Origin of the sequence: Pectobacterium peruviense (genome assembly GCF_002847345.1) — a bacterium.
In the GTDB taxonomy this organism is placed as follows: Bacteria; Pseudomonadota; Gammaproteobacteria; order Enterobacterales; family Enterobacteriaceae; genus Pectobacterium; species Pectobacterium peruviense.
The window spans coordinates 115344-173014 of the sequence record NZ_LXFV01000005.1 but is presented as its reverse complement, the minus strand read 5'-3'; the positions used below and the strand labels follow the sequence as shown (position 1 = coordinate 173014).

Annotated in this window: 46 protein-coding genes, 1 tRNA gene and 2 pseudogenes (2 of these 49 cut by a window edge); 24 read left to right on the top strand and 25 right to left on the bottom strand. The window is 48.4% G+C overall.

Annotation, left to right across the window (positions count from 1 at the left end; translation table 11 throughout):
* Window positions 1–120, top strand: the 3' end of a protein-coding gene (locus tag A0G03_RS04940; RefSeq protein WP_048258433.1) for a YhbP family protein. It extends 342 nt beyond the left edge of the window; only the last 120 of its 462 coding nucleotides appear in the window; its start codon lies beyond the left edge, outside the window; it ends in the stop codon at window positions 118–120.
* A gap of 62 nt (window positions 121–182) precedes the next feature.
* A complete protein-coding gene (locus A0G03_RS04935; protein ID WP_048258434.1) occupies window positions 183–836 on the top strand; it encodes a Rossmann-fold NAD(P)-binding domain-containing protein in 654 nt (217 codons plus the stop codon).
* Between the two features lie 11 nt (window positions 837–847).
* Here the strand turns inward: A0G03_RS04935 and nrdG are convergent, their stop codons facing one another.
* From nrdG to pyrB, 9 genes are all read right to left on the bottom strand, one after another.
* A complete protein-coding gene (nrdG, locus tag A0G03_RS04930) occupies window positions 848–1312 on the bottom strand; it encodes an anaerobic ribonucleoside-triphosphate reductase-activating protein (RefSeq protein WP_048258435.1) in 465 nt (154 codons plus the stop codon).
* Between the two features lie 81 nt (window positions 1313–1393).
* The gene (nrdD, locus tag A0G03_RS04925; protein WP_048258436.1) at window positions 1394–3532 is read right to left on the bottom strand and encodes an anaerobic ribonucleoside-triphosphate reductase; all 2139 of its coding nucleotides are present in this window, start codon (window positions 3530–3532) and stop codon (window positions 1394–1396) included.
* 407 nt (window positions 3533–3939) lie between these two features.
* A complete protein-coding gene (locus tag A0G03_RS04920; protein WP_048258437.1) occupies window positions 3940–4677 on the bottom strand; it encodes a proteasome-type protease in 738 nt (245 codons plus the stop codon).
* Between the two features lie 23 nt (window positions 4678–4700).
* Entirely contained in the window at window positions 4701–5522 is an 822-nt protein-coding gene (locus A0G03_RS04915) for a transglutaminase family protein (RefSeq protein ID WP_048258438.1), read from the bottom strand.
* Window positions 5519–6448, bottom strand: coding sequence for an alpha-E domain-containing protein (locus A0G03_RS04910; protein ID WP_048258439.1), 930 nt, complete (start codon window positions 6446–6448; stop codon window positions 5519–5521). Before A0G03_RS04910 ends, A0G03_RS04915 begins: the two co-directional genes overlap by 4 nt.
* Complete coding sequence (locus A0G03_RS04905) at window positions 6442–7881, bottom strand: circularly permuted type 2 ATP-grasp protein (protein ID WP_048258440.1); 1440 nt, start codon at window positions 7879–7881, stop codon at window positions 6442–6444. The genes A0G03_RS04910 and A0G03_RS04905 overlap by 7 nt, the downstream gene beginning before the upstream one ends.
* 221 nt (window positions 7882–8102) lie before the next feature.
* Window positions 8103–8489: a 2-iminobutanoate/2-iminopropanoate deaminase gene (gene ridA, locus A0G03_RS04900; protein WP_039354809.1), complete on the bottom strand. Its 387-nt coding sequence runs from the start codon at window positions 8487–8489 to the stop codon at window positions 8103–8105.
* Window positions 8490–8587: 98 nt separating this feature from the next.
* Window positions 8588–9052 (bottom strand): aspartate carbamoyltransferase regulatory subunit, encoded by a 465-nt coding sequence (gene pyrI / locus A0G03_RS04895; protein ID WP_039491703.1) that lies wholly within the window; start codon window positions 9050–9052, stop codon window positions 8588–8590.
* A gap of 15 nt (window positions 9053–9067) precedes the next feature.
* A complete protein-coding gene (gene pyrB / locus A0G03_RS04890; RefSeq protein WP_048258441.1) occupies window positions 9068–10003 on the bottom strand; it encodes an aspartate carbamoyltransferase in 936 nt (311 codons plus the stop codon).
* 444 nt (window positions 10004–10447) lie between these two features.
* Here pyrB and A0G03_RS04885 point away from each other — a divergent pair, with 444 nt between their 5' ends.
* The 3 genes from A0G03_RS04885 to A0G03_RS04875 all read left to right on the top strand — a co-directional run bounded on the left by A0G03_RS04885 (window position 10448) and on the right by A0G03_RS04875 (window position 12532).
* A complete protein-coding gene (locus A0G03_RS04885) occupies window positions 10448–10912 on the top strand; it encodes a NanQ anomerase/TabA/YiaL family protein (protein ID WP_048258442.1) in 465 nt (154 codons plus the stop codon).
* A gap of 266 nt (window positions 10913–11178) precedes the next feature.
* The gene (locus tag A0G03_RS04880) at window positions 11179–11862 is read left to right on the top strand and encodes a helix-turn-helix transcriptional regulator (protein WP_048258443.1); all 684 of its coding nucleotides are present in this window, start codon (window positions 11179–11181) and stop codon (window positions 11860–11862) included.
* Window positions 11863–11866: 4 nt separating this feature from the next.
* The gene (locus tag A0G03_RS04875; protein WP_048258444.1) at window positions 11867–12532 is read left to right on the top strand and encodes a PAS domain-containing protein; all 666 of its coding nucleotides are present in this window, start codon (window positions 11867–11869) and stop codon (window positions 12530–12532) included.
* Window positions 12533–12585: 53 nt separating this feature from the next.
* Here A0G03_RS04875 and argF read toward each other — a convergent pair whose 3' ends face one another.
* The gene (gene argF, locus A0G03_RS04870; protein WP_048258445.1) at window positions 12586–13593 is read right to left on the bottom strand and encodes an ornithine carbamoyltransferase; all 1008 of its coding nucleotides are present in this window, start codon (window positions 13591–13593) and stop codon (window positions 12586–12588) included.
* Between the two features lie 161 nt (window positions 13594–13754).
* On the opposite strand from argF, the gene rraB reads away from it, so the two are divergent.
* Complete coding sequence (rraB, locus tag A0G03_RS04865; RefSeq protein WP_048258446.1) at window positions 13755–14180, top strand: ribonuclease E inhibitor RraB; 426 nt, start codon at window positions 13755–13757, stop codon at window positions 14178–14180.
* 195 nt (window positions 14181–14375) lie between these two features.
* Here rraB and A0G03_RS04860 read toward each other — a convergent pair whose 3' ends face one another.
* A complete protein-coding gene (locus A0G03_RS04860; RefSeq protein ID WP_048258447.1) occupies window positions 14376–14879 on the bottom strand; it encodes a GNAT family N-acetyltransferase in 504 nt (167 codons plus the stop codon).
* Between the two features lie 295 nt (window positions 14880–15174).
* On the opposite strand from A0G03_RS04860, the gene A0G03_RS04855 reads away from it, so the two are divergent.
* From A0G03_RS04855 to A0G03_RS04840, 4 genes are all read left to right on the top strand, one after another.
* Window positions 15175–16356 carry a YjgN family protein gene (locus A0G03_RS04855; protein ID WP_048258448.1) on the top strand — a complete coding sequence of 394 codons (1182 nt, stop codon included), beginning with the start codon at window positions 15175–15177 and terminating at the stop codon, window positions 16354–16356.
* 9 nt (window positions 16357–16365) lie between these two features.
* Window positions 16366–17403 carry a M48 family metallopeptidase gene (locus A0G03_RS04850; RefSeq protein WP_048258449.1) on the top strand — a complete coding sequence of 346 codons (1038 nt, stop codon included), beginning with the start codon at window positions 16366–16368 and terminating at the stop codon, window positions 17401–17403.
* A 353-nt stretch (window positions 17404–17756) separates the two neighbouring features.
* The gene (locus A0G03_RS04845; RefSeq protein WP_048258450.1) at window positions 17757–18836 is read left to right on the top strand and encodes an alpha/beta fold hydrolase; all 1080 of its coding nucleotides are present in this window, start codon (window positions 17757–17759) and stop codon (window positions 18834–18836) included.
* 215 nt (window positions 18837–19051) lie between these two features.
* Window positions 19052–20671, top strand: a complete 1620-nt coding sequence (locus tag A0G03_RS04840) for a methyl-accepting chemotaxis protein (protein WP_048258451.1) — start codon at window positions 19052–19054, stop codon at window positions 20669–20671.
* A gap of 73 nt (window positions 20672–20744) precedes the next feature.
* Here A0G03_RS04840 and A0G03_RS04835 read toward each other — a convergent pair whose 3' ends face one another.
* The 4 genes from A0G03_RS04835 to pepA form a co-directional block, all read right to left on the bottom strand.
* Complete coding sequence (locus A0G03_RS04835; RefSeq protein ID WP_048258452.1) at window positions 20745–21290, bottom strand: RNA 2'-phosphotransferase; 546 nt, start codon at window positions 21288–21290, stop codon at window positions 20745–20747.
* 135 nt (window positions 21291–21425) lie between these two features.
* Window positions 21426–24281, bottom strand: coding sequence for a valine--tRNA ligase (locus A0G03_RS04830; RefSeq protein WP_048258453.1), 2856 nt, complete (start codon window positions 24279–24281; stop codon window positions 21426–21428).
* Between the two features lie 12 nt (window positions 24282–24293).
* On the bottom strand, window positions 24294–24743 hold the full coding sequence (locus A0G03_RS04825) for a DNA polymerase III subunit chi (protein ID WP_039289714.1): 450 nt from the start codon (window positions 24741–24743) through the stop codon (window positions 24294–24296).
* 127 nt (window positions 24744–24870) lie between these two features.
* Window positions 24871–26382 carry a leucyl aminopeptidase gene (gene pepA / locus A0G03_RS04820; protein ID WP_011092033.1) on the bottom strand — a complete coding sequence of 504 codons (1512 nt, stop codon included), beginning with the start codon at window positions 26380–26382 and terminating at the stop codon, window positions 24871–24873.
* Window positions 26383–26664: 282 nt separating this feature from the next.
* Between pepA and lptF the strand changes: the two genes are divergently transcribed.
* The 4 genes and pseudogenes from lptF (at window position 26665) to A0G03_RS04800 (ending at window position 30598) form a co-directional block, all read left to right on the top strand.
* Entirely contained in the window at window positions 26665–27780 is a 1116-nt protein-coding gene (lptF, locus tag A0G03_RS04815) for an LPS export ABC transporter permease LptF (RefSeq protein ID WP_048258454.1), read from the top strand.
* Complete coding sequence (lptG, locus tag A0G03_RS04810) at window positions 27780–28856, top strand: LPS export ABC transporter permease LptG (RefSeq protein ID WP_011092035.1); 1077 nt, start codon at window positions 27780–27782, stop codon at window positions 28854–28856. The genes lptF and lptG overlap by 1 nt, the downstream gene beginning before the upstream one ends.
* A 217-nt stretch (window positions 28857–29073) precedes the next feature.
* Window positions 29074–29158 (top strand) — tRNA-Leu (locus A0G03_RS04805).
* A gap of 164 nt (window positions 29159–29322) precedes the next feature.
* Window positions 29323–30598 (top strand): annotated as a pseudogene (locus tag A0G03_RS04800) (tyrosine-type recombinase/integrase).
* A 37-nt stretch (window positions 30599–30635) separates the two neighbouring features.
* Here A0G03_RS04800 and dsr2 read toward each other — a convergent pair.
* From dsr2 to A0G03_RS04775, 5 genes are all read right to left on the bottom strand, one after another.
* Window positions 30636–34262 carry an anti-phage defense-associated sirtuin Dsr2 gene (gene dsr2 / locus A0G03_RS04795; RefSeq protein WP_223250541.1) on the bottom strand — a complete coding sequence of 1209 codons (3627 nt, stop codon included), beginning with the start codon at window positions 34260–34262 and terminating at the stop codon, window positions 30636–30638.
* A gap of 402 nt (window positions 34263–34664) precedes the next feature.
* Window positions 34665–34913 carry an ogr/Delta-like zinc finger family protein gene (locus A0G03_RS04790; protein ID WP_048258455.1) on the bottom strand — a complete coding sequence of 83 codons (249 nt, stop codon included), beginning with the start codon at window positions 34911–34913 and terminating at the stop codon, window positions 34665–34667.
* Window positions 34910–35167: a hypothetical protein gene (locus A0G03_RS04785; RefSeq protein ID WP_244177694.1), complete on the bottom strand. Its 258-nt coding sequence runs from the start codon at window positions 35165–35167 to the stop codon at window positions 34910–34912. Before A0G03_RS04785 ends, A0G03_RS04790 begins: the two co-directional genes overlap by 4 nt.
* A gap of 53 nt (window positions 35168–35220) precedes the next feature.
* On the bottom strand, window positions 35221–35550 hold the full coding sequence (locus A0G03_RS04780) for a DUF1493 family protein (RefSeq protein WP_223250543.1): 330 nt from the start codon (window positions 35548–35550) through the stop codon (window positions 35221–35223).
* Complete coding sequence (locus A0G03_RS04775) at window positions 35550–36020, bottom strand: STM2901 family protein (RefSeq protein ID WP_048258458.1); 471 nt, start codon at window positions 36018–36020, stop codon at window positions 35550–35552. Before A0G03_RS04775 ends, A0G03_RS04780 begins: the two co-directional genes overlap by 1 nt.
* A 129-nt stretch (window positions 36021–36149) precedes the next feature.
* Here A0G03_RS04775 and A0G03_RS04770 point away from each other — a divergent pair, with 129 nt between their 5' ends.
* The 10 genes and pseudogenes from A0G03_RS04770 to A0G03_RS04725 all read left to right on the top strand — a co-directional run bounded on the left by A0G03_RS04770 (window position 36150) and on the right by A0G03_RS04725 (window position 52117).
* Window positions 36150–36401 carry a type II toxin-antitoxin system Phd/YefM family antitoxin gene (locus A0G03_RS04770; protein ID WP_005973616.1) on the top strand — a complete coding sequence of 84 codons (252 nt, stop codon included), beginning with the start codon at window positions 36150–36152 and terminating at the stop codon, window positions 36399–36401.
* A gap of 49 nt (window positions 36402–36450) precedes the next feature.
* Window positions 36451–36672, top strand: a complete 222-nt coding sequence (locus tag A0G03_RS04765) for a type II toxin-antitoxin system RelE family toxin (protein WP_080965206.1) — start codon at window positions 36451–36453, stop codon at window positions 36670–36672.
* 939 nt (window positions 36673–37611) lie between these two features.
* Window positions 37612–39975, top strand: coding sequence for a type I restriction-modification system subunit M (locus A0G03_RS04760; RefSeq protein WP_048258459.1), 2364 nt, complete (start codon window positions 37612–37614; stop codon window positions 39973–39975).
* Window positions 39975–41363: a restriction endonuclease subunit S gene (locus A0G03_RS04755; protein ID WP_048258460.1), complete on the top strand. Its 1389-nt coding sequence runs from the start codon at window positions 39975–39977 to the stop codon at window positions 41361–41363. Before A0G03_RS04760 ends, A0G03_RS04755 begins: the two co-directional genes overlap by 1 nt.
* Complete coding sequence (locus A0G03_RS04750; RefSeq protein WP_048258461.1) at window positions 41360–44608, top strand: type I restriction endonuclease subunit R; 3249 nt, start codon at window positions 41360–41362, stop codon at window positions 44606–44608. Before A0G03_RS04755 ends, A0G03_RS04750 begins: the two co-directional genes overlap by 4 nt.
* Before the next feature lie 65 nt (window positions 44609–44673).
* Window positions 44674–45078 (top strand): annotated as a pseudogene (locus tag A0G03_RS04745) (5-methylcytosine restriction system specificity protein McrC); the annotation flags it as partial.
* Window positions 45079–45358: 280 nt separating this feature from the next.
* Window positions 45359–48907, top strand: coding sequence for an AAA domain-containing protein (locus tag A0G03_RS04740; protein ID WP_048258463.1), 3549 nt, complete (start codon window positions 45359–45361; stop codon window positions 48905–48907).
* Between the two features lie 142 nt (window positions 48908–49049).
* Window positions 49050–49478, top strand: a complete 429-nt coding sequence (locus tag A0G03_RS04735; RefSeq protein ID WP_048258464.1) for a GNAT family N-acetyltransferase — start codon at window positions 49050–49052, stop codon at window positions 49476–49478.
* A gap of 90 nt (window positions 49479–49568) precedes the next feature.
* Window positions 49569–50690 (top strand): ribosomal protein uL16 3-hydroxylase, encoded by a 1122-nt coding sequence (locus A0G03_RS04730; RefSeq protein WP_048258465.1) that lies wholly within the window; start codon window positions 49569–49571, stop codon window positions 50688–50690.
* A 296-nt stretch (window positions 50691–50986) separates the two neighbouring features.
* Window positions 50987–52117, top strand: coding sequence for a lipase family protein (locus tag A0G03_RS04725; protein ID WP_053075280.1), 1131 nt, complete (start codon window positions 50987–50989; stop codon window positions 52115–52117).
* A 54-nt stretch (window positions 52118–52171) separates the two neighbouring features.
* On the opposite strand, the gene A0G03_RS04720 is transcribed toward A0G03_RS04725, so the two are convergent.
* The 5 genes from A0G03_RS04720 to aspA all read right to left on the bottom strand — a co-directional run.
* Window positions 52172–53362, bottom strand: a complete 1191-nt coding sequence (locus A0G03_RS04720; protein WP_048258466.1) for an ABC transporter permease — start codon at window positions 53360–53362, stop codon at window positions 52172–52174.
* Complete coding sequence (locus A0G03_RS04715; protein ID WP_048258467.1) at window positions 53356–54474, bottom strand: ABC transporter permease; 1119 nt, start codon at window positions 54472–54474, stop codon at window positions 53356–53358. Before A0G03_RS04715 ends, A0G03_RS04720 begins: the two co-directional genes overlap by 7 nt.
* A complete protein-coding gene (locus A0G03_RS04710) occupies window positions 54474–55472 on the bottom strand; it encodes an HlyD family secretion protein (protein ID WP_048258468.1) in 999 nt (332 codons plus the stop codon). The genes A0G03_RS04715 and A0G03_RS04710 overlap by 1 nt, the downstream gene beginning before the upstream one ends.
* Entirely contained in the window at window positions 55469–56890 is a 1422-nt protein-coding gene (locus A0G03_RS04705) for a TolC family protein (RefSeq protein WP_048258560.1), read from the bottom strand. Before A0G03_RS04705 ends, A0G03_RS04710 begins: the two co-directional genes overlap by 4 nt.
* A 492-nt stretch (window positions 56891–57382) precedes the next feature.
* Window positions 57383–57671 carry the 3' end of an aspartate ammonia-lyase gene (gene aspA / locus A0G03_RS04700; protein ID WP_005971181.1) on the bottom strand. The gene runs 1151 nt beyond the window's last position, so the window shows 289 of its 1440 coding nt (coding positions 1152–1440); its start codon lies off the right edge, out of view — the gene reads right to left on this strand; it ends in the stop codon at window positions 57383–57385.

Genomic DNA, 57671 nt, shown 5'->3' with positions numbered 1-57671 from the left:
ATTGCCCGTGCATCGCAAGCGCCGATTTGGCGGCTCGAACTGACAGAAATCAAAATGACGGACAATGCGCTGGGCTTTGGTAAGAAACGCTACTGGCAGCGTGATGAACAAACAGGCTAGAAAGAACAATGCCAGCATGAAAAGATGGGATAACAAAAGACGTAGAGCAAGGGGGAAAGCCAATGAGCCGGGTACTGTTATTAGGTGCAACAGGGTTAGTGGGGCACGAATTGTTAGAACTGCTGAAAGCCAATAATCGGGTAGAGACGATCTATGCACCGACCCGTAAGCCGTTGGCGCATTCGGAGAAAGTGGTCAATCCGCACGATCCCGATCTGTCAGCTGCGCTGGCGCAATTGACCGATCCTGTCGATATTGCATTTTGTTGCCTGGGTTCGACGCTCAAGACGGCAGGCAGTAAGCAGGCTTTCCGCTACGTGGATTACACGCTGGTCGTGGAAGGGTCAAAAGTCGCGCTAGCGCTGGGCGCGACGCACCTTTTGGTCGTCAGTTCACTGAGCGCGAGTGCAACGTCTCCTTTCTTCTACTCGCGAGTGAAGGGGGAAACGGAAAAATCGCTGCGTCAGCAAGGCTGGCAGCACCTGACATTGGCACAGCCGTCGATGCTGTTGGGGGAAAGGGAAGACAGTCGCACACTGGAGAGTCTTGCCGCGCCGCTGTTCCGATTATTCCCGGCGAAGTGGCGGGCAATTGAGGGGAAAACCGTGGCGCAGGCGTTGTTGAATCAAGCGTTCTCGCCGGAGCCAAAAGCGCGGGTTACGGTACTGGAGTCCGATCAATTACGTTCGCTGGGGAAGTGGCAACCGCTTCAGTAGACGCTTATCAATCAACGCAGGCGGTGGACCACTTGATTGCTGCTGCCGCGCCAAATCAGTGCGGGATCTTTCAGATCTTGCACAAATTTTCCATCGACTAACACGTTGATGAGATCGACCACCCGCTGTTGTTCCGGCGTAATGTCCGCCAGCACGTAGCCTGTCCAAACCCAGATATCTTTACCGGGGCATTCTGCACGTATACGTTCTACTAGCCGCAGGATGTCAGGCACATTTTGCGGATGTAGCGGATCGCCGCCAGACAGCGAAATTCCCTGCCGGGGGATGAGCGTATCCTGAAGATCGGCGATGATCTGATCTTCCTGCTCCTGTGTAAACGGCTGACCGGAGTTCAGCCGCCAGGTGCTTTTGTTGTAGCACCCAACGCACTCATGCACGCAGCCAGCGACAAACAGCGTGCAGCGGGTGCCGGGGCCGTTGACTACATCGACGGGATAATATTGGTGGTAATTCATACGGTAGAGCCCATGTTATGACGCGGGCGTGTGTTAACGATGCCGCGAAAGGTGGGCCGCATTGTTGCGGCCCAGAAGGGATCAGCCCAGTTGACCGTTGCCCAGATGCTTAATCCGGCGTTTAACTTCTTCCTGCTTACCGGCGTTGAACGGGCGTGCGTCCGGGCTGCCGAGGTAGCCGCACACGCGACGCGTGACGGAAACGCGTGCCGAATCATGATTACCACATTTCGGACAGGTGAAGCCTTTGCTGGTGCACTCGAATTCACCGGTGAAGCCACACTCATAGCATTCGTCGATCGGCGTGTTGGTGCCGTAGTAAGGCACGCGGGTGTAGCTATAATCCCACACGTCTTCCAGCGCTTTGAGGTTGTGTTGCAGGTTCGGATATTCGCCGTAGCAAATAAACCCACCGTTAGCTAGCGGCGGATAGGGCAGCTCAAAGTCGATTTTCTGGTAAGGGTTCACCTTCTTCTCTACATCAAGGTGGAAGCTGTTGGTGTAGTAGCCTTTGTCCGTCACACCCTGCACAACGCCAAACTCGGCGGTATCCAGACGGCAGAAGCGGTCACACAGGTTTTCGCTCGGCGTGCTGTAAAGGCTGAAGCCGTAACCCGTTTCGTCTTTCCACTGCTCGGTGGCGGCTTTCAGACGGGCGATGATAGCCACGGCCTTGGAACGTAGCGCCTCGTCGTCAAACACGTGCGTTTGGCTACCGAAGAGTGCGTTGATGGTTTCATGCAGGCCGATATAGCCCAGTGAAATCGAGGCGCGTCCGTTCTTGAAGATGTCCGCGATGCTGTCGTCTGCTTTTAAACGCACGCCACAGGCACCTTCCATATACAGGATCGGCGCGACGCGGGCTTTCACATTTTCCAGCCGCGCAATGCGCGTCATCAGCGCTTTCTTCGACAACGTCAGGCGTTGATCGAGCAGCGTCCAGAAGCGGTCTTCATTGCCCTCGGCTTCCAGCGCAATACGCGGCAGGTTCAGGCTGATAACGCCCAGATTATTGCGACCATCGTGAATCTGCTGGCCGTCTTCTTCATACACGCCGAGGAAACTGCGGCAGCCCATTGGTGTTTTGAACGAACCAGTGACCTTGACGACCTGATCATAATTCAGGATATCGGGGTACATACGCTTGCTGGCGCACTCCAGTGCGAGCTGCTTGATATCGTAATTTGCATCGCCCGCTTTATGGTTCAGACCATCGCGGATGGCGAAGACCAGTTTAGGAAATACTGCCGTTTTATGGTTTTTACCCAGCCCGGCAATACGATTGCGCAGGATGGATTCTTGAATCAAACGCGATTCCCAGCAGGTGCCAAGCCCGAAGCCAAAGGTGACGAACGGCGTCTGGCCGTTAGCGGTGTGCAGCGTGTTGACTTCGTATTCCAGTGACTGAAAGGCGTCGTAGCACTCTTTTTCTGTGCGAGTCAGGGCATAGTTTTCTGCATCTGGAATCTGCCACTCTTCTGCTACGGCTTTATGTTTCGCGTGGCTGGCGGTGACGAACGGAGCCAGAATTTCATCAATACGGTTAATCGTGGTGCCGCCATAAATGTGGCTGGCGACCTGCGCGATAATCTGCGCGGTGACGGCGGTAGCAGTTGAGATCGACTTTGGCGGCTCAATCTCCGCATTGCCCATTTTGAAGCCGTTGGTCAGCATGCCGTCCAGATCGATCAGCATGCAGTTGAACATCGGGAAAAACGGCGAGTAGTCGAGGTCGTGATAGTGAATCTCACCGCGTTCGTGTGCCAGTACCACATCACGAGGCAGAATGTATTGTTTGGCGTAATGCTTGGCGACAATACCAGCCAGCAGATCGCGCTGGGTTGGGATCACTTTACTGTCTTTGTTGGCGTTCTCGTTCAGCAGCGCCATGTTGCTCTGCTCGACCAGACCGCGAATTTCCTGATTCAGGCGACCTTGACGCTCACGCGCAATATCTCGGTCATGGCGGTATTCGATGTAGGTACGTGCCAGCTTCTTATAATTGCCGGACATCAGCAGGTTTTCGACCGCGTCTTGAATATCGCGGATATCCACGCGCGATTTATCCTGCATTTGTTGAGCGACCGCACAGGCCACAGTTGCACAGTAGTCTGCATCATTGACATCGGCTGCATGTGCCGCGCGTTCGACCGCCTCTTTGATGCGAACTTCATCAAAAGGCACCTGGCAACCGTCCCGTTTAATCACTACTGGTTTCACGTTTTCTTCCTCTGGAAAGGTTATCCACAGGCAAAAGCCCTACCCGACAAGGGTTGCAGAGGGCTGTGGATGACACTGTGGATAAACACTATATGTAGGTCGTGTTTATAGGATAGGCACTATATATTGAAATTGCGTAGGGGCGCTTGCGCTTTTATCGCTGCAAAATTGATGTAGAGCAAAGAAATTCCTCCCTAGTAGATAAATCGAACTTGAACAAAATTTAATCATATTGAGTGAGGGGTTCGCGAAGGCTTGCGGTGCGTGGTCTGGCAGCTTATCGGGCGTTTTTTTATGGGTAGAAGAGTAAAAGTACAGAAATATCTGAAATGCCAGATGGTGTTTTTCGGCATTCGTAGTAAGCGTGACGGTGACTACTGAATGCCGATGACCGATGAGGGGGCGAGCTACGGTTGACTATCAGGGAAGGGGGGAAGCTGTCGGAAGGTATTTACTAGCCCTTCTGACCAGGCTTTGCGGATCGTGTTGAAATAGGCGTTGTTTTCGGTAACGCGCTGTTGCTCACCGCTGTCAAAACTGCCGGTGCGGTAAATCATCACGTCCAGCGGCAGGCCAACCGACAGGTTGCTGCGCAGGGTGGAGTCGATAGAAATCAGCGCACAGCACATGGCTTGTTCCAGCGGCGTATCCATCGTCAACACGCGATCGATGATCGGTTTGCCGTACTTACTCTCGCCGATCTGGAAATAGGGGGTGTCCGGCGTGGCTTCAATGAAGTTGCCTTCAGGATAAATATGGAACAGCCGATGTGTTTCACCACCAATCTGGCCGCCTAGCAGCAGGTTGCAGCCGAAATTGGTATTACTGCCGCTCTGCTGCGCGCTGCTATCGCGGTGAATCACTTCGCGTACGGTTTCCCCGAGTAGCATCGCAGCGTCATACATGGAGTTAGCCTGCATAAGGTTTGGCGTATGCTGCGCGTCAATACGGGCGTTGAGCAGGCTGATGATGCTTTGCGTTGTCGCCAGATTTCCTGCACATTGGATCACTAATACGCGCTCATCATCATGTTGAAAAACATGAAGTTTTTTGAACGTTGCAATGTGATCGACGCCCGCGTTAGTGCGGGAGTCGGAAGCAAAAACCAGGCCGTCAGACAGACACATGGCGACACAGTACGTCATAAAGTACCTTTTCGTTAAAAATTTTACTGTTGCTGCTGTACCTGCTGTTGCCGTTCAAACAAGCGGACTTCAGCTTCTGAAAACATCTCTTCGCATCCGCCTCCCAGCCGTGTACCGCGTACCGGGCAGGCATCCATATAATCCATTCCCACGGCCAGCCACAAATGCTGATGGAGTTGTCGGGTACTGTTGGTTATATCGAACCCCTGCCAATACCCGTTTAGCCACACTTCTGCCCAGGCATGCATGGCGACATGTTGGGTATCCTGACTGTACACGTAGCCGCTGACATAGCGTGCTGGAATATTCAGGCTTCGGCAGCAGGCTAGAAACACGTGCGTGTGATCCTGACAAACGCCTTTCTGCATGGCAAACGCCACCGCTGCGGTATCCTGTACCTGCGTTGCTCCGGGAGTATACGGCATTTTCAGCTGTAACTCCGCCATCAGCGTATTCAGGCTCTCTTCCGCTGCATCTGGACGATAATAGCGTTGTGCAAACGCTCGAATATCGCCATCGGCTTCGGTTAGCGGCGTGGTGCGTAAAAAAACCAGCGGCGACAGGCCATCCTGCGTTTCGAGCTTTTCTCTTTCGCCGTCGTCACCGATCTCAACCACACCTTGCGCATGAATCGTGATGTCGTGATGTGGGTGATCGAGTGTCAGCACATGCAACACATTACCATATGCATCGGTGGTTTGAACCGCTGAGGCGGGCAGCGTCAGTTTCCATTCCTGTATTCTCTGATGTGCGGAGTTTTGCGGCGTCAGGCGCAGGTACTGGGTGCTGAACTTCACTTCTTCATCATAGCGATAGTGAGTGAGGTGGTTGATAGTGAGTTTCATAGCGCCTCCAGATAGGTATGACGAATACTGTCTGCCAGTTCATTGATTTTAATGATGAAATTATTGAGGTAGGTGGGTAAATCCTGCGCCAGAATGTCGTCCAGCGTGCTGAAGCGCAGCTCGACGTGTAGCAGGTGGGCGAGCCGATGTGGCACTTTGGCACGTTGGCTACCGATAGCTTCCAACTGAAGTACCAGATCGCCGACGCAGGCGTGCAGCGAACGCGGTACATCCTCGCGTAAGACCAGCAGCTCGGTGACGGTTTCCGGGCTGATTGGCTGGCGATAGATGCTGTGGTAAGCCTCGCGTGCACTCACGGCACGCAGCAGGGTATCCAGACGATAGTATTCACGTACTGGGTCGGGGTCGCTATTGAGCTGTTGGTGTTTAACATTCAGTAACTGTGCAGTCGCACAGGCGCGTTCAATCAGTGTGCCAACACGAATGAAGCACTGGGCGTCATTGCGCAGCAGCGTGCCGAACATCGCACCGCGAAACAGATGGGAACGCTCTTTCACCCAGTCAAAAAACGCATCAATCCCAATATGATCAACACCCTGATGCCGCAGGTTCCGAATGTCGATGCGTGTGGCGTTAATACACTCCCACACCTCGGAGGAAAGGCTGCCGCGCACGGCGTGCGCATTGTTCCATGCCATTTCGATACAGTTGTAGATGCTGCTTGGGTTCTCGCTGTCCAGCGCGAAGAAATTCAGCAGGTTATTCATGGAAAATTGGGTGTAGCGCTGCTGAAATAGCTCATGTGTGGCGGTCAGGTTCAGGGGAAGAGCCAGATCGCGTTGCTGCTGGCTGTGGCGCGGCATCATCGAGAGTTTGTAGGTGACATCCAGTACACGGGCGAGGCTTTCTGCCCGTTCCAGATAGCGAGCCATCCAATACAGTTCACTGGCAGTACGGCTTAGCATGATTCGTCCTCCTCCATGACCCAGGTGTCTTTGGTGCCGCCGCCCTGTGAGGAGTTGACGACCAGAGAACCTTCCGTGAGTGCGACACGCGTCAGGCCGCCGGGAATCAGTCGGATTTCCTCACCGGACAAGGCAAAAGGGCGCAAATCGATATGTCGGGGAGCCAGACCATCGTCGATAAACGTTGGGCAGGTGGAGAGCGCTAATGTTTCCTGGCCGATATAGTTGTGCGGGTGCACGAGTAAACGCTGGCGGAATGTCTCGATCTCCTGACGTGTCGCCCGTGGGCCAACTAGCATTCCGTAACCGCCTGCACCGTGAACTTCCTTGACTACCATGCTATCCAGATGATCGAGCACATAGCGCAGATCCTTGGGATTGCGACATTGCCAGGTGGGAATATTGTGGAGGATCGGCTCTTCAGACAGGTAGAAACGAATCATTTCCGGCACATACGGATAGATGGATTTATCGTCGGCCACACCGGTGCCAACAGCATTCGCCAATACGACGCCACCAGCCCGATACACGGACAACAAACCGGGCACGCCGAGCATCGAATCCGCACGAAACGCCAACGGATCGAGGAAGGCATCGTCCACGCGGCGATAAATCACATCCACCTGACACGGACCTTCCGTGGTGCGCATATAGACCGCCCCTTCTTTCACGAACAAGTCCGCGCTTTCTACCAGTTCGACGCCCATTTGCTGCGCCAGAAAACTGTGTTCAAAGTAAGCGCTGTTGAAACGGCCCGGCGTCATCACGACCACGGTAGGGTCGTCAACGAGTGTGCTTTCACGCAGGGTCTGTAGCAGATAGCTGGGATAGCGTTCAACAGGGGCGATGTGCTGGCTGGCAAAGAGATCTGGGTAGAGCCGCATCATCATTTTGCGGTTTTCCAGCATGTAAGAGACGCCGGATGGGGTACGCAGGTTGTCTTCCAGCACGTAATAATGCCCGTCGCTGTTGCGCACCATATCGATCCCAGTGATGTGGGCGTAAATGTTGTTGTGCAGGTTCACACCTTGCATACAGGGTTGATACTGCTCATTCGCCAGCACCTGTTCACTGGGGACAATGCCAGCCTTGAGTATGTGCTGCTGATGGTAAATATCGTAGAGAAAGGCGTTCAGTGCCTGTACCCGCTGACGGATGCCGCGATCAAGCAACTGCCATTCGTGGGCAGGAATAATGCGCGGTACGCTGTCGAAAGGAATTAAGCGCTCGGTGCCCCCTTCCTCGCCGTAAACGTTAAACGTAATACCCACGCGGTGAAACAGCAGTTCCGCCTGCTCCTTCTTTTGTTTAATGGCCTGCTGATCGGTTTGTTGAAGCCATTGCCAATAGGAATTGTAGTGTTGACGTTGTTTGCCTTGCGACGAGAGCATCTCGTCGTAATAAGGCGCAGATGGAAGTTTCATTTTTATCATTGTCATCCCCAAGCATCACGCTTAATAGCGATAATAGGACAATGCATAAAATGCGCCATTTTGGAAAAAGCGTGATGCAGTCAGGATGGTGCTCGGTTTTTTCCTCTAATTGGTGCGTAGCAAGGCGAGTTTGCACTGAGGAGGGAGAATAAAGGCGCGGGAAATCAGCAAGACGCAGCCACAATGGTGCGTCTTGCGAAGGGGACGATCAATAATGGTGCTTAGCGGCGAACGGCAATCGCTTCGATTTCGATCTTCACATCTTTCGGCAGACGGGCGACTTCAACGCAAGAGCGAGCCGGGAACGGTGCACTATGTTCGTTGAAGAAGGCTTCATATGCGGTGTTCACGAGTGCGAAATCGTGCAGGTCTTTCACGAACACGGTCATTTTCACGATATCGGAAACTTTTAGGCCAGCAGCTTCCACGATCGCCTGAACGTTTTCCAGTGACTGGCGTGTCTGAGCGGTGATGTTATCTGCCACCAGGCCGCTTTTCGGGTTCACGGGGATCTGACCAGACGTGAAGATCATGCTGCCAAGGTCGACGCCCTGAACATAAGGGCCGATGGCGGCTGGGGCGTGCTCAGTGCTGATAATGCGTGACATGGTATCTCCTTGATGGGGGCGTAAAAGAAACGCGGACGCAGCCATTATTCAAAAAAGCCCCGTAACAGGCAATATCCATGACGGGGCAAAGCAGAAAACTAGCGATCTTGCAGTACAGCCTGACGCTCAAATTCTTTCTCACAGTACTTACATTTCAGGTGAACGTCACCGTCACGCTGCTTAACGCTGAATGACGATGAAACCGGTTCGCTGCGGCTGATGCAGTTGCTGTTCGGGCAGGTGAGCACGCCGGTAATGTGGTCAGGCAGCGTCGGCACCAGCTTGCGCACCACGTCATACTCATCAATCTGATTGACGGTCGCCTGCGGTGCGTAAATCGCCAGCTGATTTGCCTGCTGTTCAGTGAGAAACACGTTTTCGATCTTGATCAGATCTTTGCGCCCAAGGTGGTTGGACGGCAAATTCAGGCCTATAGTGATGCGCTGGTCTGTTGCGGTCAGTTTAAACAGCGTCAGCAGCTTAAAACCCACCTGTGCGGGAATGTGGTCGATCACCGTGCCACGTTTGATCGCTTCAACCTGTAATTTATTATCGTGTGTCATGATGGTTTCTTCCTCTTACAGAACCAGTTCGCGATTCAGGACCAGCGCCAGCAGCGCCTGACGGGCGTAAATACCGTTGCCAGCCTGTTGGAAATAATAGGCGTAGGGCGTGGCATCCACATCAATGGTGATCTCATCGACGCGCGGCAGTGGGTGCAGCACTTTCAAATTCGGGCGGGCGCTGTCGAGGTCGGCAGCACGCAGGACAAACTGGGATTTGATGTTGATATATTCGGACGGATCCAGACGCTCTTTCTGAACGCGCGTCATGTACAGAATATCCAGCTCACCCACGACTTCGTCGATGCTGTTGTGCAGGCTGTAAGCAATATTCTTCTCTTTCAGCATACTCAGAATGTAGTCCGGCATCGCCAGCGCGTCTGGAGCGATGAAGTAGAAGCGGTTGCCCTCGAACTTCGCCAGCGCTTGCGTAAGTGAATGCACGGTACGGCCATATTTCAAATCACCGACCATCGCGATGTTGATGTTGTTCAGTCGGCCTTGCGTTTCCTTAATGGTGAACAGATCGAGCAGCGTTTGCGTCGGGTGCTGGTTCGCACCGTCACCGGCGTTCAGTATCGGAATGCCGCCGGAAAACTCGGTAGCAAGGCGGGACGCACCTTCCTGCGGGTGACGCATCACGATGGCATCAACATATTGGCTGATGACGGAGATCGTGTCGGCCAGTGTTTCGCCCTTTTTCCCCAGCGAGGTGTTGTTGCTGTCGGCGAAGCCGACGACGGATGCGCCCAGGCGGTGCATCGCGGTTTCAAAGGATAAGCGCGTCCGGGTAGAAGCCTCGAAGAAGCAACTGGCAATCACTTTATGTTTTAACAGCTCAGGCTGGGGCTTGGCTTTCAGGCTGGCGGCGACATTCAGCGCCAGTTCTAAATCTTCCCGACTGAGGTCGTTAATCGAAATAATATGTTTTTGATAGAGCGGATTGACCATGTTGTCTTTCTCCTAACGAGTAAACAGGAAATGTCGTATCTGGCGGCCCGAACAGTGGGCAAAAAAAAGCCCCTCATTGAGGGGCTTTCTTAATTGATCGATTGAGCGACGGAAAGGAAAACGCTGGCTGCCGGATGGCAGTTGTGGTTGAGAACCAACATAAGTAGCGGATTTTTTGGTGTAACGGTGCATGACCCCTCCCGGCAAACTGTCGGAAATTATACGCGCCGACTAGGCTATTTCAAGCATAAAACGTGGTTTTTTACGCATCGCAATCGGTTGCTTAGCGAATGCGCTATGCATGGCGGCCGTAGAGGGAATAAGGCCAACTGATAAGAGTGATGAGTGGTTCACTGTTTCGGATTAACACGCTGGCGGGTGTCACATTTGGAGAGTATAAGGATTGTAAAACAGAGTTTCATTTTTTATATCAACGAGGTTTTTATGATTACTGGCAATGTCCACCACCTTGATCTGGTTCCTTATCTGCCTGCCAAACTGCGTGAAGCGATTGAATATGTGAAGCAAAACATCACGGCAGACACGCCGTTGGGCAAGCATGACATCGAGGGTAACAGCGTGTTTGTGCTGATCTCCAACGACAGCACAGACCTGCTGGAGAAACGTCGTGCTGAATACCACGCCAAGTATCTGGACATTCAGATTGTGTTGTCCGGTGTGGAAGGGATGACGTTCAGCAACTTGCCTGCGGGCAAGCCAGATACCGATTGGTTGGCGGATAAAGACATTGCCTTCCTGCCAGCGGGTGAACAGGAAAAGCTGTTTGTGATGCAGGAAGGGGATTTTGTCGTCTTCTTCCCAGGAGAAGTGCACAAACCGCTGTGTGCCGTGGGCGAACCTGCACATGTGCGCAAAGCTGTGGTGAAAATAGACGCATCGCTGGTGTAGGATTTCAGTGAACACTGGCAGCAAGGCCTAGAAAAAAAACAGCCAGTCAGTTGCTTAACTGACTGGCATTATTCAGAAAATGATTTTCTTGCTAGAAAATTTCATGACCTTTCGATTATAGGCATGTTATTACTTTACATTATGTAGGATGTTATCCCTGGTATTGGCCTGTCACAGACCTTTTATTCTCTTTTAGTTTTTATAAACAGGTACATATCAGGTACGGTATATTTTATGTAGGGTAATTTTAATGTAGGGATACACTGATGAAACCAATTACATTACCTGACAGATTAATCGCAATGTTCGAAAGCGATCCTCTCGTCGGCTGGGCAGTAAAAGACACAAGCTCCCGTTTTATTTATGTCAATAACACCTTTAAAACCTGGCAAACCATATCAACTCGTTATGATTATGAAGGCTTGAATATTAGGGATATCCCTGTTCCTGTAGCCGAATTTTCAGACATTTTTAACCAGCAGGAACGAGAGATAGAGCGTACAGGTAAGGCGGTGAGAGCCATTACAACGCATATTCAAGGCACGGAAAAAATAATGCAGCCTGCCTACAATATTCAGGAGCCACTCTATGATGAACATCACAACTGTGTAGGCACAGTTATCAGCGTCAGACACGTCAGGATCATCACGCCGACCTCGTTGCTGAATGGAACAATAATGCAACACTCCACCTTCGAGTCCCCTTCTAAATTATTTACCGAGAAGGAATGGGAGGTTATTTATCTGTTGGTCTGTGGGATGATGCTTAAAGATATAAGCAGCATCCTTTCAATCACTGTCGATGCCGTTAACAGCAGACTCCGAAGCTGCTACAGAAAAACAGGCTTGAATTCACTATCAGGCCTAAAAGAATACTGTAGAGATAACAGTTTTGATAACTACATCCCACTGTTCTTTCTGAAAAAAGGACATATCATTATCCGAGGCTAACCTGATGGATCCAGATTTGACTCCTGTTGAGTATTACTTTGATAACTCTTTGTTTGGCTGGGCAATAAAGGACTGCAACTCCCAGTATGTTTATGGCAATAAGATGGTATGTCAGTATTTCGGCGTAACAGAAAATAACCTTTTAGGTTGTCTCGACACTGACTTAACGCCCGATGTCAGCGAGCACTACGACCATATACTGTATGACGATCAAAAAATATTGACCACAAATGAAATGAGTATCGTCCTCAAAACATTTGATTACGGAAGACAAAATAGACTCAGGTCTTTTCTGGTGGAGAAGCGTCCTTGGCGGCTCAATGATGGCAATGACGGTATTGTTTGCACTTACATAGAAATCACCAATGTTTACTTTTCAACCTTTCTTATGCCACGCGAAAGGAAGCCCTTTGTGTTCACTCGACCGGCAAATATTTTTACAGACAAAGAGTGGGAAGTCGTTCTTTTGCTACAGTGCGGGGTGAAGCAGAACGGTATTCCGGACATACTTGGTATAAGTCCTTCAACGCTTCGTAATAGGATAACGCGTTGCTGTGATAAAACAGGTGTGACAAATAGCGCCACCCTGATCCAGCACTGCAACCAAAAAGGATGGGATAACTACATTCCCCCTTTTTTTCTGATAAAAGGGCATGTGTCGATTACCTGAGGGCCTGCCCACCTCTGATCTGTTTTTAAAACACATCAAAGGCAGGCTAAACCTTAATCCTGTACCAGCGTGGCGACCATCACCGCTTTGATGGTGTGCATGCGGTTTTCCGCCTGATCGAACACGATGCTGTGCGCGGATTCAAAGACTTCGTCCGTGACTTCCATTCCACCGTGCAGGCCATACTGCTCTGCCATTTGCTGACCCATTGTGGTCTGGTCATCATGGAACGCAGGCAGGCAGTGCAGAAACTTCACCTGTGGATTGCCCGTTGCGGCGATCATCGCCGTGTTCACCTGATACGGCCTCAGTAGTGCGATACGTTCTTTCCAGGTTTCTTTCGGTTCGCCCATGGAAACCCAAACGTCGGTATAAATGAAATCTGCGCCTGCAACGCCTGCGGCGATATCTTCCGTCAGGGTTATGCTACCACCTGTTTGCTCCGCCGCTGCCTGACACTCAGCCACCAGACCGGCGTCCGGCCAGCAGGCTTTTGGCGCAACAAGACGTAAATCCAGCCCGGTCAGCGCCGCTGCTTCCAGCATGGTGTTACCCATGTTGTTACGTGCATCGCCAGCGTAGACGAGCGTCATGTCTGACAGCGCTTTACCCGGTAAATGTTCCTGCATCGTCAGCAAATCTGCCAGCAACTGCGTGGGATGGAATTCGTTTGTCAGCCCGTTCCACACTGGAACGCCAGCATATTGCGCCAGCGTTTCGACAATCTGCTGGCCGTAGCCGCGATATTGAATGCCGTCGTACATTCTTCCCAGTACGCGTGCGGTATCTTTGATGGATTCTTTATGACCGATTTGGCTACCGCTCGGGCCGAGATAGGTCACCTGCGCGCCCTGATCGTATGCAGCAACTTCGAAAGAGCAGCGAGTACGAGTCGAATCTTTTTCGAAGATGAGTGCGATGTTTTTACCTTGCAGGCGGCGGGTTTCGGTCCCGTTTTTTTTATCGGCTTTCAGTTTCGTTGACAGGGCTAAAAGATTGGCAATTTCTGCGGGTGTAAAATCCATTAACCTTAAAAAGTGACGCTTGTAGAACGGTTGCATGATGTACCTCTCCATGTGATCCAATAGCATTGATTGAATTAAAATTCACTTTATATGTGTAATTATTCAAATTCAAGTGGTGATATCAAACTTTGTGGTGGAGCAAGCTGCAGGGCTGTGGGACAATAAGTAATATTACGTCGATTAATGAGGACTGAGGCATGGCAAACCGCGAATTACTGGAAGAGCAACGGGAAGAGACACGCCTGATCATTGAAGAACTGCTGGATGATGGCAGCGATCCTGACGCGCTCTATACCATTGAACACCATTTCTCTGCTGAGAAGTTTGAAGTGTTGGAAAAAGTCGCTGTAGAAGCCTTCAAGCTGGGCTATGAAGTGACGGATGCGGAAGAACTTGAAGTGGAAGATGGCGTGTTGCTGATGTGCTGCGATGCTATCAGTGAAGTTGCGCTGAAGGCGGAACTGATCGACGCACAGGTAGAACAGCTGTTAGAGCTGGCAGAACGCCACGGTGTGCATTACGACGGTTGGGGCACTTACTTCGAAGATCCAGATGGTGAAGGCGAAGAAGAAGGCGATGATGAAGATTTTTATGACGAAGATGATGACGGCAAACGCCATTAATCCCCGTCATACTTCAAGCTGCATGTACGTTGGCTTTCCTCGTTCACCCCAGTCACTTACTTGAGTAAGCTCCTGGGGATTCACTGCGTCGCCGCCTGCCTGCAACTCGAATTATTTAGGGGATAGCTTGTAAATTCCCGAAAGAACACGCTCACCGAATGCCGCAGGAATACCCTGCGGCGTTTTTATTTGCCATTACAGCAGCTTCAGCATCGTCACTTCACAATCGGTATGGCCCGTGTTGCCCATTGAATGGGGAATCGGATCGAAGCCCAGAGATTCATACAACCGAATTGCACTGGTCAGGTGGCCGGTTGTTTCCAGATAGCAACGGCGAAAGCCGTGCTGACGAGCAAAATCAAGCGCCTGTATCGCCAACTGACGTGCCAGTCCTTTGCCGCGCACGACGGGTAGAAAATACATTTTCTGTAATTCACATACATCTTCTTCTCCCGCGACCAGCGGGGCAATGCCGCCACCGCCAACCACGCGTCCCTCATATTCAACAATCCAATAGGCGCTTTTTGGCTGGTTATACAGGGCAAACAGCTTATCCAGATTAGGATCGGAAACGGTATAGCCTTTGTCGGCCGTCAAACCAAATTCGGCAGAAACTTGACGGATGACCTGAGCGATAGCGGCATCGTCCTGCGCGGTGATTGGGCGTACCTGAAGATTGGCGGAGGTCGCGGTTGTCATAATACGTACTCTTGTTCTTACGGTTGACGAGGGTAATAATCTTGGCCGATTGTAATACCATTTCAGACCACATTGATGCAACGTCTATACCCGCCATACTTCACGTTACCTCTGTGTTGGCTACTCTGCTGGTTTCTCTATTCCCTGTAATTAATAAGTATATGAACTTGTTTGATTTCTGTTAACTTTTATTGTTGTCATTAACAGGACATGCTTAAATAAGCCGCTTTTTGTATGCCAATAACGTGTTGAATGATGCGTTTATGAGGCTTATTTCTTTTAGGATGAAAGGTTTATGACAATCAAGACTTCAGAAAATAGCACGCAGCATCGCGTGCAGTTTCATGGTAAAGCTGGGGAATATTTTGCAATTTGGCTGGTAAATGCGTTATTAACGGTCATCACTCTGGGTATTTATTCTGCCTGGGCTACAGTGCGCCGCCGCCGTTATTTTTACGGTAATACGGAAATTAACGGTGACCGCTTTGATTACCATGCCCAGCCTATTCAGATCCTTAAAGGGCGCTTGCTGGTTATCGGCGGCCTTATTCTGTTTTATATCGTAATGATGATGTCACCAACGCTGGGGACGATTCTCGCGTTGGCATTTGCTGCACTGATTCCGATCCTCGTGATCCGCAACTGGCGTTATGACGCCATTATGTCTAGCTACCGCGGCATCCGTTTTAATTATCATTGCCAGACGGGCCGTGCATATTGGGTCTTATTGCTTTGTCCTATCCTGCTGTTGCTGGCTTTTTATATCGCTCTGGTTGTTGTTGTCATGATCGGTATGCAGAGCAATAGCCCTATTCTGATTGGGTTCATTGCGCTGGCCATTGCTATTCCAGGGTTTGCCGCAGTAAATGGCATCATGAAAATGATGCAGCTCGATTTCTATGTGAATAACCTGTTCTTCGGCAAAACAGCGTTTAAAGCAGAATTGACGAAAGCGGTATTTATTAAGTTCTCCCTGATTAGCCTGCTGATTTTTGTTCCTTTCCTGATCGCGGCGCTGTCATTCATGAGCTCGTTCTTTTTCACGTTTTTCCAAACGATCATGATGGGCGGTGGAAATGAAGAACTTGTACTAATGATGCTGCTGAGTAATGTCTTTAATTTTGTCATGATGATCATTGTGACGTTGCTGGGCGTGCTGGTTTCCAGTAGCTATCTGGTCGTCGCACAGCGTAATTATCTGTTTAACCAGACCTCGCTGAACGGTGGTGTGAAATTGCACTCTTCCATGCAAACGATGTCTTACATGGGGCTGCTGATAACCAATAGCCTGATCACTATTTTCTCTTTGGGTTGGGCTGCACCGGTGGCAGAGATTCGTCATGCACGTTATCTCGCGAATGCCACTGCGGTTGAAGGCGATCTGGAACTGCTGCACGTTCAAGCACACCAAGACACAGCAAACAGCGCACTGGCCGAAGAAGCGGTACAAGCCCTTGATTTGGGTGTCGGTCTATAAGGCTGTAATATGAATATTGAGGGGCATTATCAATACCCCGGATTGGCGGCCCGCGTGGCCGCTTCTCTTCATTTAACGGACAATGGTTCGACGATGGTGCTGAACACCGGGTCATCGAACACAACATTTGCGTTGGAGCAGGTCACGGTTTCCGATGCGCTGGGTTCCATTCCTCTGACGCTAACCTTTCCTGACGGCGGCCGTTTTGTGCCTGCCGACGATCCCACCTTTCGCGCGTGGTATTCTGCGCGGCGTCGACCAGGGCTTGTTCATCGCCTGGAACGGCATAAGCGTGGCGTCATTCTCACGCTATTTGCCACGATTTTGATCGTCATAAACTACGTTTACGTGGTGCTGCCTTGGGCGAGTTCCGCACTGGCGCTACGCATTCCTACCGTTATCGAACAGCAACTGGGACAAAATACGCTGAAGCTGCTGCGGCACAGTGATTTTAAGCCTTCCAAGCTGCCTATTGAACGCCAACAAGAGATGCAAACGCTGTTTCAACAGGTAATGCCTGCTGACATGCGGGAAGATAAAACGCCGCTGCGTCTTGAGATCATGTCTGCGCCTATCGGACCCAATGCCTTTATGCTGGCAGATGGCACCTTGATTATCAGCGACGATCTGGTGAAGCTGGCGAAAAGTGATAACGAGTTGGCCGCGGTGATGCTGCATGAAATGGGGCACCACGCCTATCGCCACCCAATGCGCATGGTGGTGCGCTCATCGCTGGTGTCGCTGACGTTCATGTGGATGACGGGCGATGTCAGTGGAATCGGCGATACCGTATTGCAGTCTGCCGCCTTCATTAACGAAATGCAGTTTTCCCGAGATATGGAGCGGGAAGCCGATGCATGGGCAATAGCAGAAATGCAGCAGCAGGGACGTTCACTTCAGTCAATGCAGGCAATGTATCAGGCCTTGATCGCTAAAGACCGCAGTCAGGATGAAATTGATTCGCTGGATTTACCTGACTGGCTGAGTACGCACCCGGATATGGATGAGCGTCTGGAAACGATTGAAAGAGAAATGAATAAGCACTAATCCTAAAATCTTGATTCCCAACCCTTAATTAACCTCCTGTCTGATGTCGATCGTGTGCGGTGTCACCGCACACGATACCCTTTCTGTTAGAAATCTGAGCGAAAAAAAATGCGCCTTGCTGTTTTTATGCGCGTCTATTTCGAATTGGGGATAGGAGCAATGTGGTAGGGCGCTTAGGCAGGAATACGTTAAATATCATCCTATTAAAAACTTCTTGTAGAATCTCTCGTGATAAATAAAAAAATCAGAGAATAATCTCTTTTTATTATTAGTCCGCTTATGTTTATTGGGATTTTTCCTAATAGACATTAAAATCGCGGCTTCACGACTTCATGATTACCGAAGAGCTATTTATGGTTAACCGAATTCTATCAGGGGTGGTGGGTGCATTTCTGTTAATGCTGTCACCATTAACGCATGCACAGACCAATTTTCCGGAGCCTAAAGAAGGCGACTGGATCGCGTCAGAATTTACCTTCAACAACGGCGAAAAATTAAAAGATCTGCGAATTCACTATTACACCATCGGTGATAAAACCAAGCCCGCGGTGTTATTGCTGCATGGAACGAACCAGCCGATTAAAGCACTGTTAGCAAATGGCTTTGGCGGAGAACTTTTCGGGCCAGGTCAGGCGCTGGATAGCAGCAAATACTTTATTATCATGCCGGAGAGCATTGGTTCTGGAAAATCCTCCAAACCTTCAGACGGCTTACGGATGAAATTCCCACAGTACGATTATAACGATATGGTGCAGGCACAACATCGTTTGATCAAAGAAGGATTGGGGATTAATCACCTGAACCTAGTGATGGGATATTCCATGGGTGGCATGCAAACCTGGCTCTGGGGTGAAAAATACCCAGATATGATGGATGCACTGGTGCCAATGGCGTCGCTGCCAAATGAACTTTCCGGCCGTAACTGGATGATGCGCCGTATCTTGATTGAATCTATCAAGAACGATCCTGTGTGGAATAACGGTGATTATACTCAGCAGCCGCCAACGCTAAAAACAGCCAACATTATGTTTAGCATTGCTACCACTGGCGGCACACTGGCGTATCAGAGCAAAGCGCCGACGCGTGCTCAGGCGGACAAGTTGGTAGAAGATCGTCTCGCTGCGCCTTCAACCAGCGATGCCAATGACTTTATTTATCTCTGGGGATCGTCTGCAAATTATAACGCGGCACCGGATCTGAATAAAATTAAGGCCCCTGTTCTGGTGATTAACTCTGCGGATGATGAGCGTAATCCGGTTGAAACCGGCATTCTGGATAATGAACTTAAGAAAATTAAGCAGGCAACGCTGTTCCTTATTCCCGCCAGCAAAGATACCAGCGGGCATGGCACGATGATGTCGGCGAAATTTTATAAAGATGAGCTGCAACGTTTCTTAGACAAAAATCAGTCTCAGAAAAAGAATAAAAAATAAATTCTAATGACCGACGGAAAGCCAATTTTCTGTCGGTCATTATCTTCTTTGTACGTTTCTTTATTTTATTACGATTTTATAACGGATTTATTTCAGGCTGTATAAATGAACACGTCTGGAAATTGAAATATAACGACTATTGCGTAAATAACTGAACGGTTCCGCTATAGAACTGGCGCTCACCCTTTCTTATTTTCAGACCACAGGGATAATTTATGTTTCGTAAGATAAAGATCCGTACTGCACTCAGCATGATGGTGTTCTCGTTAGCGGCGTTACTGCTTTTTGTCGGCGTTTTAGGGCTGATTGCGGTTCAGTCAGGGAACAAATCATTTGCCCGCGTCGATATGGAAGTGCTGCCAGGGCTGGTGGCGCTGAATGACAGTTCCGAACTGCTGTTGCGTGGTCGGTTGGATTTACGTCTGTACGAATCATTAATGGGGAAAGGGGACGTTGAGGCGGCTAAAGTCGCGCTGGGACGCGCCAGAGGTAAGGTCGATGGTGCTAGCGAAAAATGGCAGGAATACCTGAAATATCCGCAGTCTGAACAGGAGAAAGTGATTTCTTCGGACATGGCTGAGAAGCGCAACGCGCTGATGCAGGACTTTATCGATCCGGCATTTGTGGCGCTTAACGCAGGGAATCTGGATGAATATCGCCAGCGTGCCGGGAAATCGACGGTGCTGTACGCCGCGTTTGATAAATCCTCTAAAGCATTGGTTGCCTTCAAGCTGAAGAGCATTGATGAAGCCTACGCGGATTCAAATGGACGTGTGGAACTGATGGAAACCATCCTGTACGGTGCGATTGCCTGTGCGTTGCTGCTGGCGGCGCTGGCTTGGTCTGTGATGACCAATATGATCGTGAAGCCGCTGAACCAGGCTATTTCCGTCTTTGACCGCATTGCTGAAGGCGACCTGCGGGCGCAGATTGATAGCAGTGGGAAAAACGAAATCGCCCACCTGTTTGCCGCCGTTCAGCGCATGCGCGACGGACTGGAAAACATGGTGCGCGTGGTGCGTAACGGAACCGATGCGATCAGCGTTGGGGTAGAAGAAATCGCATCCGGCAACATCGATCTTTCCAGCCGTACCGAGCAGCAGGCAGCCTCGTTGGATGAAACGGCTTCAAGTATGGAGCAGATCATGTCGACGGTGAAAAACAACGAAGACAATACTCGCAAGGCGAATCAACTGGCGCAGAAAGCCTCTGATTCCGCGTCTCGCGGCGGGAATGTTGTCTCCGAAGTGGTTGATACCATGCGTTCTATTAAGATGAGTTCCGCCAAGATCTCCGACATTGTTGGTGTGATCGACGGTATCGCCTTCCAGACTAACCTGCTGGCGCTGAACGCTGCGGTAGAATCTGCGCGTGCAGGTCAATACGGTAAAGGCTTTGCGGTGGTTGCCTCCGAAGTGCGGATGCTGGCTGCGCGTAGTGCGACGGCAGCGAAAGAGATTGGCACGATGATTGATGCTTCTCTCAGCCGTATTGAAAAGGGCGCTGGTCTGGTTGAAGTGGCCGGTAACACCATGGACGAAGTACTGATGGATGTGAAGAAAGTCGTCGATATCATGGATGAAATCACGCTGGCTTCCAGCGAGCAGAGCCGAGGCATTTCGCAGATTAATATCGCTATTAATCAGATGGATGGTGTGACTCAGCAGAATGCGTCATTGGTCGCAGAAGTGGCGACCTCAGCGAATGCGCTTCAGGAACAGGTTATTAACCTGCAACAGTCCGTCTCCCGTTTCCAAATCGCAAGAGAAAACATGGAGATGGGCAACGTGTTGCCCGGTTTGCGTCAGAACATTGCGCTGGCCGATGCCCGCTAATCGTTAAATACCTTCATCGCCTGTTTTCGCCAGTGTTGTTTTGGCGGCGAAAACAGGCGACTAATGCACATATTCATTCTGCTATAAATGGCACAGGAACCGCCAAGGTTAGCCAGACGCCGTTATCCGCCTGATAAAAAATAAACTCCTGTTGATGCATCTCCAGCGCCTTTATTTTTAGTACCACGGGCTTGCCATGCCGCTGGCCGACTTTTATCGCCGTTGCTTCATCAGCAGACAAATGCACATACTGACGCGAGCCGGGAAGCAAACCCAGCTGATTTATTGAGTCGATAAATCGGGTCGCCGTGCCGTGGTAAAGCAACTCGGGCGGTGTTTTAGGCTTGTAACGCAGATCGACCTGTGATGATGAGTGCCCCTGCGCTGCACGGATCGATAAACCATCCGGCGAAATAGAAAAGCGCTTTTTGTCGCTGTTATCAACCACAGACTGAATCACCTCTCTGGTAAGAAGGCGTCCGTCTTTTGCCGCGCCGCTAATCAGGTCAGCAATGTTTGCCCATCCTTCGCTGTTCAGCGTGAGCCCAATGGCTTCGGGCTTGTGCCGTAACACGTAGCTAAGAAACTTGCTGATATCATCATGATTCGTGTTGCTCATGTGTTCTCGATCCATGCATTGTGCGAAGCGAATAGATTGTAATTGAAATACTTTCTACGCGAATAAAAAGTAAAAAGCCTCGTTTTGCAACGAGGCTTTCATATTTACCATACTACTGTTGGAAATAGATTAACGTTACAGCGCTGCGATGACCGCTTGCTGCTCCAGCAGTTTGGTTTTCGCTACGGCGTAGCCATCCATTTTCTCACGTTCTTTGGCAACGACCGCTTCCGGTGCTCGTGCCACAAAGCCTTCGTTGGACAGCTTGCTTGCGATGCGCTCAATCTCTGCTTCGAGTTTCGCCACTTCTTTCGCCAGACGATCCAGTTCTGCTGCTTTGTCGATCAGGCCTGCCATTGGGATCAACAGCTCGGCACCCTCGATGAGTTTAGTGACGGAAACCGGACCTTTGTCGCCCGCTGGCAGCAGCGTAATGCTTTCCAGACGCGCCAGCGTTTGAATAAAGCTAAGGTTTTCTTCCACACGACGCTGTGCTTCAGCGGTGGCATCGCGCAGTAAGACTTCCAGCGGTTTGCCCGGCGCGATGTTCATTTCTGCACGAATGTTACGTACGGCGATGATGGCCTGTTTGATCCACTCCAGATCGTTCAGTGCTAGCGTATCTTCCTGCGCGGCATCGAACTCAGGGAATGGCTGCAACATGATCGTGTCGTCGTTAATGCCTTTCAGCGCTTTAACGCGTAGCCAGATAGTTTCGGTAATGAACGGAATAATCGGGTGTGCCAGACGCAGCAACGCTTCCAGTACAGTCACCAGCGTGTGGCGTGTACCGCGCAGTTCCGCTTCCGAGCCACCGTTCATCACTGGCTTCGTCAACTCCAGATACCAGTCGCAGAACTGGTTCCAGGTGAATTCGTACAGGATGTTGGCGGCAATATCGAAGCGATAACCGTCCAGCGCATCGCGGTAGGCTTTCACCGTACGGTTGAATTCTGCCAGAATCCAGCGGTCAGCCAGCGACAGCACGAGCTCGCCACCGTTAAAACCGCAATCCTGCTCTTCGGTGTTCATCAGAACAAAACGGCTGGCGTTCCACAGTTTGTTACAGAAGTTGCGGTAACCTTCCAGACGCTTCATGTCCCAGTTGATGTCGCGGCCAGTGGAGGCCAGCGCCGCCAGCGTGAAGCGCAGGGCATCTGTACCGTGAGGTTCGATACCGTTCGGGAACTGCTTCTCGGTGCGCTTGCGGATTTTTTCTGCCAACTGCGGCTGCATCATGTTGCCGGTACGTTTCTCCAGCAATGCTTCCAACGAGATGCCGTCTACCATATCCAGCGGGTCGATCACGTTCCCTTTGGATTTGGACATCTTCTGGCCTTCCTCATCACGGATCAGGCCGGTCATGTAGACAGTATGGAATGGCACCTGCGATTTACCGTCTTCATCTTTGATGAAGTGCATGGTCAGCATGATCATGCGGGCAATCCAGAAGAAGATGATGTCGAAGCCGCTGACCATCACGCTGCTTGGATGGAAGGCTTTCAGGTCTGGCGTTTGCTCCGGCCAGCCCAGCGTAGAGAATGTCCACAGTCCGGATGAGAACCAGGTATCCAGTACGTCTTCGTCTTGGTTCAGAACGACATCGTCAGCGAGATTGTTTTCACTGCGAACTTCCGCTTCGGTACGGCCGACGTAGACGTTACCGTTAGCATCGTACCAGGCTGGGATGCGGTGACCCCACCACAGCTGACGGGAAATACACCAGTCCTGAATGTCACGCATCCAGCTGAAGTACATATTTTCGTACTGTTTTGGCACGAACTGGATGCGGCCATCTTCCACGGCTTCTACCGCAGGCTTAGCCAGCACGGCAGCACGCACGTACCACTGGTCGGTTAGCATCGGTTCAATGACGACGCCGCCACGGTCACCGTAAGGAACGGTCAGATCGTGCGCTTTGATCTCTTCCAGCAGGCCGAGCTCATCGAATGCGGCTACCAGCGCTTTACGCGCGGCAAAACGTTCTAAACCTTGGAAAGTCTCTGGAATGTCGCTGTTGTAAGCGGTGCTGGCTTCGCCATTGGTATCAAAAATTTCAGCGCTCTGGCGGATATCACCGTCGAACGTCAGGATGTTTACCATCGGCAACTGGTGGCGTTTACCGACTTCGTAGTCGTTGAAGTCGTGAGCTGGCGTGATCTTCACACAGCCGGTGCCTTTTTCCATGTCGGCATGTTCGTCGCCAACGATCGGGATACGACGGCCAATCAGCGGCAGGATCACGTCTTTTCCAATCAGATCTTTATATCGCGGATCTTCTGGGTTAACAGCGATACCGGTATCACCCAGCATGGTTTCCGGGCGAGTCGTGGCAACGACCAGATAGTCTTTCCCTTCGGCGGTTTTCACGCCATCGGCCAGCGGATAACGCAGGTGCCACATTGACCCTTTCACATCGCGATTTTCTACTTCCAGATCGGAAATCGCGGTGCGCAGTTTCGGATCCCAGTTCACCAGGCGCTTGCCGCGGTAAATCAGGTCTTCTTTATACAGACGGACGAAAACTTCTTTCACCGCGTTGGACAAGCCTTCATCCATGGTGAAGCGCTCGCGTTCCCAGTCAACGGAGTTGCCCAGACGGCGCATCTGATTGGTAATGTTGCCACCGGATTCGCCTTTCCACTGCCAGATTTTGTCGATGAACGCATCGCGGCCATAATCGTGGCGAGTTTTGCCTTCTTCTGCGGCGATCTTGCGCTCAACGACCATCTGCGTGGCGATACCGGCGTGGTCAGTACCTGCCTGCCACAGGGTGTTTTTGCCCTGCATACGCTGATAGCGGATCAACGTATCCATAATGGTTTGCTGGAAAGCATGACCCATATGCAAGCTGCCGGTGACGTTGGGCGGCGGGATCATAATGCTGAAACTTTCTTTACTCGTGTCGCCATGCGGCTTGAAGTAGCCTTGCTTTTCCCAGTGTTCGTAGAGCGGCTGCTCGATATCTTGCGGGTTATATTTCGTTTCCATTATGCTCAAAATTCAGTGAGTTGGCGGCGTAGCCGTGGTCAATCGGAAGCCGACGCTGCGATAGGTTTTATAGCGGTCGCGCGCCAACTGTTTCAAGGAGTCTTCGTAAGGGACAAAGTCTATCACTTCATGGAAAGCGGTGGCAAAATCTGCGAACTGCGGCAATAGGCTGATCAACAGGTCGCGTGGCGCATTGCCACGTCGCTGTGGCCACGCAAGTTCGACCGGTGCGCCGTGACGCGGCCCTTCGCCTGCCAGATTATGCGGCACGAATGCGTTGGGGTCTCTTTGCCACAGCGCCTCGTCAAGCCTGATGGCCTGCTGCTCGTCTTCGCAGGCAATCAGCACGCGCTTTCCTGCTCGCCAACGTTCTGCCGCCAGATCGCAGGCCAGTGCCTCATGGGCGCTGAGCTCACCGCTTTTGCTGTCGTGTTCAAGAAGATAGAACGTTGCGTTTTTCATTGTTTACACTATTGATTGCTAAGAGCCAGAAAGTGATAAGGGCCGGAAGTCCGGCCCATAAGACGACAATTGCTTGATAAGGATAAGGCAATCGCTGGCTTTGGTCATCGTCGTTGACGCGAAAGCCTTATTCTACGTCGTTCTGTCCGGCGCGGTTAAGCAGGAACTGTGATAACAGTGCGACCGGACGGCCCGTTGCGCCTTTGGCTTTGCCGGAGCGCCAAGCGGTGCCAGCAATATCCAGGTGTGCCCAGCTGTACTTGCGTGTAAAGCGCGACAGGAAGCAGCCAGCGGTAATTGCACCGCCTGGACGACCACCAATATTCGCCATATCGGCAAAATTGGACTCCAGCTGTTCCTGGAATTCGTCGGTCAGCGGCAGACGCCATGCGCGGTCGCCAGACTGCTCGGACGCGCTCAACAGCTCATGTGCCAGCGGATTGTGGTTGGCCATCAGCCCGGTGATGTGGTGCCCCAGTGCAATCACGCATGCGCCAGTCAGTGTCGCGACGTCAATGACTACGTCCGGCTCATAACGCTCAACGTAGGTCAGCGTATCACACAGGACCAAACGACCTTCCGCATCGGTGTTCAGCACTTCTACCGTTTGGCCGGACATTGTAGTCAGCACATCGCCAGGGCGGTACGCACGTCCGTCCACCATGTTTTCACAACCTGCCAATACGCCGATGATATTCAACGGCAGCGCCAACTCGGCCGCCATACGCATCACGCCGTAGACCGTAGCCGCGCCGCACATGTCGTATTTCATTTCGTCCATGCTGTCGGCAGGTTTGATGGAGATACCGCCGGAATCGAACGTTAGCCCTTTACCTACCAGCACAATTGGGCGGTTTTCTGGGTTTGGATCGCCTTTATATTCGATCACGGACATCAGCGATTCATTCTGCGAGCCCTGACCGACGGCCAGATAGGCATTCATGCCCAGCTCTTTCATCTGCTCTTCGCCAATCACGCGCGTGATAGTGTTCTGGCTGTAAGTGTCGGCCAGCTGACGTGCTTGAGAGGCCAGATAAGCGGCATTGCAGATATTCGGCGGCATGTTGCCGAGATCTTTTGCGGCTTTGATGCCCGCAGCAATAGCCAGACCGTGCTGGATAGCACGCTCGCCGCTGGTCAGCTCACGGCGAGTCGGCACGTTAAATACCATTTTGCGCAGCGGACGGCGCAGTTCGACCTTATTGCTCTTCAACTGATCGAAGGTATATAGCGTTTCTTTCGCGGTTTCGACGGCCTGACGCACTTTCCAGTACGTGTTACGACCTTTCACGTGCAGTTCGGTCAGGAAGCAGACCGCTTCCATCGAACCGGTTTCGTTCAAGGCGTTGATCGTTTTCTGAATCACCTGTTTGTACTGGCGTTCATCCAGTTCGCGCTCTTTACCGCAACCAATGAGCAGAATGCGCTCGGAAAGAATGTTAGGTACATGGTGCAAGAGCAGTGATTGCCCCACTTTGCCTTCTAATTCACCACGGCGAAGCAACGCGCTGATGTAGCCGTCGCTGATTTTATCGAGTTGTTCGGCAATAGGGGACAGACGACGCGGTTCAAACACGCCGACGACAATGCAGGCGCTGCGTTGTTTTTCCGGGCTACCGCTTTTTACGCTGAACTCCATGTACTCTCCTGAATCTTAAAGACAAAAGCGGGGGCAACGGCTAGTATGTGATACTCCGTAATACTTTCCCGCCGTTGCGTTAACATAACTTGTGTTAATCTTAACGACGTAACGAACCTGTTTTGGTGACTATAAGCAGGTTCTGATACAACAGTTCAAACGCAGTGTGTTGTAATACCGTTTTAGCTATGAGGGCTGCCAAAAATGAGTATAAATGGCGCGTTAGCGAAGAAACTATCGATTTTCCTGCAAAAAGACAAGTTTTCACAGGCGTAATTAAGCGTGATCATCATTCGATATCTGGTACGGGAAACCTTTAAGAGCCAACTGGCCATCCTTTTCATTCTGCTACTGATTTTCTTTTGCCAGAAATTAGTACGGATATTGGGCGCTGCTGTTGATGGTGAAATCCCGACAAATTTGGTTATCTCCCTGTTGGGATTGGGCGTGCCAGAGATGGTGCAGCTCATCCTGCCATTAAGTCTATTTCTTGGCGTATTGATGACGTTTGGCCGTCTCTATGCGGAAAGCGAGATCACCGTCATGCACGCCTGCGGGTTGGGCAAACGTGTGTTGCTGAAAGCCGCGCTGATCTTGGCGATGTTCACTGCTGTCATTGCAACGATTAATGTCATGTGGCTAAGCCCGTGGTCGTCAATGCATCAGGAAGAAGTGCTGGCGGAAGCGAAGGCGAACCCCAGTATGGCGGCCTTGGTAGAAGGGCAGTTTCAGTCCGCACAGGGTGGCAACGCGGTGCTGTTTGTCGGCAATGTCAAAGGATCGGAGTTCCAGCACGTCTTTCTGGCGCAACTGCGTCCCAGCGGTAACGCACGGCCTTCCGTCGTTGTGGCCGATCGTGGTCATATCACGCAAAACGAAGATGGTGCGCAGGTCGTGACCTTGGACAACGGCTCGCGTTACGAAGGCACAGCGCTGCTGCGCGACTTCCGTATTACGGATTTCACTAACTATCAGGCCGTGATTGGTCACCAGACTGTGACGCTAAACAATAGTGATGTGCAACAAATGGGTATGCGAACCCTCTGGAGTTCTGATGCGCACGATGCGCGCGCAGAGTTCCATTGGCGACTAACGTTGATTGTTTCGGTGTTGATCATGGCGCTGATGGTGGTACCACTGAGTGTGGTGAACCCACGTCAGGGCAGAGTGCTGAGCATGCTGCCAGCGATGCTGTTGTACCTGATTTTCTTCCTGCTGCAAAGCTCGCTGCGTTCTAACGCCAGTAAAGGAAAAATCGATCCGATGGTGTGGATCTGGCTGACCAACCTGATGTATTTCGGTATCGCGGTCATGCTTAACCTATGGGATACCGTGCCGATGCGCAAAATGCGCGCTCGCCTTAAGCCTCGTACGCTTAAAACACAAGGAGCGGCCTAATGTTTGGTGTATTAGACCGCTATATTGGCAAAACGATTTTTACCACCATCATGACGACGTTGTTCATGCTGGTGTCGCTCTCCGGCATCATTAAGTTTGTCGACCAGTTGCGTAAAGTCGGGCAGGGCGAGTATTCGGCGCTGGGTGCGGGGCTATACACGCTGCTAAGCGTGCCAAAAGATATTGAGATTTTCTTTCCGATGGCGGCATTGCTCGGTGCATTACTCGGGCTTGGCCAGCTTGCGACCCGTAGTGAACTGGTGGTGATGCAGGCTTCTGGCTTTACTCGCTTACAGATTGCGACTGCCGTGATGAAAACCGCGATCCCATTGGTATTGCTGACGATGGCGATTGGCGAGTGGGTCTCACCGCAAGGGGAGCAGATGGCGCGTAACTATCGTTCTCAGATGATCTCCGGTGGGTCGATGATCTCTACGCAGGGTGGACTGTGGGCAAAAGACGGCAATAACTTTATCTTTATCGAACGGGTAACGGGCGATAAAGAACTCTCTGGCGTCAGCATCTACCGCTTCGACGATCAAAATAAGCTATTATCTGTGCGATATGCGGCCTCTGCCGAATTTGAAGATGACAGAAACGTATGGAAACTCTCGCAGGTTGATGAATCCGATTTGAGCGACGGCAAACAAATTGGCGGCAGCCAGACGCTCAGCGGCGAATGGAAAACTAACCTGACGCCGGATAAGCTAGGCGTGGTGGCACTGGAACCCGATGCACTGTCAATCCGTGGACTACATAATTACGCCAAGTACCTGAAACAAAGCGGACAGGAATCGAACCGCTACCAGCTCAACATGTGGAGCAAAATCTTTGCACCGGTCTCTGTGGCGGTGATGATGCTCATGGCGGTCTCTTTCATCTTTGGCCCGCTGCGCAGTGTGTCGGCGGGTTCACGCATCGTGATAGGTATCAGCTTCGGCTTCCTCTTCTACCTGCTGAATGAGATTTTCCGCCCGCTCAGCTTGGTCTACGGCATTCCACCTATCCTAGGTGCTATCTTGCCTAGCTCGGTATTTTTGTTCATCAGCGTAGCGCTGCTACTGAAACGCCGATAGAGCTCAATGAGTCTGAAAAAGCGCCGGATGGATTAATCCTCGGCGCTTTTTTATTGTTCACGACAACGTTCACACCACACAATATTGAAGGCAAAGTGGTCATAACGCGTTGCTAAAGATGATTTTTTCAGCACTTAACCGAGCACTGAGTGGATTAACGTTGCGCGTGGGCCGTCAAACGGTATAATGCCCACGTTTTCCGCATACTACTCTCAGTGCCGAAGTGGCGAAATCGGTAGACGCAGTTGATTCAAAATCAACCATCGAAAGATGTGCCGGTTCGAGTCCGGCCTTCGGCACCATTTGATAGTTCGAGAACGTCCGTAACAGTCCGTAAGTTACTAAAAAGAAAGCCGAAAGGCTTTTTTTTTTGTCCTCAAGAGTCCGAGCACATCCGTTGCAATCCAGACCCCACAGGGGGCATAATTGGGGGCATCCCCACTTCGATTAGAAATGTGCCCCCAAAATGAAGCTCAACGCCCGCCAAGTCGAGACTGCCAAGCCAAAAGAGAAAACTTATAAGATGGCAGATGGTGGCGGTCTATATCTTGAGATCACCACGCGGGGATCGAAATACTGGCGGATGAAGTACCGCCGCCCAATCGATAAGAAAGAGGATAGGTTAGCTTTTGGCGTCTGGCCGACGGTTACCCTTGCCGATGCTCGCGCTAAACGTGGTGAAGCCAAAAAATTGCTGGTTCAGGGCATTGATCCTAAAGCTGAGCAAAAAGAAGTACAGGCAGAATCCGCGGGGGCATATACCTTTGAAACGGTCGCCCGTCAGTGGCACGCCAGTAACAAGCGCTGGGGGGATTACCATCGATCGCGGGTTATCCGGTATTTGGAAATGTATATTTTCCCCGAAATCGGCGCATCTGATATTCGTAAGCTGAAAACCAGCCACCTTCTGGCACCGATCAAAGCCGTGGATGCATCGGGCAAACATGACGTCGCTCAACGGCTGCAACAGCGTATTACGGCGATTATGCGTTACGCTGTCCAGAATGATTACATTGAGTCTAACCCTGCCAGCGATATGGCCGAGGCGCTGACCACAACCAAAGCCCGCCACTATCCGGCTTTACCTTCCGTCCGGTTCCCTGAGTTTCTTTCTCGTCTTGCTGCCTATCGTGGCTGTGTAATGACACGGATCGCAGTCGAGCTTTCCTTACTAACTTTTGTGCGCTCCAGTGAGTTACGTTTCGCGCGTTGGGATGAGTTCGACTTCGATAAATCTCTTTGGCGCGTACCGGCAAAACGAAAAGAAATTAAGGGTGTGCGTTACTCGTACCGTGGCATGAAGATGAAAGAGGAGCATATCGTTCCGCTTAGTCGGCAGGCGATGATGTTGCTAAGCCAGTTAAAGCAGATTAGTGGTGATAAAGAGCTGCTTTTTCCGGGTGATCATGACGCAGCTAAGGTTATGAGTGAAAACACAGTAAACAGCGCATTGCGTGCGATGGGTTATGACACTAAAACTGAAGTTTGCGGACATGGATTTAGAACGATGGCTTGTGGTGCATTGGCATTGGGTGAGTCAGGATTATGGAGTGATGACGCTATAGAGCGTCAACTGAGTCATTCTGAGCGTAATAATGTCAGAGCTGCATATATTCATACATCTGAGCATTTGGATGAAAGGCGCTTACTTAATGGTTCAATGGTGAGCTGATTACTTAGATGAGATTAAATCTCAATCTCAATTCATATCTCCATTCGATTACGGTAAAAGGGCTTATTGAAAAAACACCCAATATATATTGGGTGTTTTTCCTTCATTTATACATGGTTGTTCCATTCATTTCTAATTTCGTCGAACTCATTTCTAGAGTTGCACATATTTTTCCACTCTTGGATGATAGGAGGTTGGTCAATACCTAGCATTTCATTTTTTCTAAATATCGAAGCAGCCAACTTTGTTGCACTAAGTTTTTTCTCAAGGTGATTCAAATATTCATTGTTATCAACAAAATCTCTATCATCAATATTTACTTGATATGCTAACCCTCGAAGGATTTTCTCTATGAACTCATCTGAAAGAGTAAATTCACAAGAATTGATTATATATGCAATTAAATCGTAGCACTCAGGAAGTCTAGGGTCTCTATCCCACGCAATTTTATCGCTGATGGCTTGAATGATGGTTAGTGGATATTCATTGTTTCTAATAAATACATAAATTGAGTTGATGGCTTCAATAACATCATTTTTATTGAAACTATAGAGTCCGTTCACTATATCTTTCATTCTCACGAGGTGAGTGCTCTTATTTTTCAGATATAGCATTGTTACTGCTGAATTTACAGGGATTTTGTCTTCTTTCATTTTCTCTAATAAGCTTGAGATTTCATTAATAGACTCAGTGCTTAATTTGTCATTATGATGTTCTAAAATTGTCGTTATGATATTTGTGATATTTCTAAATCTAAGAGTAAATTCCTTAGCTAAATCATCCATTTTTACAAGCCATATCCGATCCTTGACATACCAGTCATTCATTTTTGAAACGATTTCAGATAGAGTTTTCTCAGGCAGGGGTATATGGTGTAGCGCTCCATTGAGTTCAGTACAATACACATCTAACCCACCTGTAATACCAACGCTTTTTCCGTCTTGCACAGGGAATTTGTATGTTTTAATTATAGGGGTGAATTTGTCTGCTATGTTTTCATTATCTGGATAAAGATTGTTTATAAAGAAAAATTTGTAATAACCGCTGTCGATGGGGAATCCAAAGGTGTCACGTTTTGACCAAAGATTTTTTATAAGTTTAGTTGTGTCAGATTTATTAAGCATTTCAAGATTATATAATGTTATGAGCTTTTGTGATGACGCTTTTCTTAATTCTGAACTTTCACTTTTTAAATCGATAATATCTTTTTTTAATTTCGAAGATGCGATTTTTTTAGATATTTCTTTTGGGGGGTTGATTGTAACCCCTAATAGACATTCAAATGGTGTAATGAAATTGTATCTTTGACCCATATGCAACTGGCTATTGTGAGGAGTTGAAGGGAAATCAATGAAAATATCTATCAGCGATATTTTTTGTGAATCACTCAAGTTGGAAATAGTACGCTTTAATAGATCTTTTGTCTCCATATACCAATGGAAATTTTCTGAGTTAAATAATTTAAGCAAAAGACAGATAATGTCTTTCTTTTTCTCAAATGATACTTTTGTAACTAATCGTGATAGAATTTCAGGAATTACTGACAACGTAGAGATTTCTATTTCAAGTTTATCGTTTAATCTATCATCTATTTTTTTAGTGATGATTTGTTCATACTTTTTGTAGTATCCATCAAATAAATCTTCAACCTTTTTCCGTTCAAGAGAAGAAATCCTATTTCGGTTGAATAGACTCTTGGCTTTATCCTTATCAAATGTTCTGAATATTGAAAAAATAGCCCATTCAGGAGAGTATTGATAAATATGTCGAGCTGCATTCTCGACTATTCCACTAAAAATGTTCATTCCCGGTATGTGGAACGGTAGGCCAAGTTCCTCTGCTAGCAGAAAGAAACTAAAAGCATCTAATGACCTTACTTCTGTTGGGCTTCCTCCAAAGTAAGTTGTCACCGTTCTTCTGTTAAGATCGAAATCTGTGTCATTAGTATTCCTAGAGGTACCTGGCAGTGACTCTAGTTTGATTTCTAGGTATTTTATTTCTTTTTCAGGGTCACTTCGATATTGTGATAATGCCGCTAAACGCGAGTTATACTCAGATGAATAATCGTCATCTTTGCTGTCTATACGCCAACTGTGTTTAAACATTCGCAGTATATAGATTCCATATGCTTCTTGAGATTCACTGGAATAGTCAATATTTCTTGATGAAAGTAAACTATTTCTTCGAATCGTAGATAAGGTTTCTTCAAGAAGATTGATTGCTTCATCAAGCATTCCAAATTCGGCAAGTAGTCCGGCTCTCTTTATTTCATGCTGAGGAAGGAGTTTGTTTGTTTCCCAGTTAGAGAGTCTGTTTCTGGCTTCATCGAAATTTAAGTTGAAATATGAAAATAAGATATTTTCATAATAATATTCAGATTTCACCTCTGGTGTTAATCGGTCCAGATTCTGAATTAACACATTATTAAGTTTTTTCCATTTGTCGACAAAGCTTTCCTGTCGACAAAACTTCATTAAACTAATTATTATATGAGAGTATTTTTCATCAAAATCAACAATATTTTTATTTTTCATTCCCTCTACGTAAATACTCTCATACTTTTCAACCAGCTTAAATAAGAATTCAGATGTATCATTGAAAATAGGTAGTAATGCTTTATTTAGTCGCCATGTAACTTCATATCCAAAATCAAGATCATCAGAACCATCCCATGCAATCTCATAATTAACAATAGACAACCAATCTCTGGTATTACGCGATAAATTACTTCTGTTTGATTCCGGTAAAATCAGCCAGTTTGGGTATGACTTTCTTGACTGAGTCCATTCGCTAAGACATTTTTTAATTTTCTCAATTTTTAAATCAATGCTATCATTAAAAATAACTCGTTCATGATTAACTTCTATTGGCCATTCTATTAAGTTGTCTTTATTTTTTGATTCGTAGAGGAATTGGATAAAATGTTGGTGTGCTAAATAATGATCTTTATCAAAATCACCGAGGAAACTTAAATCAACAATGGAAATATTTCTTTTTTCTAAAAGTTTACGTTGTGCTTCATTAAATGAAAATAGACCTATCAAGTAAATTTTCGGTGAGTTTTCTGCACCAAGATTATCTCTGATCCAACCAATCCAATTTAGGAAGTTAGGATCGTCACCAGAAAATCCGATTAAACATAGAGTGTTCTCAATCAATGATTGTTGAACTGTGTTCACAAAAGGAGAATTTTCTAAAGGATACTTTCTGTAATCTTCCTCCGTAACAATAAAAGGTCTTTCTGAGGGGAAACTACCATGTAGTTTTATAATTCTTGGTCTTTCAGCATTCATTAAATCATTTTTATTAAGAACAATGTCGTATTTTCTGGAGTCAACATTAACACATGCTCGCTCAAGTAACGTATCGTAATTAGTCGTAAAGACATCAATCCATGGCAAGGAAAGAAGGGAGACGTGTAGCTTGGATGGTTCATATTCTTTATCTGGGACATGATCCATTATTAATTTATCAAGCGTTGCTCTGCCAAATGCAGCCTGAACTTCATCTCCTAACTTTAATACGTTTGAATATCTATTGTCGTTTTTTTCGCAGTAAACACTTTCATAAAAAATGTCACCTAAGTCGTTCCACATTGGGAATTTTCTTGCCTTGTTTGTTAATGGCTTTGCATTCCGACTAAACCCAGCTCCTATCAATATGGCTGCGCGACCGTCCCAAAGGCGAGTTGATATATTATTTAATAATGGTTTTATTTTGTTTTTATTTATCATCACATATTCCATACTTAGTTAAAATAGGTGGTCTAATAATGCTGTGAATTATAATCCGCTTTTGCCTGTTCTGACATCGTTATGGACAAAATACATTCAATACTTCTTTAAAGTAGATTGCTCTGTGATAAAAATAGTTTTGTTATGCCAGCGCGCAATGCTATCCCCGCCACGCCTGCCCGCTTTATGTAGCGCTTTTCATGCAATTGCATGGAGGCGCTCAGGCCGCGCCAGTACTGGCGCTGTAGGGCAGATACGGGGGTAAGTATTGCATGCAATTCCATGTACCGTATGCATGCACGGTCAAAAAATCGCTAGCCAGAGAAAAAAACTCGTAAAAAAGCCCATGCAGTGGTGGGCGATGTCCTGATATTAATGATAATGAAATTATAATCTGGCTAATTAATTCCGTTTAGTTGAGGCCGGGTAATCTTTATATTTTTTCTGCATGACCGGTGATAGCGGAATATCTGGCACCGGCAGATCTTTTCGGTGTGATGGCTGAATAATTTCCTCTATCGACTCCATGGTGCGGAATGTGGCAGAGCATTCAATATTCCGACACTGGTGATAACGCCGTTTCACATTATTCGAAAAAATTTTGCTAGTCCGGGTATGCGCTGCATGGCCACAGAACGGGCAAGGCATCATACTTTCTGACTCCGTGTTTTTAATGCGTCTTCTTTTTCCTTTAATTCCCGGAAAAATATTGTTCGTTTTGCCAGGCTGGATACCGGTGCAAAATCGGCATGCGGCAATGAGGGCGCGTTCAGCCCCAGCGATGACAACACTGGCTCGTTGCTCATATCAAAACGGTAGTTATTCGTTTTCGCCTTGAGCTTTTCAGTAACCAAATCCATTACCACTTTTTCGGGATTCTGCGAGGTAGACACCAGAAACGACAAAACCGGCTCCGGCCGGTTTTTTTTACGTCCAGACACTTCAATATTAGATGCCTCTAATCGTATAACCATTTCCCTGCTTTAGCTGACTCAATAATCATCCCGACCGTGAGCGGTTTTAACGCTTTTGATAGTGGTTTCTTTTGCCAGATTGGATACTCATATTCAAAATAATTTCTTCCATCAAAGTTTGAGTGCTCAATATTAAAATGTCCGAATATATCAAGAAGGAAATCATGAGCATCCTCCGGCAGAAACTGGTAATCATCCTGTAATGTCCAATCTTTAGTGACTTGTCTAATACCGGATTTAAACCAATGCTTCCTAATCGGGTAACGTTGCATTAGATATTGAATAACCTCATTTCCGATATCTCTTTGGTTCATCAGAAATACGTCCATTCAATGCGGTCTTCTGGCCTAGCGATCAGGTTATATTGTCGACGGGTATCTCTTGCTACCAATTGCATTATAGCTATTAATTGGACATAACCTATCCATGGAATATAACGCCCAACAAAAGAGGCAATCTTATTCGTAGGAACCATCTTCAATGTCGCAAGATTCTTTCCCATAGGCGTGAGCGGCCTTAGCCCATAAGGGAAACGTAAATCTCTGAGCAATGCTCGTGATACTCTGGAAGCCACACTGGTTCCGGGCGCCGCAGTGGCGGCGGATAGTTTCCCTGATACCTTTAGATAAGGTTGCCCTGAGAGGATCAGCGCCGCTGCTGTAATCTCTAAACCGGTGCGAGAAGAAAAATTTTCAAGAAAGATCAGGTTAAATAACTCACCAGCAGTTAAATTTCCATGCCCATGATAATAATATGTGTTATTGAGTTCCTCAGTAGTATCCATGAAACCTCCCTGTTTTTAATGTATTTTCAATATTATTTTATTTGGTGTCACATTTATACCGTGATTTTGCTGCTTTCTTGATTGAGTGCTAAATTCAGTATCAAATATCATACTTAAAAGGGGCTGGTTATGTCCGTACAACCTATCCTTGCCAATGCTGCTGTGAGTATCAGCGACTTTAAAAAATCGCCCAATGCCGCGCTGAAAGAAGCTAACGGCGAACCTGTAGCCGTGTTAACCAACGGGCGTATCTCTGGCTATTATGTTTCCCCGGAAACATGGGAAGCTCTGGCCGACTATCAGGAAGATATCGAGCTTGCCAAAATTGCCCGCTCCCGGATGAAGGGGAAACGTGTGAAGGTTGATCTGGATGAGTTATAAGCTGGAGTTTGAAGAGCTAAGAAAGGCGGCTTAGCGTTGCACTTCGGACTTGAATCCGCCGTTCGCCAAAAAGTTGAAAGAGGTTTTACAAAATCCCCACGTTCCCGCCAACCGGCTTCACGGAATGGCTGACTGCTACAAAATCAAACTTCGTTCCGCTGGCTATCGGTTAGTGTATCAAGTGCTTGAGCATGAGATCGTGGTACTGGTTTTAGCTGTGGGCAAACGGGAACGCTCAGAGGTTTATAAAGCAGCCAAAGACCGATTATAAGATCGGGCTCGACTATCTTGTTGTGCGACATACCTATCGTCAAGGTGATGAGTAACTCGTCACCTGTTCACCAACTCATCACCCTTTAATGCATTGATTAATAAAAATAAAAAACCATAGTGAAGAGAGTGAACAGTTTTGTGCAAAATCTTTTTATTCTGGCTAAGCCGCTGTAATTAGACTCTCTCGGTTAGGATCCGTAGCACGGAATCGAATCCGGACGGATGATAATAGATATCATTTACGGTATTTTTATCTATCTCATTGATATATTGCTAAAAATCACTTGGGGGCACAAAAGGGGGCATAAATTATTTATTTTTTAATTTTATTATTAATATTCAATATCTTATTTTTATACATGAGTCCGGCCTTCGCACCATAGTATGAAAATCAAGTCACCTCAGGGTGGCTTTTTTTATGTCCAAAATCGTCCGGTAACGTCAATATCTATCTGTAAAATAACGATTTTAATTTTATTTTCCTCTCTGCGATTTTGTCTGTTTTATCCACAGTGCTCTTTCTTCGTCCATTGACATCCAGATGATTTGGGGTCAGATGAGGGTCAATTCATTTCGATTATGAGTTGACCCCCAAATTATGGCGCTGACCGACGTTGTTGCCCGTACCGTCAAACCCCGCGTGAAAGCCTATAAACTCCCCGTTCTTAGCTGTCTGTCGGATTTATTTCCCCCTTCTTATTTTGGAGATCGCTTCTCTTATATCTACTGTAAACATTGATGGTTATTAACTAATGATGAATTACAGGAAAGCATAGTCGTTTGTTTATAGCGCCATATCCTAATCATGTTATCTCCAGTAGGTTCGCCAGAAAACGGTTGTCAAAACTCCGTCTCAAAGCGATGGACATCAAAGCCGTGCGATGCTAACTGGCTTATGTATAATCACTTCTATTCGTTACACTCTTTGGTAATCCTCATGTCTAACACTAACTTTTCTCAAACGGCTGCCTTTATCTGGTCAGTTGCTGACCTGCTTCGTGGCGATTTTAAGCAATCTCAGTATGGGCGCGTGATTCTGCCTTTTACTCTGCTGCGTCGGCTTGAGTGCGTGTTAGCTGTGAGTAAAGAAGCGGTGGTCGCGGAAGCTGAAAAACTGAAGGCCAGCCCTTTGCCGGAAGAAGGGAGAGAGAAGTTTCTGTTACGCGCCACGAATGGCCTGTCGTTCTTCAATACCTCGCCGATGGATCTTGGCAAGATGGGGCAGAACGATATTAAGGCGAATCTGGAGAATTACGTTCAGTGTTTCTCGAAGGATGCGCGTGAAATCTTTGAACACTTCAAATTTAGTGAGTTTGTTGGCCTGCTGGATGACGCCAATTTACTGTTCAAAATCGTTAAAAAATTCGCCACTACGGACCTGAGCCCGAAGGCCATTTCCAACCATGACATGGGGCTGGTATTTGAAGAGCTGATTCGTCGTTTTGCGGAAAGTTCGAATGAAACGGCAGGGGAGCACTTTACTCCACGCGATATCGTACGTTTAACGACCTCGCTGGTATTTATGGAAGATGATGCTGCGTTATCTAAAGACGGCATCATTCGCACTATTTATGACCCCACTGCTGGCACGGGTGGCTTCCTCTCTTCGGGTATGGAATATGTGCATGAACTTAACCCGAATGCGGTGATGCGCGCGTTTGGTCAGGAACTGAATCCCGAGTCTTACGCTATCTGTAAAGCCGATATGCTGATTAAAGGACAGGATGTTAGCCGTATCAAACTGGGTAACACTCTTTCCAACGATCAACTACCGCAAGACCAGTTCGACTACATGCTGTCGAACCCGCCGTTTGGTGTGGACTGGAAAAAGATTGAAGGTGAAATTAACGACGAGCATCAGTTGAAAGGCTTTAATGGCCGTTTTGGTCCGGGCTTGCCTCGCGTCTCTGATGGCTCTCTGTTGTTCCTTCTGCATCTGATCAGCAAAATGCGTGATACTCATAATCCAGATGGTTCAATCAATGGTGGTGGGCGCATCGGTATTATTCTTAACGGTTCTCCGCTGTTTACCGGTGGTGCGGGTAGCGGCGAGAGCGAAATCCGTCGCTATATTCTGGAAGCTGATTTGCTGGAAGGCATTGTCGCGCTGCCGACGGATATGTTCTACAACACCGGGATTGCGACTTACGTCTGGATTCTGTCGAATAAGAAAGCGCCAGAGCGTAAAGGCAAGATCCAACTGATTGATGGCACCAACTTGTGCGGCAAGATGCGTAAGTCTCTGGGTTCCAAACGTAATATAATGGGTGAAGAGGACATCAAACTGATCACTCGCACGTTTGGTGATTTTGAGGTGGTTGATGCGATTTCTCTTGAAGCATTAGGTCTGGAAAAAGCACCGGAGCAAAAATCTAACCGTGGTCGCCAGTCTGCAACGGCTAAAACGGAAGTGCCGAAAACCTTCGCCAGCAAAATCTTCAACAGTACCGATTTTGGCTACCGCCGCTTGACCATTGAGCGCCCGCTGCGTCTGTCTGCACAGGTTACCGATGAAGCCATTGCCAGCCTGCGCTTTGCGCCGAAGCCATTTAACGCCCCGATGGAGCGCTTGTTTGACGAATTCGCTTCGCAGTGGCAGGACGCTCACTACGGTGATTTTACAGAAATTGAAGCGGAAACTCGCGCCATCATTAAAGCTGAATTTGCCGAGCTGAAAGAGAAGCAAATTAAAGACCTGCTGGACATCAAACTGTGGCTCGCGCAGCGCACGTTAATGGAAAAAGCGCAGCAGATTCAAACTGCGTTAGGCACACAAGCAGGTGGGAAAACGCAGGTCAGTGACGATTTTAACCAGTTCCAGCTTACCCTGAAAGGCGCGCTGAAAACCGCAGGTGTTAAGCTGGATACCAAAGAAAACAAACAGTTTATCGACGCGATTACCACTAAAAACCCAGACGCTGAGCCGGTGGTGAAGAAGGTGCTGAAAGAGGCTGCTCAGCTGCTGTACGGCGCGTTTGAGTACCAAGGGAAAGTGGTGGAGTTCGAGCAGGATGGCGACCTGCGTGATAACGAAAATGTACCGTTAAACCCGAAGGTTGCTATTAGCACGCTGATTGAAGACTACTTCAAAGCCGAAGTACTGCCGCACGTTGCCGATGCCTGGATTAATGCCGATAAACGCGATGCCAAAGACGGTGATATTGGCGTTGTCGGCTATGAGATCCCGTTTAATCGCCATTTCTACGTTTATCAGCCACCGCGCCCGCTGGAAGAAATTGATGCCGATCTGGATGCGGTCAGCGCCGAGATAATGAAGCTGTTGCAGGAGGTACATTCCTGATGGCTGGGCTAAATAAATACAAGGCATATCCTGAATATAAGGATTCTGGGGTTGAGTGGTTGGGGGAAATTCCTCGGAACTGGAAAACCACACCTATATCTAGATTATTTTCTAGAATTAAACGTACTGGGTATACAGAAAAAGAATTGCTTTCTGTTTATCGGGATTATGGTGTTATACCCAAATCCAGCCGAGATGATAACAACAACAAACCTTCAGAGGATTTGTCACCTTATCAGTTGGTGGAACCTAATGATTTAGTAATGAATAAGATGAAAGCCTGGCAAGGTTCTATTGCGATTTCGGAGTATGAGGGGATAGTCAGTCCCGCATATTTTGTTTATCAACCTAATAAAATTCTTTTTGAACAAGCGTATCCAAGGTATGTGCATTATTTACTTCGCAATCCGATTTACGTTACTCAATACTTGAGTCGTTCCAAAGGTATACGTGTAAATCAATGGGATTTAGATCCTGATGAATTTAGAAATATTGAACTACTTTTGCCAAGCAATCATGAACAAGAAAAAATATACAATTTCCTCGATCACGAAACCACAAAAATCGATAACCTGATTGAAAAACAACAGCAACTGATTGAACTGCTGAAAGAAAAACGTCAGGCAGTGATAAACCATGCAGTGACTAAAGGGCTAAACCCTGATGTGCCAATGAAAGATTCTGGGATTGAATGGTTGGGGGAAGTACCGGAACATTGGGTTGTTCGCAGACTAAAACACACATCAAACTTACAATCTGGAATACCTAAAGGTAAAGATTTAACAGGTAAGAATAGTATTTCAGTACCGATGCTTCGTGTTGCTAACGTTCAGGATGGTTATCTTGATCTTACAGATGTGCAATCTATAGATATTGAACCAAGTCAGCTAGAGCGATATTTGCTTCGCGATGGTGATGTATTGATGAATGAAGGGGGGGACAATGATAAATTAGGTCGAGGTGCAGTATGGAATTCTCAGATTTATAACTGTATCCATCAAAATCATGTTTTTGCGATTCGTCCTAATTTTATTGAATCTGAATGGCTAGATATGCTTACTCGTACGAATTATGCCAAATTCCATTTTTATCGTGTGGCTAAACAAAGTACAAATCTTGCATCTATTTCATCAACAAATATAAAAGAAACACCGTTACTTATCCCACCCAAGAATGAAAGAGAAGGAATTATTAAATTTGTTAATTTCCAGCTTGGAAAAATAAAAGCAACGGAAGAATATAGCATTAAGCAAATAGTTCTCCTCCAAGAACGCCGCACCGCCCTAATCTCTGCTGCCGTTACCGGCAAAATCGACGTACGCGACTGGGTCGCGCCAGCGAACAGCGAAATGGCAAACATTGAGGAATCACCGGAGGTGAATGCATGAGCATGGACTCGACCAAAGAAGCCATCTTCCAAAGTGAGATGATTGCACAGATGGTTGAACATGGCTGGGTTGTCGGCAAAGGTGATGGCTACGATCGTGAACGTGCGCTGTATTCGCAGGACGTGCTGACTTTCGTTAAAACGACTCAGTCGCAGGAATGGGAAAAGCTGGTTAAGGTTTTCCCCACCGATACCGAGCGCCATTTCCTTGATGCGTTGGAGGCTCAGCTTAAAAAAGCCGATATCAACGCTACCGATAAACTCTCACGCACCTACGGTACGCTGGGCGTATTGCGCAATGCGCTGAAGATCCGCAATGCGCGTTTTACGCTATGCCAGTTTAAACCCGAACATAATTTAAACCCGGAAACGCTGGCGCGTTATCAGCAGAATATCTGCCGTATTGTGCCGGAACTGGTTTATAGCCCGTATGCGTCGAACGCTGTGTTTGAAGAAACCGGTTTAAAAGCGAAAAAGTGGCGTATCGATCTGGTGCTGTTTGTTAACGGCCTGCCGGTGGCGACGCTGGAATTGAAATCCGAGTTTAAGCAGGCGGTACAAAACGCGATTAAACAATATAAGAAAACGCGTTTGCCGAAAGACCCGGTAACCAATAAGCCTGAACCGCTGCTGACCTTCAAACGTGGCGCGTTGGTGCACTTTGCCGTCAGCCAATATGACGTGTTTATGGCCACGAAATTGGCTGGCGATGACACCTTCTTCCTGCCTTTTAATAAAGGCACGACAGACGGCGGAGCAGGTAACGATATTCCCGAAGATGCCAACGAGTACGCCACCAGCTACTTATGGAATGAAGTTCTGCTGCCGGACAATTTGCTGAAAATTCTCGCCAGTTTTGTGCATCTGCAAATTGAGGAGAAAGAAGACTGGAACGGATTAAAAGTTAAAAAAGAGAGTTTAATTTTCCCGCGTTATCACCAGTGGGATGTGGTGAATAAACTAATTCACGCAGCCACGAAAGAAGGTACCGGTAATAAATACCTTATTCAGCACAGCGCGGGTTCCGGTAAGTCCAACTCTATTGCCTGGACGGCTCATCAGCTTTCGACGCTTTATGATGAGAACGGTGAAAAACAGTTCCACTCGGTGATTGTTGTCACCGACCGAACGGTATTAGACGATCAGCTTCAGGATACGATTTACCAGTTTGAACATGCGGACGGTGTCGTCGGGCGCATTAATAATAAAGAAGGCGACGGCTCTAAATCAGAAAAACTCGCCAGTGCGCTGGAAAACTCCCAACCGATTATTATCGTTACCATCCAGACTTTCCCGTTTGTGCTTAAAGCTATCGAAAACAACGTCAACCTCAAACAGCGAAAATATGCCGTGATTGCTGACGAAGCGCATTCTTCTCAAAGCGGTTCCACGGCGCGTCAGTTAAAAGAAGTGCTGATGACCGAAGAAGCGGATGATGATGTGGTGCTGTCGTCGGAGGATATTCTGGACGCGACCATCGCCTCGCGCAAAGGCAGCAGTAATCTTAACTTCTATGCGTTTACCGCTACGCCAAAAGCCAAAACGTTGGAGTTGTTTGGCCGTCGGCCTAACCCTCTTGAACCCGCATCCAAGAGCAATAAGCCCGAAGCGTTTCATGTTTACTCGATGCGTCAGGCCATTGAAGAAGGCTTTATTCTTGATGTGCTGAAGAACTACACCAACTACAAAGTGGCGTATAAGCTGCTGCAAAAGCTGGATGATCCTGACCGGGAAGTGGACAGTAAAAAAGCTAAAATCAAACTGAACCAGTGGGTGACGTTGCACGAGCATAACGTTTCGCAAAAAGTAAAAGTGATTGTCGAGCATTACCGAAAACATGTCATGCATTTACTAGGCGGGCAGGCGAAGGCGATGGTCGTGACCAATTCGCGTAAAGCGGCGGTGCGCTACAAGTTGGCGTTTGATCAATACATTACTGAGAACCACTACCAGAAAATTAACGCGATGGTGGCGTTTTCTGGCGAAGTAGAATTTGTTGAAAGCGATCAAAATAGCCTCGCGCTATTGAACAAGAAATTCACTGAAACCAATATGAATCTCGGTCTTAAAGGACGGGATATGCGCGCCGCTTTTGATAGCGATGATTATCAGGTGATGCTGGTCGCCAATAAATTTCAGACGGGTTTTGACCAGCCTAAGCTGTGCGCGATGTATGTGGATAAACCCCTTGGCGGTGTGGAGTGCGTACAAACACTTTCTCGCCTGAACCGTATTTATCCGAGCAAAGTGCAGTCTGGCACCTTCGTGCTCGATTTCTACAATGAACCGGATGATATTCTGGGGGCTTTTAAGCCTTATTATCAGACCGCTAAACTGACGGATGTCAGTGACCCACAGTTAGTCTTCGAGCTATTCGAGAAACTTCGCACCAGCGGTATTTTCTTATGGAATGAAGTTGAGCAATTCTGCGACGCATTTTTTACCAAAAACAAATCCAACGCGGCAATTAGCAATATTTGTAAACCCGCCGTTGAGCGCTGGAAAAAGCGGTATACCTCGGCCATTGATGCCTATGTGTTGGCTAAAGAAATCTTTGAGCGCACGAAAAAAACCAACGATGTGGTGTTGATTACCAATGCCGAAAACAGTTTTAAAGACTGCAAGTTGGAAAAAGACAAGTTGGACATCTTCAAGAAAGACCTCGGGAGTTTTGTCCGCTTCTACGAGTTTATGTCACAAATCGTTGAGTTCGATGACAAGGAACTGGAGAAGCTCAGTCTATTTGCCCGCCATCTACGGCCCTTGCTGCATGAACAGAATGTTGAAGAAGATGAAGTTGATTTAAGCAATGTGGAAATGAGTCATTATCGCTTGTCGAAAATCCACGAGCAGCATCTGAAACTTCAGGAAGACGCCGAAGAATATGGCATAAAGCCAGGCAATGACATTGGCACAGCCAAGCCGAAGGATAAGAAAGAAGAGTTTCTGTCGCATATTCTGGCACGTCTTAACGAGCTATTTATTACTGATAATCTTACCGATAAAGACATGATTAATTATGCTTTTAGCGTGCGCGACAAGTTATCAGAAAATCAGGCGGTGATGACGCAGATTGCGAATAACACACGCGAACAGGCCATGCTGGGCGATTTCCCTAAAGCCATTGATGACGCGGTGCTGGATAGCAATGACGCGCAGCAGGACATGATGATGCAATATCTGTCGAACCCTGAGCTGGCAAAAGGTTTTGCGCGGGTGGTGTTTGATATGTTGAAAGGGGCATAGCGCCATTTAGCCATCACGTCAGTTTGCTGATGCGGTGGCACCTTTAGGGTTCCCGTGTTGCTGAGAGCTGGTTTATGCTGAAGCCTGATTTTTTAATTACAAAGAGTCGGCATCAGTTGGTTCTCGATGCGAAATGGAAACTGTTAGATACAAGACATAGCGACCGCAAACGAAAATATGAAATCAGTCAGGCAGATCTTTATCAAATGTTTGCTTACGGACAAAAATATCTGCATGGGCAAGGTGATATGATGTTGATCTACCCTCGTCATCAATCTTTCAATATGCCATTGCCTGTGTTCCGGTTCGATAAACATCTGGCCCTGTGGTGTGTTCCGTTTGATCTTGAACGGGGGCTGTTGGTCGGTGGAGAATGGCAGTCCTATTTTGATTGTTTTAATGCGTTAGAAGAAAATATATCCAGTGCTGAAAATATTAGCTTTTCCTTTCAGTATAGGGATATGAGTTAATTATCATAATATCTGGAGCGTACTACGCCTCTGAAACTAGAATCATTTAGGATATACGATTAATAGGGAATAATGCCGACTGCTTTACTCGTTATGTTTTCATTGTTCCGCATTTTTATGATCGTGAAGTTGTCATGTGCTAATTATATTTTTCATCAACTTTTATAATTAGTTAGATTAAAAATTATTTATCCAGAGTAATTTCTTAAAGCCTGATTTTCTCTGGTTTCCAGTTTGGAATAGTCAACGTATCAATCACAAAATAGGTGCAGGTATAACAATGGATGGTGATTATTTAGCTTTTTCTCGCTACTTGCGCAATTCACTGGCTGATGCTGAGTTTGGTCGGGGGGCCTTCAAAAAAGGTGACGCTAGCTCATTTACGTTGTGGTCATGTGATGAGATGAAATGTGGTCGCGTGAGTGCTCCCACGCTGGATGCGCTATTTTCTAGCGAGCCTCCAGAAACAGCGTGTATTGAAATTGTGTTGCGCCCTTATGTTTATCAACTGCTGGTGCAGCATGGTAAAGAGCGTTTCGCGGGATTACCCGGAACGATTACCCCTATCGTTACCTCTGCAATATTGTCACGCGATGGTTATATATATCCGGGAACGATAACCACGATCCCCAGAGATCTCTTGGAACCATTGCCACTGGGAACATTTTCCATTGGCACTGTCACTGATTACGATCGCTATAAAACGTTGAACGGTACAACCAGTATTGATTATCCACAGACGAATTTTACTGATGAGTCCGACGAACAGCGTGAAAAGAGAGCGGCCCAGTATCTTAAAGACTGGGCGAAATATCTAAGCGATTGTGATGCGCTTTTAAACAATGTGGCAGGAGACTGGCTTGGATCTCCTGATGAATATCTTAAAGCAGAAAGTGGATTTATTCAGAAAAAAGCCAAATCAGATGGCGCGGGGCAACACATTCTCCCGTTGTACGATCATTTTATAAATAGTCAGATCTCGTCACCCTTATTTTCCCGTTTTTCCAGCCTGCAAAGCCCATCTCTGAAGCCACTGCTTCCCCCGTCTTCGGGATTTGCTAAACGACTGGCCCATTCTGGCGATAAATTTCCATTGGCAGATGCGCAACGAGATGCCTTGAGTCATTTCTTAGCAACGGAAGAAGGTGATATTCTCGCCGTCAATGGTCCCCCAGGAACGGGTAAAACAACATTACTGTTGTCCATTATTGCGACACTGTGGAGTCGAGCCGCACTGGAAAAATCAGAGCCTCCGATTGTGATTGCGACATCGACTAATAACCAGGCTGTGACAAATATTATTGAAGCATTTGGAAAAGATTTTTCAATCGGCAGTGGTGTAATGGCGGGGCGCTGGTTGCCTGAAATTCAGAGCTTTGGTTGCTATTTCCCTTCATCAACAAGAGAAGACGAGGCGAGTAAGCGAGGGTTTCAAACTGAGTCTTTTTTTGATGCAAAGGAAAGTCTCGACTATGTTGAAAAAGCGGAGCGAGAGTTTTTAAAAAACGCTCAGGCTGCTTTCCCGACAGAGGGACAACATACGGTTAAAGAGGTTGTAGAGTTGCTTCATCAGGAATTGCTCCAGAATTCCAATGGGCTATCAAATATTGAGTCTGCATGGCAGCAACTCTGTCTGGCTAAAGACGTGTGTCGGAAAACGGCCATAGATATAGATGCGCATTTGCAAGAATTGGTCACAGTTTATGCTGGTGAAGAAGATATATGCCATAAACTTGTTGAGATGCAAAAAGATTGGGATGACTTTGTTGCCAGAGAATCGCTGATATATTCCCTTTTTTATTGGCTCCCACCAATAAAAGCCAAAAGACTCTCTTTTATACGGACATTTTTCCGTCGTTATGCAGAAAATATCTCATCGTTGATTACTTGGTCACAGCCTTCAGATATTGCGCAGCATATAGAAACAGTGATAGCAGATACGCAAAAACGTGTTCGAGAATGCGCCGCTACGCTCAATGAAGTTCGTCCCCTTATTGAACGTAGAACTGCTGCGCAAGATAAGTGGGCAGAAGCATTGCTATCTATCGGGTACTCAGGACTACGAGAGTTAACGTTGCCAGAAGCTGATGCGCTGGCTGATAAAACACTACGTTTTTCCTCATTTCAGCTTGCAACCCATTACTGGGAAGGGCGTTGGCTAATGGACATGCATAAGCTTAGTGAAGTCGATAGAAAAAAATGCCAGGGTGGAAAAGATATAGGAAAAAAACCAGCGTTGTCGCGCTGGCATCGGAGAATGAAGCTAACGCCCTGTGTGGTCATGACAAACTATATGTTGCCGAAAAAAATGAAGATTAAGCAGTTTGTCAGCCAAAATAACTATAATGATGATTATCTCTACAATATTGCTGATTTATTAATTGTGGATGAGGCTGGGCAGGTATTACCCGAAGTTGCGGGAGCATCGTTCTCATTAGCTAAAAAAGCATTGGTTATCGGTGATACAAAACAGATTGCGCCTATTTGGAATGTTGCACCCGCTATCGATATAGGTAATGTCGTGGCGCAGAAGATTTTGTCTGAGCATTCTAAAGATCAACTTCATGAAGATTACGACGTCTTCTCTCAATCGGGTAGAAGTGCAGCCTCAGGCAGCGTCATGGCTATCGCACAGAATGTATCCCGCTATCACTATGATAAAAACATGCCCCGTGGGATGTATCTCTATGAGCACCGACGCTGTTTAAATAATATTATCAGTTACTGCAATGAGTTATGTTATGACGGAAAACTTATTCCAAAACGCGGAAATGAGGTCGATAATTTATATCCTCCGATGGGCTACCTTCACGTAGATGGAAAAGGTGTTAAAGCCAACAGTGGGAGTCGATATAACTTACTTGAAGCCGAGACTATAGCCGAATGGATTGCTGATCAGCGACAAAAAATTGAAGATAAGTATAAAAAGCCAATTTATGATGTTATTGCTGTCGTGACCCCTTTTGGTGAGCAGGCCAAAATTTTACGTAAAGAGATGTCTCAACGGGGAATTTATTCTTTCGATGATGGGGACAGTAAAAATGTCCTCACTGTTGGAACGGTACATTCCCTACAGGGAGCTGAAAGGCCTATTGTTATTTTTTCTCCCGTCTATTCAAAACATGAGGACGGCTCTTTTATTGATGATGACTCGAGCAAACTAAACGTTGCTGTTTCCCGCGCAAAAGACAGCTTTTTAGTCTTTGGGGATATGGATCTGTTCGAGATACAACCTCGTTCTACACCACGTGGCTTACTTGCACATTATCTTTTTAATAGTGCCCAGAATGCCCTTTCATTCGTTTATAAAAAGCGTCCAGATCTCGCATCATCGGTGGCAGAGGTAAAATCATTACATGGGTCAGAAGAGCATGATGAGTTTCTCTTAAGAACATTTGAGCAAGTCGATAAAAAAGTCATGGTTGTTTCCCCCTGGATATCACTGAAACGGATGGAGCAGACCGGTTTTCTGAGTTCAATGGCTGAGGCTCGTCAGCGCGGTGTTGATATTCTTGTCGTGACCGATCGGGACTTTAATACTGAACATCATGATTGTGATGTTGAGAATGAAAAGAAAATCAAATTGTCTAAAACGCTTGCGCATCTTCAATCAAGCGGTATTAAGACCAGATTGGTGAATCGCGTGCACAGCAAAATTGTTATTGGCGATGATAATTTGTTGTGTGTAGGTTCTTTTAACTGGTTTAGTGCATCTCGGGATAATTGGAATGTTCGCTATGATACGTCTCTGGTTTATCGGGGAAAGAATCTTACACCGGAAATCGATACTATAAAGAGTTGCCTACAGCAACGTTTGATTCAGTCTTAACGTTTTCTCTCTGGATGTCTAAATCGAAAAAATACGGTTTAGACATCTTATTCGTTGAGGCTAATTTTTGTGGTGAATAAAAAGTAATATCAATTATATTCGTATTGTTAAATTTTATAATTTCTATTCTTCTGGAGGACTCGTGGAATTAATCGTGACGCACGACATTACCGATAACGATCGGGAAGCGCTTTTTGCTGGCCTTAGAAGCTACAATCGTCAATTTATTAGTCCTGCTTCTTTTGGGCAATTGGGTATTTTTCATCGAAATAGCGCCGGAGTGATGACGGGCGGGCTGATCGCTACACGGAAAGGATTATGGCTGTGTATTGATTATTTGTGGGTAGGAGAAGAATCCAGAGGCCTGAAGCTCGGCAGCGCTTTGGTGAGAGAAGCGGAACAGGAAGCGATTCGTCTTGGGTGCCGCCATGCGCTTGTGGATACGTTTAGTTTTCAGGCACTTCCCTTCTATGAAAAGCAAGGTTATCAGCTACAAATGTCTTTACCTGATTTTCCTGAGGAAGGAATGTTAAGACATTATCTAATAAAGAAAAATATGCAGGCTGCATGATAGTTATCCACCCATTGACCAATGACAAGGTAGTTCAGTTATCACCTTCTTTATAATCATGCCCGTTTATCTTCTCACTGGTGTGAACGTATGGCTTACCAACTTAATCTTAATTGGCCCGAATTCTTAGAAAAGTACTGGCAAAAACAACCTGTTGTATTGAAGAACGCTTTCCCAAATTTTGTCGATCCGATTACGCCAGATGAGTTGGCTGGTCTGGCTATGGAGGCGGAGGTCGATAGCCGTCTGGTCAGCCATAAAAATGGTCAATGGCAGGCCAGCAACGGGCCGTTTGAGCATTTTGATAATCTGGGTGAAACTGGTTGGTCGCTGCTGGCTCAGGCGGTGAACCACTGGCATGCGCCGTCTGCTGAACTCGTGAGCCCGTTCCGCGTATTGCCGGATTGGCGTCTAGACGACCTGATGATCTCCTTTTCTGTACCGGGCGGTGGCGTTGGTCCGCATATCGATCAGTACGATGTCTTTATCATTCAGGGGATGGGTAGCCGCCGCTGGCGCGTGGGCGATAAACTGCCGATGCGTCAGTTCTGCCCGCATCCTGCGCTGCTACATGTTGATCCTTTCCCGCCGATCATTGATGAAGATCTTGAGCCGGGCGACATTCTCTATATTCCACCAGGTTTCCCGCACGACGGTTTCACTCATGAAACCGCGCTTAACTATTCCGTGGGGTTCCGTGGGCCGAACGGTAGAGACTTAATCAGCAGCTTTGCTGACTACGTACTGGAAAACGATCTCGGTGGTGAGCACTATAGCGACCCTGATTTGACCTGTCGGGAACATCCAGGACGGGTTGAAGACTATGAGTTTGACCGTCTGCGCGAGATGATGATCGATGTGATTAATCAGCCGGAAGCGCTTAAAGCGTGGTTCGGTCGTTTTGTGACGACGCCACGCCACGAGCTGGATATCGCTCCGGCGGAACCGCCTTATGAGCAGGACGAGATTGTGGGTGCGCTGATGGACGGCGACGTGTTGACGCGTCTGAGCGGGCTGCGGGTTCTGGAAGTAGGCGGTAGCTACTTCATCAACAGCGAACGGCTGGACACGGTCGATCCGAAAGCGGCTGATGCCTTGTGTCGTTACACTGTTCTCGGTAAACAAGAGCTGGGCGAGGCGCTGGAGAATCCGGCTTTTGTGGCTGAATTAACCGCGCTGGTTAATCAGGGTTACTGGTTCTTCGACGAATAAATTCCCTTCTCTTTAGCGGCTTCTGAGCACGTATTGCATGACGTGATTTGGGAGCCGCGCATTATCGTCCGAATGGCTCGTTGTATAAAAAGCGTATAGGTTCATGCTGCTAATATTCGGCTATCAACCTGACGTCAGTAACGCCAATGTGAAGATCGTTATGACGTTAACTTCTCTTGGCTAAATATTAACTATCCATTGAATTTATTGATAAAAAACCATTCCCTCACGCAATTTAATCAATAACTGAACTATCTTTAGAGCGAGACCCAATTAAATAACTCTGGAGAAATGCCATGTTTCATTTGCCTAAGCTAAAGCAAAAACCCTTAGCGTTACTTCTCGCGATCTCTGTCGGCATGATGGCTCCGTTTGCTTTCGCAGAAACGAAAACACCCGGTACCCTGGTAGAAAAGACGCCGTTAGATACGAAAAACGGCCTAATGGAGGCGGGGGAACAATATCGGATCCAATATTATTCGAAGAGTGGAGTCGATGGCGAAAGCCTACGGGAAGACACCGGCGCGGTTTTCATTCCCAAAGGTGAGGCGCCAAAAGAGGGCTGGCCGGTCGTGGTCTGGACGCATGGGACGATTGGCGTGGGAACATCCTGCGCACCGTCTCTCAATCCGCGTTCCGCTCGGGATTCTCAGTATCTGAATACCTGGCTATCGCTGGGGTTTGCCATTGTGGCACCGGATTATGCGGGGCTTGGGTCTGCCGGCTTGCATCACTACCTCAATTCACGCGGTGAGGCATGGAGCGTGTTGGATAGCGTCAAAGCATCACTGACCGCATTCCCGCTGCACAATCAGTTGACTATCGTCGGCCAGTCGCAGGGGGCACATGCGGCCTTTGCGAGTACGGGCTACCAGCCGAGTTATGCACCGAACCTGAATATCGCATCGACCGTATTGACCGGCACGCCCTACTTTGATGACAAAACCTCGGCGGCAGAACTTTTTGCCGGGGGAAGCGGAGAGGGCGGCGATCCTAAAATCCCTTATGTGATGTATATCTATCTGTCAGCGGCCGATACGAATAAAGGGCTTAATGTCGATGATTATTTTACGCCGAAAGCTGCAGCTCTTGTCGCTGACGCACGTACCATGTGTATCGGTGAACTGACGCAAAAGGTGATGGCCGAGGGGTTGAATGCGAAGAATAGCCTGAAGCCTGCGATCCAGAAATTACTGGATAGCCAAACCGCGAGCTTGCGCTACAACACACTCAATGTTACCCCTCCAGTCTTTATCGGGATTGGAACCGAGGACATCAACGTGCCTACCAAAATGCAGCGTCACTTTGCGGAAGATGTCATTAGTGCAGGGACGTCAGCCGATGTGCATGAATATAAAGGCATGGACCACAGCGAAACGGTTAACGTTTCACTGCGTAATTCAGTTCCTTTCGTGTTGGGAAAATAGTTAGACAATACAGCAACACCGTAAACCTCTTGTCCCGGTGCGTCTGCCGGGACATTAGTGTGCTAGCCATCGACGCGTAGCCTGATTTTCCCGACGGTATTGCCGTTGCCGATACCCGAGCGTACCCCACGCCAGCAGGCCGTACAGCCCTGCCAGCATCCACAGATGCCACCAAAATGCGCCGATCTGGGTGAAATCCGCGCCCATCTGATTAAGACGCAATATTCCCTGAATCGTGAAGACAGCAGGAACCCACTGCGCAAGCCAGTTCAGAGGTGCAGGGATCATTTCCACGGGCCAGATGAAGCCAGCAAGAAAGACAATCGGAATGGAAGACAGCAGCACCGCCTGACTGGGGAGATCTTTGCGCGTAAAGGCGGCTCCGATCACCACGCCGAGCCACAGTGTCGAGAGTAGAAAAGGCAGGGTAAACAGCAGCAGTTGGCTCATGCTAGCCTCACGTGCAATACCGTAGGCATCGAGACAAAAACCGAGCATGTAGAGAAGCGAGAGCAGGTAGGCACTGCCAACGACCAGCGTGCGTGCCAGAAGCAAACGCCACGGCGCGGCGTATTGCCAGTAGCGAACGTCGCCAGATCGCGTGCGCTGATTTTGTCCGGCACCGAGCAGGCCGCATCCCATCAACAAAATTTGATGCAGTATCAACATGAAAACACCGGGGACGACGTAATCGACATAGCCCATGGTTGGGTTAAATACCGGTACGGCATTCAGGGATGTTGCCTGCCACTGCGAGCTGGCTGCGGGTATCCCTTCTCCCTGAGCAAGCAGGCGTGAGATTTTGACCTGTGCACCAGCCGTTCCCCCGACTGTCGCCAGAGACTGCGCGATTGCGCCGTAGATCAGGAAGTAGCTGGCATCTGCTGAGTAGCTTACCGTGACGCTTTTTCCCTGCATGATATCGCGATAGAAGTGGCGCGGAATGTAGAGAATCCCTTTCGCTGCGCCATGCAGAAGCAGCGTTTTTGCTTCATCCAGCGTATTGCGCTGCGCCACCAGCTGTACCTCCGGCGTGGCGTCAGCCATAAATGCCAGACGGCGCGAGAGCTGTGTTCCATCTTCATCAACCAGCACCACTGGCAGCTCGCGCGGTGTCTGCGCGAGGTAAGGGCGCGGATAGAGAAAGGAATAGAGCAGGATGCCACCGAACAGGGTGAGTAAGATCGTCGGATCTCTCAGTAAACTGCGGAGCTCAAAGCGGATGAGTGTGGTGAATGTCAGCATGCCGCCTCCTTGTCACCGGATCGGTAGCGCCACAACGTGAGCGGTAGCAGCAGCCAGAATAAGGCGAGCGTTGCCAACGCGGGGGCGATCTGAATGATTCCGGCACCGTAGCTGGTGATGGCAATCGAGATATCCCCATAGTGGGCGACGGGCAGTAACTGCCGCCAGAATGTGGCGAATGTCTCCATCGCTGCTGCTGGAAAGGTGATGCCCATAAACGCCAGTCCGGGCGCCATTAACGCTCCGACAATGGAAACGGCGCGTGCCGGGTCGCGAATCAGCGCATAGAAGGCCATGCCCAGTGCGACGCAGGCGCCGGCGGTCACGCCGATCGAGATAAATAACAGCAGCGCTGAACCGTTGAGTGGGTAATCGAGCAGGCTATACAGGCCATAGCTCCAAATGCCGCCCCATGCCCAGCCAATCAGCCAGTGCGCCAAAAATTTATAACCGATGGCGGCAGTGGGATTCTCTGGCACCCAATGCGCCCCGTACTGATCTTCCCGAGCCAGCGTATTCAGGCCGTACAGCGCGAGCAGCACCGACCAGATCGAGGGAATAATCGCGTTCAGCAAAAACTGGGCGTAGTTGGCATTCTGGTTAAACAGTGCAGTAATCTGCCCGCCAATCGGCACTGCCAGTCCTTTAGCTTCGGGAACGGCTGCTCCCTGAGATAACGCCTGCACGACGGCAATTTTTCCGTTAAAGGTACCCGCTACCAGCGATAACGTGCTGTTGATGACTTTGGCAATCAGCACAAACTGCCCGTTATTCCAGGCGGTAATGGTGGGTGACGTTCCCAAGCGGATATCACGCTCAAAATGGCGTGGAATCACGACCAGCGCGTAGATCTCGCCGCCGCGTAATGACGTCGCGCCTTCGGCCACCGCTGAGAACTGATGGTTCAGGTTGAAAGAGGATGAGGCATCCAATTCTCGAGCGAACTGGCGCGACATCGTGCTGTTATCCAGATCGATCAAGCCGATGGGGAGTTCGCGGACAATAGCGCCAGAGAGCGTCCACCAGGCAATCAACATGGCGAACAGAGGCAGCCAGAGTGCTAAGGCCATTCCCCAGCGATCGCGCCACAGAGCCTTCCATTCGCGCATCATCACATTTCTACCAGTGCGCTCATGCCAACGCGTAGCCCGCTAATGGGTTGAATGGGTCGTGCTTCTACTTCGAACGTACGCATATCAAACCCTTGTCGGGTATCCGTCGCTCGCCATGTAGCAAAATCCCCCATGACGGAAACGTAAGACACTTTAAACCGGAATGTCTGGTTGTTTAATGCTGGGATGCGTGCCTCAAACTCGGTGCCCATTGCAAAGCGCTCAAGGAGATCTTCGCGCACCGCCAACTGTATCCAGATGTCGCTCATGTCCAGCAGGGTGACCACGGGAAAACCCTGTGGCGCAATTTCGCCGTTGCGTAGCAGCACATTGCTGACTTCACCCGTGTGTGGGCTGACGACGCGCGCCTCTGCTAGGTAGGCTTCCACTTCGGCGACGGAACCTGCGGCCATACGGGCTTTTTCCTCTGCGGCAACCAGTGTTTCTTTACGTGTGCCTTCGAGCGCCATTTGGTATTCCTGCCAGGCCATTCCTTCGGTGTAGCGCGCGGCATCCCACGACGCTTTGGCTTCATCCCGTTTTTGCAGCGGCAACACACCTTCCTGATAGAGATTTTGCACGCGCAGGTAGGTCTTATTGCTAAGCTCGGAACCGGCTTTGGCTTTTTGCCACTGATCTTTTGCAGCGGCGATCTGCTGCTCACGTGCGCCTTTTTTGGCCTCCTGTGCCACTGCGCCTGCCGCGGCTTCACCCGCTTTCGCCTGTTCCAGCTTGGCATCGAGTTCTGGCGTCAGGAGTGTGAAGACGAGATCGCCAACGTCGAGCTGCTGGCCTTTTTCTACTCGCACATCAGCAATACGGCCCGGTACTTTGGAAGAGACTGAATACTGCTGTGCTTCGATTTGCCCCTGTAGCCGTATAGGCTCGGGCTGGTAGGCAAGCCAGAAGCGATACGCTATCCAGACCACCACAATCACCAGGATGGCCTGAAGGATCCATTTGCGTTTCGAACGCGAAGAAGAGGGGGATTGTGTCATTGCGTCACCTGTATGGCGTACTGAGTCTGGTAGTCGGAGAATCGGTTCAACTGGCTGGAGATGGCCATCAATCTGGCGATGGAAACCACGTAACGATAGGCTGCGGAGGCTCGCTGTGTCTTGGCTCCGGCTAACTGATTCAGCGCATCAACCACGTCCAGTGAGGTAGACATTCCCTGCATAAAGGCTTTGTTGCGTAACTGAACATTCTCTTCCGCCAGTTTTTGCGTGGAGGACAGCGAGTTGAATTCCTCCAGCGCTTGTCGAGCGTCTCGCCATGTGGTTTCGACCAAGACCTCAAGGTTTTGCCGCATATCGGCTTCCAGATAATTAACCTGCATTTCTGCACTTTTTGCGGCAGCAATATTATCGGAACGGCCTTCACGGCTGATGAGCGGGACGGAAACGCCGACGCCGACCATCCAGTCTGGCGTCGTTCTGGCTGCTAGCGTGTCCTGTTCGTAAAGCTGATAGTTGCCGAACAGGAACACGTCGGGGGCATATTTGGCGCGTTCAATACGGATAAGATCCTTGGCCTGATCGCGCTTGGCTGAGAGCACTTTTAAACCGGGGTGCGTATTGAGCGTTTGTTTCACCAATGCAGGCAGTTCGGGAAGTACTTTGTTGATGAACAGAGAAGAAGAGGGCGTTGCACCTTCCGTCTTGATTAGTTTCGCGAAGACAATTTCGGTCGTCTCCAAACTGCGACGCGCCTTTTGTGTTTCGATTCGCGCCATGTCATAAGCGGATTGTGCGGACAGCACCTCGACTCTGGCAATTTGCCCCTGAGCCTCCAGTTTGCGAGCGTGGTCATAATGCTGCGCCATGCCTTTTTCAATATCTTGACGCGTCTTGATCACCTGATGTGCCATCACCACGCCGTAATAAGCCTGCGCGAGCGCTTCAAACTGCGCTAGCGTGCGGATGATCAGCATTTGTTCTGCCTCATTCACCTGCGCTGCCCGAATCGACTGAGCGGCATCAATTCGACCTCCGGTGAATAGCGGCCAGACGACTTGAACGGAACTGGTTACCACGTTTTGTTCTGTGAAACGGGTGACGAAGGGATTGCCGCTGATGTTAACAAGCTGGTTTAGTGCGGCGAAGATGTCTCGATGATTTGCCAGCGGATTAAGGTCACGGGCGTCTAGTTCGACAGGTTTGTCGAGACGCGTATAGCTTGCGCCTACGTTGATCTGCGGCCAGTAGAGGCCTTTAGCCGATTCTCGCAGGGACTGCGCTCGATCGACCCCCGCGTGTTCGGCAGCAATGCTGTCATCACTTTGCAGCAAGCGGACCCAGGCCTGATTAAACGTAATAGGCTGTCCAAATGCCGTGGAGGCCCAGCACTGTAATAGCAACAGCGCCGCGGGGAAATAAGCCAGAAATCGTTTTTTGCCGTAGGTTAATCGAGGCATGCCAAGTGAAATCATCCTTTTACCCAAATGCCGCCAAATTGATAAAATAAGCCCGCTGAAAAAGCGAGGCCTGTATATACCCGTCATACTTCAAGTTACATGTGTGTTGGCTGCGTTCACTCACCCGAATCACTTACCTGAGTAAGCTCATCGGGATTCCTTCCCTTGCCGCCTGCCTGAAACTCGAATTATTTAGGGTATAGGATAAAGAAACAGGGCTAACGCTGAGGTAAACAAACCGCGCTACCCCTATTATTTTTCGGAGATGATTTAGTTTTGGTCTAAATCCCAAATTATTCAAATAATATAAGGGATTGAATTGGAAAATTTATTTTTAGGGAGGATATGCGGTGCGGGATAAGTGGCGAGTCGTTAATGACGCCAGCATTCTTCTAATAAAAATAATATCTTAATATATAATTAGCCAGAAAAGACTCGGAGTTTCCTCCGAGCCAGTGTGACAATAATCAAGCTAGTGATAAAAAACGATAATTAAACGGCTTCGTTTTCGTCGGTGTAGCGTTTGGCTTTGTAGGCTGGGTGCATCAGGTTCTGGATAGAGAAAATGTCGTCCAGTTGTTCTTCGGTGAGCAGGCCGCGCTCCAGAACGACTTCACGCACGCTCTTGCCGGTTTCGGCACAGATTTTTCCAACGATATCGCCGTTGTGGTGGCCGATGAACGGGTTCAGGTAGGTTACGATACCGATAGAGTTGAATACGTAAGCTTCACACACGTCTTTGTTGGCGGTGATGCCGTTGACGCATTTTTCCAGCAGGTTG

What these genes read in the sequence shown, in the direction of transcription:
- argF (WP_048258445.1), bottom strand. Translation starts at nt 13,593, where the DNA reads ATGCAACCGTTCTACAAGCGTCACTTTTTAAGGTTAATGGATTTTACA.
- ridA (WP_039354809.1), bottom strand. Translation starts at nt 8,489, where the DNA reads ATGTCACGCATTATCAGCACTGAGCACGCCCCAGCCGCCATCGGCCCT.
- A0G03_RS04760 (WP_048258459.1), top strand. Translation starts at nt 37,612, where the DNA reads ATGTCTAACACTAACTTTTCTCAAACGGCTGCCTTTATCTGGTCAGTT.
- A0G03_RS04920 (WP_048258437.1), bottom strand. Translation starts at nt 4,677, where the DNA reads ATGACGTACTGTGTCGCCATGTGTCTGTCTGACGGCCTGGTTTTTGCT.
- lptG (WP_011092035.1), top strand. Translation starts at nt 27,780, where the DNA reads ATGTTTGGTGTATTAGACCGCTATATTGGCAAAACGATTTTTACCACC.
- A0G03_RS04860 (WP_048258447.1), bottom strand. Translation starts at nt 14,879, where the DNA reads ATGACAACCGCGACCTCCGCCAATCTTCAGGTACGCCCAATCACCGCG.
- A0G03_RS04880 (WP_048258443.1), top strand. Translation starts at nt 11,179, where the DNA reads ATGAAACCAATTACATTACCTGACAGATTAATCGCAATGTTCGAAAGC.
- A0G03_RS04750 (WP_048258461.1), top strand. Translation starts at nt 41,360, where the DNA reads ATGAGCATGGACTCGACCAAAGAAGCCATCTTCCAAAGTGAGATGATT.
- A0G03_RS04835 (WP_048258452.1), bottom strand. Translation starts at nt 21,290, where the DNA reads ATGAGCAACACGAATCATGATGATATCAGCAAGTTTCTTAGCTACGTG.
- pyrI (WP_039491703.1), bottom strand. Translation starts at nt 9,052, where the DNA reads ATGACACACGATAATAAATTACAGGTTGAAGCGATCAAACGTGGCACG.
- A0G03_RS04910 (WP_048258439.1), bottom strand. Translation starts at nt 6,448, where the DNA reads ATGCTAAGCCGTACTGCCAGTGAACTGTATTGGATGGCTCGCTATCTG.
- A0G03_RS04885 (WP_048258442.1), top strand. Translation starts at nt 10,448, where the DNA reads ATGATTACTGGCAATGTCCACCACCTTGATCTGGTTCCTTATCTGCCT.
- A0G03_RS04740 (WP_048258463.1), top strand. Translation starts at nt 45,359, where the DNA reads ATGGATGGTGATTATTTAGCTTTTTCTCGCTACTTGCGCAATTCACTG.
- A0G03_RS04845 (WP_048258450.1), top strand. Translation starts at nt 17,757, where the DNA reads ATGGTTAACCGAATTCTATCAGGGGTGGTGGGTGCATTTCTGTTAATG.
- A0G03_RS04780 (WP_223250543.1), bottom strand. Translation starts at nt 35,550, where the DNA reads ATGAACCAAAGAGATATCGGAAATGAGGTTATTCAATATCTAATGCAA.
- nrdG (WP_048258435.1), bottom strand. Translation starts at nt 1,312, where the DNA reads ATGAATTACCACCAATATTATCCCGTCGATGTAGTCAACGGCCCCGGC.
- A0G03_RS04855 (WP_048258448.1), top strand. Translation starts at nt 15,175, where the DNA reads ATGACAATCAAGACTTCAGAAAATAGCACGCAGCATCGCGTGCAGTTT.
- A0G03_RS04790 (WP_048258455.1), bottom strand. Translation starts at nt 34,913, where the DNA reads ATGATGCCTTGCCCGTTCTGTGGCCATGCAGCGCATACCCGGACTAGC.
- A0G03_RS04775 (WP_048258458.1), bottom strand. Translation starts at nt 36,020, where the DNA reads ATGGATACTACTGAGGAACTCAATAACACATATTATTATCATGGGCAT.
- A0G03_RS04710 (WP_048258468.1), bottom strand. Translation starts at nt 55,472, where the DNA reads ATGACACAATCCCCCTCTTCTTCGCGTTCGAAACGCAAATGGATCCTT.
- A0G03_RS04755 (WP_048258460.1), top strand. Translation starts at nt 39,975, where the DNA reads ATGGCTGGGCTAAATAAATACAAGGCATATCCTGAATATAAGGATTCT.
- A0G03_RS04715 (WP_048258467.1), bottom strand. Translation starts at nt 54,474, where the DNA reads ATGATGCGCGAATGGAAGGCTCTGTGGCGCGATCGCTGGGGAATGGCC.
- A0G03_RS04915 (WP_048258438.1), bottom strand. Translation starts at nt 5,522, where the DNA reads ATGAAACTCACTATCAACCACCTCACTCACTATCGCTATGATGAAGAA.
- A0G03_RS04825 (WP_039289714.1), bottom strand. Translation starts at nt 24,743, where the DNA reads ATGAAAAACGCAACGTTCTATCTTCTTGAACACGACAGCAAAAGCGGT.
- pepA (WP_011092033.1), bottom strand. Translation starts at nt 26,382, where the DNA reads ATGGAGTTCAGCGTAAAAAGCGGTAGCCCGGAAAAACAACGCAGCGCC.
- A0G03_RS04850 (WP_048258449.1), top strand. Translation starts at nt 16,366, where the DNA reads ATGAATATTGAGGGGCATTATCAATACCCCGGATTGGCGGCCCGCGTG.
- A0G03_RS04720 (WP_048258466.1), bottom strand. Translation starts at nt 53,362, where the DNA reads ATGCTGACATTCACCACACTCATCCGCTTTGAGCTCCGCAGTTTACTG.
- pyrB (WP_048258441.1), bottom strand. Translation starts at nt 10,003, where the DNA reads ATGGTCAATCCGCTCTATCAAAAACATATTATTTCGATTAACGACCTC.
- dsr2 (WP_223250541.1), bottom strand. Translation starts at nt 34,262, where the DNA reads ATGATAAATAAAAACAAAATAAAACCATTATTAAATAATATATCAACT.
- A0G03_RS04905 (WP_048258440.1), bottom strand. Translation starts at nt 7,881, where the DNA reads ATGATAAAAATGAAACTTCCATCTGCGCCTTATTACGACGAGATGCTC.
- A0G03_RS04725 (WP_053075280.1), top strand. Translation starts at nt 50,987, where the DNA reads ATGTTTCATTTGCCTAAGCTAAAGCAAAAACCCTTAGCGTTACTTCTC.
- A0G03_RS04730 (WP_048258465.1), top strand. Translation starts at nt 49,569, where the DNA reads ATGGCTTACCAACTTAATCTTAATTGGCCCGAATTCTTAGAAAAGTAC.
- A0G03_RS04935 (WP_048258434.1), top strand. Translation starts at nt 183, where the DNA reads ATGAGCCGGGTACTGTTATTAGGTGCAACAGGGTTAGTGGGGCACGAA.
- A0G03_RS04830 (WP_048258453.1), bottom strand. Translation starts at nt 24,281, where the DNA reads ATGGAAACGAAATATAACCCGCAAGATATCGAGCAGCCGCTCTACGAA.
- A0G03_RS04840 (WP_048258451.1), top strand. Translation starts at nt 19,052, where the DNA reads ATGTTTCGTAAGATAAAGATCCGTACTGCACTCAGCATGATGGTGTTC.
- A0G03_RS04705 (WP_048258560.1), bottom strand. Translation starts at nt 56,890, where the DNA reads ATGCCTCGATTAACCTACGGCAAAAAACGATTTCTGGCTTATTTCCCC.
- rraB (WP_048258446.1), top strand. Translation starts at nt 13,755, where the DNA reads ATGGCAAACCGCGAATTACTGGAAGAGCAACGGGAAGAGACACGCCTG.
- A0G03_RS04875 (WP_048258444.1), top strand. Translation starts at nt 11,867, where the DNA reads ATGGATCCAGATTTGACTCCTGTTGAGTATTACTTTGATAACTCTTTG.
- A0G03_RS04770 (WP_005973616.1), top strand. Translation starts at nt 36,150, where the DNA reads ATGTCCGTACAACCTATCCTTGCCAATGCTGCTGTGAGTATCAGCGAC.